General features: G+C 54.0%; 45 protein-coding genes and 3 riboswitches (1 of these 48 running past the window's edge). Of the genes, 11 read left to right on the top strand and 34 right to left on the bottom strand.

Annotation, left to right across the window (positions count from 1 at the left end):
* On the bottom strand, positions 1-1,081 hold the 5' portion of the coding sequence (locus D7M11_RS29950; protein ID WP_120750953.1) for an S-layer homology domain-containing protein. The gene continues 1,499 nt to the left of window position 1, outside the view; the window shows 1,081 of its 2,580 coding nt (coding positions 1-1,081); it begins with the start codon at positions 1,079-1,081; the stop codon falls past the left edge of the window.
* A 92-nt stretch (positions 1,082-1,173) separates the two neighbouring features.
* Positions 1,174-1,262: riboswitch (cyclic di-GMP riboswitch) on the bottom strand.
* A gap of 298 nt (positions 1,263-1,560) precedes the next feature.
* On the opposite strand from D7M11_RS29950, the gene D7M11_RS29945 reads away from it, so the two are divergent.
* Positions 1,561-2,190 carry a chloramphenicol phosphotransferase CPT family protein gene (locus D7M11_RS29945; RefSeq protein WP_120750952.1) on the top strand — a complete coding sequence of 210 codons (630 nt, stop codon included), beginning with the start codon at positions 1,561-1,563 and terminating at the stop codon, positions 2,188-2,190.
* An 87-nt stretch (positions 2,191-2,277) separates the two neighbouring features.
* Here D7M11_RS29945 and D7M11_RS29940 read toward each other — a convergent pair whose 3' ends face one another.
* Positions 2,278-3,177 (bottom strand): AraC family transcriptional regulator, encoded by a 900-nt coding sequence (locus D7M11_RS29940; RefSeq protein ID WP_158606907.1) that lies wholly within the window; start codon positions 3,175-3,177, stop codon positions 2,278-2,280.
* A gap of 283 nt (positions 3,178-3,460) precedes the next feature.
* On the opposite strand from D7M11_RS29940, the gene D7M11_RS29935 reads away from it, so the two are divergent.
* Positions 3,461-5,335: a NosD domain-containing protein gene (locus D7M11_RS29935; RefSeq protein WP_158606906.1), complete on the top strand. Its 1,875-nt coding sequence runs from the start codon at positions 3,461-3,463 to the stop codon at positions 5,333-5,335.
* A gap of 89 nt (positions 5,336-5,424) precedes the next feature.
* Here D7M11_RS29935 and D7M11_RS29930 read toward each other — a convergent pair whose 3' ends face one another.
* From D7M11_RS29930 to D7M11_RS29915, 4 genes are all read right to left on the bottom strand, one after another.
* Positions 5,425-6,303: a carbohydrate ABC transporter permease gene (locus tag D7M11_RS29930; RefSeq protein WP_120750949.1), complete on the bottom strand. Its 879-nt coding sequence runs from the start codon at positions 6,301-6,303 to the stop codon at positions 5,425-5,427.
* 12 nt (positions 6,304-6,315) lie between these two features.
* Positions 6,316-7,275: an ABC transporter permease gene (locus D7M11_RS29925; protein ID WP_120750948.1), complete on the bottom strand. Its 960-nt coding sequence runs from the start codon at positions 7,273-7,275 to the stop codon at positions 6,316-6,318.
* A gap of 98 nt (positions 7,276-7,373) precedes the next feature.
* Positions 7,374-8,999 carry a type 2 periplasmic-binding domain-containing protein gene (locus D7M11_RS29920; protein WP_120750947.1) on the bottom strand — a complete coding sequence of 542 codons (1,626 nt, stop codon included), beginning with the start codon at positions 8,997-8,999 and terminating at the stop codon, positions 7,374-7,376.
* A 218-nt stretch (positions 9,000-9,217) separates the two neighbouring features.
* Positions 9,218-11,533: a helix-turn-helix domain-containing protein gene (locus D7M11_RS29915; protein WP_120750946.1), complete on the bottom strand. Its 2,316-nt coding sequence runs from the start codon at positions 11,531-11,533 to the stop codon at positions 9,218-9,220.
* Between the two features lie 417 nt (positions 11,534-11,950).
* On the opposite strand from D7M11_RS29915, the gene D7M11_RS29910 reads away from it, so the two are divergent.
* Positions 11,951-12,856: a helix-turn-helix domain-containing protein gene (locus D7M11_RS29910; protein WP_158606905.1), complete on the top strand. Its 906-nt coding sequence runs from the start codon at positions 11,951-11,953 to the stop codon at positions 12,854-12,856.
* A gap of 103 nt (positions 12,857-12,959) precedes the next feature.
* Here D7M11_RS29910 and D7M11_RS29905 read toward each other — a convergent pair whose 3' ends face one another.
* From D7M11_RS29905 to D7M11_RS36985, 6 genes are all read right to left on the bottom strand, one after another.
* Positions 12,960-14,972, bottom strand: coding sequence for a glycosyl hydrolase family 28-related protein (locus D7M11_RS29905; protein ID WP_158606904.1), 2,013 nt, complete (start codon positions 14,970-14,972; stop codon positions 12,960-12,962).
* Positions 14,973-15,109: 137 nt separating this feature from the next.
* A complete protein-coding gene (locus D7M11_RS29900) occupies positions 15,110-16,408 on the bottom strand; it encodes an ABC transporter substrate-binding protein (protein ID WP_158606903.1) in 1,299 nt (432 codons plus the stop codon).
* A gap of 263 nt (positions 16,409-16,671) precedes the next feature.
* The gene (locus D7M11_RS29895) at positions 16,672-18,006 is read right to left on the bottom strand and encodes an ABC transporter substrate-binding protein (protein WP_120750942.1); all 1,335 of its coding nucleotides are present in this window, start codon (positions 18,004-18,006) and stop codon (positions 16,672-16,674) included.
* 48 nt (positions 18,007-18,054) lie between these two features.
* A complete protein-coding gene (locus tag D7M11_RS29890; protein WP_158606902.1) occupies positions 18,055-22,977 on the bottom strand; it encodes an Ig-like domain-containing protein in 4,923 nt (1,640 codons plus the stop codon).
* Positions 22,978-23,027: 50 nt separating this feature from the next.
* Complete coding sequence (locus D7M11_RS36580) at positions 23,028-24,812, bottom strand: hypothetical protein (RefSeq protein ID WP_158606901.1); 1,785 nt, start codon at positions 24,810-24,812, stop codon at positions 23,028-23,030.
* A 41-nt stretch (positions 24,813-24,853) separates the two neighbouring features.
* On the bottom strand, positions 24,854-25,009 hold the full coding sequence (locus D7M11_RS36985) for a hypothetical protein (RefSeq protein WP_193556317.1): 156 nt from the start codon (positions 25,007-25,009) through the stop codon (positions 24,854-24,856).
* A gap of 265 nt (positions 25,010-25,274) precedes the next feature.
* Between D7M11_RS36985 and D7M11_RS29885 the strand changes: the two genes are divergently transcribed.
* Positions 25,275-26,114 (top strand): AraC family transcriptional regulator, encoded by an 840-nt coding sequence (locus tag D7M11_RS29885; protein ID WP_158606900.1) that lies wholly within the window; start codon positions 25,275-25,277, stop codon positions 26,112-26,114.
* 65 nt (positions 26,115-26,179) lie between these two features.
* Here D7M11_RS29885 and D7M11_RS29880 read toward each other — a convergent pair whose 3' ends face one another.
* A complete protein-coding gene (locus tag D7M11_RS29880) occupies positions 26,180-26,380 on the bottom strand; it encodes an aspartyl-phosphate phosphatase Spo0E family protein (RefSeq protein ID WP_120750939.1) in 201 nt (66 codons plus the stop codon).
* Between the two features lie 670 nt (positions 26,381-27,050).
* On the opposite strand from D7M11_RS29880, the gene D7M11_RS29875 reads away from it, so the two are divergent.
* On the top strand, positions 27,051-27,290 hold the full coding sequence (locus D7M11_RS29875) for a helix-turn-helix domain-containing protein (protein WP_338042521.1): 240 nt from the start codon (positions 27,051-27,053) through the stop codon (positions 27,288-27,290).
* 301 nt (positions 27,291-27,591) lie between these two features.
* Here the strand turns inward: D7M11_RS29875 and D7M11_RS29865 are convergent, their stop codons facing one another.
* The 5 genes from D7M11_RS29865 to D7M11_RS29845 form a co-directional block, all read right to left on the bottom strand.
* Positions 27,592-27,882 carry a hypothetical protein gene (locus D7M11_RS29865; RefSeq protein WP_120750937.1) on the bottom strand — a complete coding sequence of 97 codons (291 nt, stop codon included), beginning with the start codon at positions 27,880-27,882 and terminating at the stop codon, positions 27,592-27,594.
* Positions 27,883-28,199: 317 nt separating this feature from the next.
* Positions 28,200-29,201, bottom strand: a complete 1,002-nt coding sequence (locus D7M11_RS29860) for an aminoglycoside phosphotransferase family protein (protein ID WP_120750984.1) — start codon at positions 29,199-29,201, stop codon at positions 28,200-28,202.
* Positions 29,202-29,412: 211 nt separating this feature from the next.
* On the bottom strand, positions 29,413-31,122 hold the full coding sequence (locus D7M11_RS29855) for an ABC transporter ATP-binding protein (RefSeq protein WP_120750936.1): 1,710 nt from the start codon (positions 31,120-31,122) through the stop codon (positions 29,413-29,415).
* A gap of 299 nt (positions 31,123-31,421) precedes the next feature.
* Positions 31,422-32,402, bottom strand: a complete 981-nt coding sequence (locus D7M11_RS29850) for an AraC family transcriptional regulator (protein WP_120750935.1) — start codon at positions 32,400-32,402, stop codon at positions 31,422-31,424.
* 196 nt (positions 32,403-32,598) lie between these two features.
* The gene (locus tag D7M11_RS29845) at positions 32,599-34,008 is read right to left on the bottom strand and encodes an RNA-guided endonuclease InsQ/TnpB family protein (protein ID WP_120750934.1); all 1,410 of its coding nucleotides are present in this window, start codon (positions 34,006-34,008) and stop codon (positions 32,599-32,601) included.
* Positions 34,009-34,226: 218 nt separating this feature from the next.
* On the opposite strand from D7M11_RS29845, the gene D7M11_RS29840 reads away from it, so the two are divergent.
* A complete protein-coding gene (locus tag D7M11_RS29840) occupies positions 34,227-35,246 on the top strand; it encodes a Gfo/Idh/MocA family protein (RefSeq protein WP_120750933.1) in 1,020 nt (339 codons plus the stop codon).
* A gap of 132 nt (positions 35,247-35,378) precedes the next feature.
* Here the strand turns inward: D7M11_RS29840 and D7M11_RS29835 are convergent, their stop codons facing one another.
* From D7M11_RS29835 to D7M11_RS29800, 8 genes are all read right to left on the bottom strand, one after another.
* Positions 35,379-36,236, bottom strand: coding sequence for an SDR family NAD(P)-dependent oxidoreductase (locus D7M11_RS29835; RefSeq protein ID WP_158606899.1), 858 nt, complete (start codon positions 36,234-36,236; stop codon positions 35,379-35,381).
* 17 nt (positions 36,237-36,253) lie between these two features.
* The gene (locus tag D7M11_RS29830; protein WP_120750931.1) at positions 36,254-37,027 is read right to left on the bottom strand and encodes a dioxygenase family protein; all 774 of its coding nucleotides are present in this window, start codon (positions 37,025-37,027) and stop codon (positions 36,254-36,256) included.
* 89 nt (positions 37,028-37,116) lie between these two features.
* Complete coding sequence (locus D7M11_RS29825; protein WP_120750930.1) at positions 37,117-37,581, bottom strand: MarR family winged helix-turn-helix transcriptional regulator; 465 nt, start codon at positions 37,579-37,581, stop codon at positions 37,117-37,119.
* Between the two features lie 233 nt (positions 37,582-37,814).
* The gene (locus D7M11_RS29820) at positions 37,815-38,297 is read right to left on the bottom strand and encodes a nucleoside deaminase (RefSeq protein ID WP_120750929.1); all 483 of its coding nucleotides are present in this window, start codon (positions 38,295-38,297) and stop codon (positions 37,815-37,817) included.
* A 119-nt stretch (positions 38,298-38,416) separates the two neighbouring features.
* Complete coding sequence (locus tag D7M11_RS29815) at positions 38,417-39,688, bottom strand: serine hydrolase domain-containing protein (RefSeq protein ID WP_120750928.1); 1,272 nt, start codon at positions 39,686-39,688, stop codon at positions 38,417-38,419.
* A 163-nt stretch (positions 39,689-39,851) separates the two neighbouring features.
* On the bottom strand, positions 39,852-41,564 hold the full coding sequence (locus tag D7M11_RS29810; RefSeq protein ID WP_120750927.1) for a methyl-accepting chemotaxis protein: 1,713 nt from the start codon (positions 41,562-41,564) through the stop codon (positions 39,852-39,854).
* Between the two features lie 79 nt (positions 41,565-41,643).
* A riboswitch (cyclic di-GMP riboswitch) is annotated at positions 41,644-41,733 on the bottom strand.
* 669 nt (positions 41,734-42,402) lie between these two features.
* The gene (locus tag D7M11_RS29805) at positions 42,403-42,903 is read right to left on the bottom strand and encodes a DinB family protein (RefSeq protein ID WP_120750983.1); all 501 of its coding nucleotides are present in this window, start codon (positions 42,901-42,903) and stop codon (positions 42,403-42,405) included.
* Positions 42,904-42,966: 63 nt separating this feature from the next.
* A complete protein-coding gene (locus D7M11_RS29800) occupies positions 42,967-43,710 on the bottom strand; it encodes a metallophosphoesterase family protein (protein WP_120750926.1) in 744 nt (247 codons plus the stop codon).
* A gap of 107 nt (positions 43,711-43,817) precedes the next feature.
* Between D7M11_RS29800 and D7M11_RS29795 the strand changes: the two genes are divergently transcribed.
* The 3 genes from D7M11_RS29795 to D7M11_RS29785 all read left to right on the top strand — a co-directional run bounded on the left by D7M11_RS29795 (position 43,818) and on the right by D7M11_RS29785 (position 46,396).
* On the top strand, positions 43,818-44,159 hold the full coding sequence (locus D7M11_RS29795; RefSeq protein ID WP_338042520.1) for a YkgJ family cysteine cluster protein: 342 nt from the start codon (positions 43,818-43,820) through the stop codon (positions 44,157-44,159).
* A 363-nt stretch (positions 44,160-44,522) separates the two neighbouring features.
* Positions 44,523-45,104 (top strand): TetR/AcrR family transcriptional regulator, encoded by a 582-nt coding sequence (locus D7M11_RS29790; RefSeq protein ID WP_120750925.1) that lies wholly within the window; start codon positions 44,523-44,525, stop codon positions 45,102-45,104.
* A gap of 32 nt (positions 45,105-45,136) precedes the next feature.
* Entirely contained in the window at positions 45,137-46,396 is a 1,260-nt protein-coding gene (locus D7M11_RS29785) for an MFS transporter (protein WP_120750924.1), read from the top strand.
* Between the two features lie 95 nt (positions 46,397-46,491).
* On the opposite strand, the gene D7M11_RS29780 is transcribed toward D7M11_RS29785, so the two are convergent.
* Positions 46,492-47,460, bottom strand: a complete 969-nt coding sequence (locus tag D7M11_RS29780) for an EamA family transporter (protein ID WP_120750923.1) — start codon at positions 47,458-47,460, stop codon at positions 46,492-46,494.
* Between the two features lie 61 nt (positions 47,461-47,521).
* A riboswitch (purine riboswitch) is annotated at positions 47,522-47,621 on the bottom strand.
* A gap of 195 nt (positions 47,622-47,816) precedes the next feature.
* On the opposite strand from D7M11_RS29780, the gene D7M11_RS29775 reads away from it, so the two are divergent.
* Positions 47,817-48,578, top strand: coding sequence for an AraC family transcriptional regulator (locus D7M11_RS29775; protein ID WP_158606898.1), 762 nt, complete (start codon positions 47,817-47,819; stop codon positions 48,576-48,578).
* A 62-nt stretch (positions 48,579-48,640) separates the two neighbouring features.
* On the opposite strand, the gene D7M11_RS29770 is transcribed toward D7M11_RS29775, so the two are convergent.
* From D7M11_RS29770 to D7M11_RS29740, 7 genes are all read right to left on the bottom strand, one after another.
* Entirely contained in the window at positions 48,641-50,590 is a 1,950-nt protein-coding gene (locus tag D7M11_RS29770) for an alpha/beta hydrolase family protein (protein ID WP_120750921.1), read from the bottom strand.
* A gap of 23 nt (positions 50,591-50,613) precedes the next feature.
* Positions 50,614-51,216 (bottom strand): carbohydrate-binding family 9-like protein, encoded by a 603-nt coding sequence (locus tag D7M11_RS29765; protein ID WP_120750920.1) that lies wholly within the window; start codon positions 51,214-51,216, stop codon positions 50,614-50,616.
* Positions 51,217-51,376: 160 nt separating this feature from the next.
* A complete protein-coding gene (locus tag D7M11_RS29760) occupies positions 51,377-52,354 on the bottom strand; it encodes an RluA family pseudouridine synthase (protein WP_120750919.1) in 978 nt (325 codons plus the stop codon).
* Positions 52,355-52,456: 102 nt separating this feature from the next.
* On the bottom strand, positions 52,457-53,698 hold the full coding sequence (locus tag D7M11_RS29755) for a hypothetical protein (RefSeq protein ID WP_120750918.1): 1,242 nt from the start codon (positions 53,696-53,698) through the stop codon (positions 52,457-52,459).
* 21 nt (positions 53,699-53,719) lie between these two features.
* Positions 53,720-54,412: a class I SAM-dependent methyltransferase gene (locus D7M11_RS29750; RefSeq protein ID WP_158606897.1), complete on the bottom strand. Its 693-nt coding sequence runs from the start codon at positions 54,410-54,412 to the stop codon at positions 53,720-53,722.
* A 30-nt stretch (positions 54,413-54,442) separates the two neighbouring features.
* Complete coding sequence (locus D7M11_RS29745) at positions 54,443-55,225, bottom strand: MBL fold metallo-hydrolase (RefSeq protein ID WP_120750916.1); 783 nt, start codon at positions 55,223-55,225, stop codon at positions 54,443-54,445.
* An 18-nt stretch (positions 55,226-55,243) separates the two neighbouring features.
* The gene (locus D7M11_RS29740; protein WP_158606896.1) at positions 55,244-55,696 is read right to left on the bottom strand and encodes a helix-turn-helix domain-containing protein; all 453 of its coding nucleotides are present in this window, start codon (positions 55,694-55,696) and stop codon (positions 55,244-55,246) included.
* 186 nt (positions 55,697-55,882) lie between these two features.
* On the opposite strand from D7M11_RS29740, the gene D7M11_RS37555 reads away from it, so the two are divergent.
* Entirely contained in the window at positions 55,883-57,220 is a 1,338-nt protein-coding gene (locus tag D7M11_RS37555) for an RluA family pseudouridine synthase (RefSeq protein ID WP_240041363.1), read from the top strand.
* Positions 57,221-57,671: the final 451 nt, after the last annotated feature.

Raw genomic sequence — 57,671 nt, 5'->3', positions numbered from 1 at the left:
AGCCGACCATCTCGACGTGCGAGTTTTTCGGCAGCGCCTCCGACAGCGTCACATTGTCGATTTTGGAGCCGGCCTCCGCTTCGATTTTGGCGCTCGACTGAACCGTAATGTCGGCGATTTGTGTCGCTCCGTTGGCCACGATCCGGACGCTGCCCGTCGCCTTGTCGACAATAATGGACAACATGACGGAATCTTCGAAATGAATACTGTTCGGGCCGCCGCCGCGCACGGTCGTCGTACCGCGGACTTTCACGTTCGAAAGCGTCACGTCTCCTTCGCCGATCTGCTTGTCGAGCAGAAGATCGCCCTCGATCTCCATATTCCTCAGCGTTACGTCCGCCGCTTGAATGGTCACGCTGCCGCGAACAACCTCTACGCCCGTGTCCGGACCGTATGTGCCGGCTTTGTCGTAGACGGTTTGGCCTAAAGCGGCCGCTCTTTCCAGCACCGTTACGGCTTCCGCTCTTGTAACATTCGCCTCCGGCCTGAATGCGTTAGCCTCGTAGCCGTTCATCAGCTTAGCGTCCGCTACAGCCCCGATCGCTCCTTTGCTCCAGGTCGGGCTGTTCGCCGTATCCGCAAACCGTCCGGCGGCGTTTGAATCCGGAAGCTTCAACAGCTTGGCGAATAAAACGGCCATTTCTTGACGGGTAATCGGAGCGTTCGCCCGGAACGTTCCGTCCGCGTAGCCGGAAATATATCCGGCTTTCTCCGCTTTCCTTACATCCTGGTAAAACCAGTCGCCGCCCGATACGTCGGAAAACGTAACCTCGGCCATGTTTTCGTAATGAAACAGCTTGTTGACCAGTACGACAAATTCTGCCCTCGCGATCGTTCGATCCGGCTGGAACGTTCCGTTTTCGTACCCTTGAACGACGCCTTTCTCCACATAACTTCGAATCGTCGCTTCCGCCCAATGCCCTTTTACGTCCGACAGCGAAACTGTTTGCGCCGCCGCGATCGGGCTTACTGCCGCCCCGGCAGACTTTTCTGCCGAAGCGTCTGCGGCATAGGCGGACGATAGGCCGATGCTTGCGGCCATCGCCACCGCCGTAAATCCGCTAAACCATTTTTTCAACACTGTCTGTTCCTCCGCTCTGTTATCTCTGGATGCGCCGCAAAAGCAACAAAAAAAAGCCCCCCGGAGAGCTTCGATGCGGCAATCGATGTACCCTCGGCAACCCGGCTGCCATAGCGGTATAATCCGCCTTAGGCCCGTAGCTTTGCGTCCTTATTTTTCAATAAGTTTGCCATTATCGTATTGGGCTTTTCGAACTACATTGGTGCTTTGTGCCTACACATTATATAATCGCAGAGGGGTTCGTGTAAACTGTTTTTTCCATATTCTGCTCAAAGCTTCGGCTTACAACCAATAATCAGCTGCCGACAAGCATAAATCGGTTTTGCTTTGACAGAGACTGGTATCATTCCACGGAGGTGTGAATAGGATCGGATACCTTCTTGACCGGATCGTTACATTGCTCAATGCCAGCTGAGGTTATATACTTGGACTAAATATCTGGGGGACATGAGTAATAACAGCTCAAGGAGGGATAAATCGTGGAGAGCAGTAACACGGAGAAGCCAGGCCAAATTGTCATACTGAACGGGACGCCGCGGTCCGGGAAATCAAGCATTGCGGACGTGATCCAGAATACGTTCGACGGCGTGTGGATAAACATGGGTGTAGACCGGTTTATGGCTATGACCCCGAAGCGTTTTCAGCCCGGAATCGGCCTTCGGCCCGGCGGCGAACGTCCCGATCTCGAACCGCTAATCGTCAACTTATACGAAGCGATGTATGAATCGATCGCGGCGCACAGCCGCTTGGGCATCAACGTCGTGGTGGACGTCGGCCATCACGATGCCTACTCGATCCCGCGCGGCATCCTGTATGCCTGCGCCAGGCGGTTGACCGGACTTCCGGTGTTGTTCGTGGGCGTCCGCTGCCCGATCGAGGTTATTATAGAACGAAGGCTTGCCACATGGGGTTCCGGACTAGCAAACGACGGTTCGATTCCGAAACCGGTCCGCTTATGGCAGCAAGCCGTCCATACGCCTGGCTTATACGATATGGAGGTCGACACCTCCGTATCCAGCTCCGAGGCGTGCGCCGCTCTCATCGCAAGCCGTCTCCGGGACGGCCCCCCTCCTTCCGCATTCCGGAAGCTGGAGACGATGTTCCTGTAGGGCGTTTGCAAACCGTACAGCCTTTGACGCTTCCCGCCCTCGGACTCGGGCCATTCAAAGGTTAAACACTCCTTAGCCTTCCAGCCGCTACAATTCAAGCTTTTTTACATTGGAACGAAATTCGGAAGGGCTGAAGCCGGTCTCCTCTTTGAACTTTTTCCCGAAATAATGAATGTTGCAAAAACCGCTTCTCTCAGCGATTTCGGTAACGGTCAGCTCCCGACCAGCCAGCATGCGTTTGGCCAGATGAATCCGCGTCGAGGTAAGGTAGCGCGTAATCGTAACCCCGACAACCTCCTTGAAAAGCCGGCTCAAATAATTGGGGCTCACATTACTCGCTTTGCATAAAACGTCGACCGAAACAGGTTCGGCAATATGCTCCTCGATATAGTTCAGAGCCGGGCGGATCAAGGAGAGCTTATGTTCGTTTCTCCCCGCGATTGCTCCGGCAATCGGGGCGCCAGGCTGCCAGTAAGAACGGATAACGGCCGTCAATATTCGGTATATGCTGGACTTGATCGCCATTTCGTAACAAAGGCGTTTGCCGTTAAACTCATGCTTGGCCGCTTCCATCCCTTCATTCAGGTCGCTCCAAATCGGATCCCCCGGGGAAATCGACAACCGGCCCGAGCAGGCGCCGGCACTCACAAACAAATGGCAGGCGTGCATGCTGTCGAAGCCCTCCAAAAAGTTAGTGACAAAAAATTTGTCGAAAATGATCCCGTTGATGCGATCTTGCCGGTCGGTTAACGACCGGATCGAATGGATTTGCCGGCTGTTGATGAAGACGATGTCCTCTTCGCCGGCTTCGAACTGGTCCTGATCGAGCGTAACGAGCACACGCCCCTTCACAACCTTGACTAACTCGATATGATCATGCCAATGCGGCTTGACCAAATGGCCGTCGAACTGAATACTAACGTCCGTTACCCGAAATGGAAAGCGCTTACCAACTGCCGGATGATCAAGCAGCTCCGGTTGTGCCATCCGCATGTCCCCCCATGTGCCCCGCTAATCTTCCTGATTTTATTATAACAAAATCATTCTGTTCCGCACCCCTCCAATAGTGACTTCCTGAAAAGAGGATAGAATTACATCAATTTCATGTTCCATTATGTATAGAGCCGCTAAGGCGAAGAACGGTACCATGAGCCATATAGGCCTCAGGCGGGAACGTAAACGTTGCATCGAACGCCGCAAGCTCTCAGCCTATTGCGAAAGAACCGGCCCCCTTCGCGCAGCCGGGCATAAAACGATCGGAGGAATTGAAATGATTGGTGAAAAAGACAAGCTCAGCAGAAGAAAGCTGCTCGCCTCTTTGGGCGTTACCGGTGCGGCAGCGATATTTATGAACAGCAGCTTGCTAGCGGCGAAGGCAGGAAATCATGGTCTGTCCGTGATAAACGCTGCCTACGGACCGGGTGACGTAGAGGAGTGCAACCCGCTGCACCGCTGCAGGTGCCGGAAGACCACGATAGCCGAGCTTAGAACGAATTCGTCCCCCGATGCGGATACGCTTTATTTTGTGGCGGATAGGGGCAAGGAAGGCTGGTTTGTGTACGATCCGGGAGATACGGCGTCGGCGGATAATACGGGAACGATCGTCGTTTCCGCGGCGGGCGCCCGGTTCAAGCGGGTTATCGGAGACGAGCCGCTTAATGCGAGGTGGTTCGGGGCCGCAGGCGACGGAAGCACGGACGATACGGCCGCCATTCAGCGGGCGCTCGACACCGTTCCCGCGAGCGGCGGGTCGGTGCTGGTGCCGGACGGCGTTTATATGATCAATGCGCTTGTGGCTTTGAAGCCGAACAGCAACACGAACTTACTGTTATCGCCCGCCGCTATTTTGAAAGCGATACCAAACGCAGCGAATTTGTACCATATTGTCAATGTGATTAACAAAGACCGTGTAACGATCCAGGGCGGAACGATTATGGGCGACCGCAACGAGCATCTCGCTTCTACAGGCGAACACGGCATGGGCATTTCGATCCGCAGCAGCCGCAACGTGACGATCCGGGACACGGTCATTCGGGATTGCTGGGGTGACGCCATCTATATCGGTATCGACAGCGGCTCCAATCAGGCGGCTTGCGAAAATATCCAAATCCTGCACGTGACGTGCGAGAACAACAGACGGCAGGGCATGTCCGTTACTTCCTGCATCGGCGGACTCGCCTTCGGCAGCCGGTTCATCCGCACGAACGGCGTCGAGCCGCAAAGCGGCATCGATATCGAACCGAACGAAGGAGATGCCGTTCGCGACTTTTCGGTCGTGGAGTGCGACTGCAGCGACAATAAAGGCAGCGGCATCGCCATCTACGGCACGACCGCCGACAACGCCCGCGACAATCTGCTCGAAGGCAACGTATGCGACCGCAATACTCGCGGCATCCAGATTCGGGGCGCCTCGTACAACAAAGTACTGTATAACAGCTGCAGCGGCAATACCGACATGGGAATCCGGGTCGGCGGAAATACCAAGACCGGCAAAAACCAGTATAACCAGTTCATCGGCAATTCGATGCTTGGCAACGGAACAAAAGGGATCGTCGTAGAAGGAACGAGCGCGACCGATATCGGCTACAACCTTTTTCAGAGCAATCTGTGCAAAGGAAATCAAAATGAAGGCATCAATCTGACGCATGCCCGCTATTGCCTCGTGACCGACAACCAGTGCGACGGCAATCAGTTCGGCATTCGCCTCGTCGGCGCGACTTGCCTGCATAACGACGTATCCGGCAATCTGATCGTCCGCAACCGTTACGGGCTTCAGCTGTGGGAATCTTCCTACAACAAGCTGCAGGGGAACATATGCAATGACAATATGCAAGCAGGCTTGTGGCTGCGAAATAAGTCCGGGTGGAACCAAATCTTATCGAATACATGTATCGGAAATGGCCAAGAGGCCCACAACACGTACGACAACCTACTCATCGCGGAGATGAGCAGCTATAACACGATTCAGATGAACACCGCCCGCAAAGGCTCGGGTACCGTTCGGCCGAGGTACGGACTGAATATATCCGATGCGGCCAGCTCCCAAAACTTTGCGATCAACAACGACTTGCTGGACGGCGGGGAAACCGCTTCCTTCCTTGATGCCGGAACCGGAACGATCACGGCCTCGGCGAACCGGTTGTGACAGTGGCGGCAGATCCCTTGCCCCGCAAAACGCGAAAAGGCCGCCGATTGGCGGCCGGCAGCCTGAGCGAAGGCGAGTGATGCAGGGATCTATCCTTTGATTGCGCCGATTAAAGCGCCTTTGACGAAATACTTTTGCAAAAACGGATACACGAGCAGGATCGGCACCGTTGCCACGATGATGGTTGCATATTTCAGCGTGACGGACAGCATGGCGATATCGCCGGCGGCGGCGCCGCTCTGCATCGAGCTGACTTCGCCTTGAAGCAAAATCTCGCGCAGCACGAGCTGAAGCGGATACATAGAACGGTCCTGCAGGAAGATCATCGCCTGAAACCACGAGTTCCAGTGGCTGACGCCGTAATAAAGCAGCATGACGGCCACGACCGGCATCGACAGCGGCAAAATGATGCGGAACAAAATGACGAAATCGTTCGCGCCGTCGATTTTGGCGGACTCCTCCAGGCTGTCCGGGATCGCTTCGAAAGCCGTTTTCATCAAAATCAGATTGAAGGTGTTGATCGCCTGGGGAATAATAAGCGCCCACAAACTGTTCAGCAGCCCGACTCCTTTAACCGCGAAGTAAAACGGAATGAGTCCGCCGTTAAAAAACATGGTGAAGACGATAAACAGCATGATCGGCTTGCGGTAGCCGAGGCTTTTGCGCGACAGCGCGTAAGCGCCGAAAGCGGTCAGTACGATATTGAAGGCCAGTCCGACGATAACGACGAAAAACGTATTTCCGTATCCTTTCAGAATCATCGGATTGTCAAACACGTTCTTGTACGCATCGAGCGAGAAGCCGAGCGGCTTCAGCAGCAAGCCGTGATGTCCCATCATGCGCCCCGCGTCGCTGATCGATGCAAGCGCGACATACAGCACCGGGTATACCGTTACCGCCATCAGCAGAACGAGAAAGAGTACGTTGCACGCATCGAATATTTTTTCCGGCCAAGTCGTTCGGTTCATCGGCAACCCCTCCTACCACAAGCTCGTATCGTTCAACTTGCGGCTGATCCAGTTGGAGAAAATGACCAGCACGAAGTTAATGACGGAATTGAATAACCCTACGGCCGAGCTGAAGCTGTAATTGAAATCCTGAAGCCCGACCCGGTATACATAAGACGAGATGACGTCCGCCGTCTCGTACGTTCCCGGGTTGTAAAGCAAAATGATTTTCTCGAAGCCGACATTCATCATCCGGCCGATGTTCAGAATAAGCAGAATGACGATCGTAGGCATAAGTCCCGGCAAAGTGACATGGAGCATCTGCTTCCATCTGCCGGCGCCGTCCATGCGCGCCGCCTCGTATTGCTCCTGATCGACTCCGCTCAGAGCGGCAAGGAAAATAATCGTGCCCCAGCCGATATGCTGCCACACGCCGGACGATACGTAGATCGTACGGAACCATTCCGCTTCCAGCAGCAGGCTGACGCGTTCGCCGCCGAAGAAGACGATAATGTCGTTGATGACGCCGCCGCTGACCGTAAAATCTTTAATAATGCCGCAAATGACGACAAGCGAAATGAAGTGCGGCAAGTAGGTAACCGTTTGCACCGTGCGCTTGAACAGCGAATTTTTCACTTCGTTCAGGAGCAAGGCCAGAATGATCGGAGCCGGGAAGCCGAATATCAGCTCATAGAAGCTGATCAGTATCGTGTTCTTGATCGTCCGCCAGAAGTAGGCGCCTGTAAAAAACGTTCGGAAATGATCCAAGCCGGCCCAGTCGCTGCCCCATATGCCAAGGCGCGGGGAGAAATCTTTGAACGCAATAATCGCGCCGTACATAGGGACGTAATGGAAGACGACGTAAAAGGCCAAAACGGGCAGCAGCATGACATACAACAGCTTGTTCTTGCGAATATCGTTCAACAGTCCCCAGGCGCTCCGCTTCTTCGCGTTAAGCGTCAGGCTGGTCGTGTTCGAATTTAGCGTATTCATCGGTGTCGGTCTCTCCCTCCGGTCCTATCTGTCTCGGCGTTTTCGGGAGCGGCGCTGCATAAACTGGCGCGCTCCCGGTCTGGCCGATGGTTCGCCTATTACCGCTTGTTATAACGATCCAGCGCATCTTGATAAATTTTGACCATTTTGTCGACGCCCATATCTTTCATTTGCTTCACATAATCATCGAACTTTTCGAGCGGTTCCTTGCCCATTACGAACTTCACGAACATTTCTTCCTTATAGCTGTCGATGGCGGTTTTCAGCTTCGCCATTTCCTTGCTTTCTTCCACTGTAGGGCTAATGAAGGTCGGCACGACATGTTTGGCCGCATCCGTCTGTTCCCAAATCTTGATCGCTGCATCCTGTTCCGGATACGTGTTGAACGATTTGTTCTCGTCGCCGAGGAACGGTCCGTTCGGCTTCGTATACTGCGCAACCATTTGCTGCAAGTTGTATTTCGGATCTTTCGTAATTTTGTCGCTGAAGGTCGGTACGCCGTTTTTCAACGTGTAGCTGTCGCCTTCGATCCCGAAGTTGAACAGCATTTTGCCTGGCTCGCTGTAGGCATAATCAAGCCATTTTACGACGAGTTCCGGATTTTTCGCCGCCGTGGTGACCGCTTTGCTCGCCGCCGGAGCGTATTTGAACTCGCGTTGGCCGATGAACGCCCGCTCGCCTTTCTTCAAGGTCGGATAAGGCGCGGCTACGAGCTGGAACTTCGGATCGGCCTTTTTGCCCGTATCCATCCATTTGCCCATTCCGCCTCCCAGGAGCCCGACCGTTGCGCCGGACTGGTTGCCGATAATTTTCGCGTCATACGCTTTGCCGTCGGAATTGAGCGCGAAATCTTTGTCGAGCAAGCCTTCCGCATACCATTTGCGCAGCAGTGCAAGCGCATCCTTGAACTGCGGATCGACCGGGCCGTATTTCACTTTGCCGGCATCGTCGAGATAGATCCGATTCGCCGTTTTGTACGCCCCGATGAAGGCATCCTGCAAATTAAGCTCGTTGTTATAGGCTGCGGTCAGCGGAGCTGTAGCTCCCTTCTTTTCCTTGAATGCCCGCAACGTCGTCTCCCATTCGTCGATCGTCGTCGGAAGGGGCAGCTTCAGCTCGTCCAGCCAGTCTTTGCGGATCATCGGACCGCGGTAGACCAGTCCGTTTTCCGGCCGGATCATCGGGAATACGTAAATTTTGCCGCTATCGGTCTTGAGCATCTTCTCCAGCTCTTTATCCTGGGCCATCAGCTTCTTAAGATTCGGAGCATGCTTGTCGATCAGATCGTTCAGCGGCATAATAACTTTGTCCGCAATCGCCTTCTCCGGTCCGCCCGGATAGCTCGAGTTCCAGTCGTATTCGATCGTGTCAGGTAAGTTGTTGGAAGCGATGAGCAGGTTGAACTGCTCCTTAGATTGTCCGTCGGCCGGGTGCGTATATTTGACCTTAACGCCGGTATCCGCTTCGAGCCGCTTGCCGAACGGCGTGTCCGCCAGATTGGAGAAAAACGTGGTCGCATTATTGTTGATTTGCTCCCAGGAAGTGATCGTTTCGCTCGTTTTAATCGGATATTTTCCGGCCTCGGATAGCTCTGTGGAAGGCTTCGCCGTGTCCTTGGACCCCGTTCCTCCTCCATCTTTCGTACAGGCGGCCGCCAAAGTGGAAGCCAGCGCAACACTGATCGCAATACTGAATGTGCGTTTGTCGAATTTCGTTTTCCCCATACCAACCCATCCCCCTGCTCGTTTCGTAAGTGACGGTGCCTTGTCGCTGCACTTGATGTCATTATGCGGGTTAACCGCTTCACCGGCTATCGTTAATACTTGAACTGCACCGTTAAAACCCGCAATCGTTACTATTCAATACCTAAACTGATGCTGCAAAAAGTGAAATTCGCCTTTTAAAAGTTAAAAAGCCGCGCTGGGCGGCTTTTGGCGGCTCCTTACTGTCCGGATACCTCCCGGTATTTGCCCGGTGTGATGCCTTCGAATTTCTTGAAAATGCGGTTAAACGTATTAATATCCCCGTATCCGACTTGGCGCGCGATTTCGGCCACGGGCAGCGGCTGCTGCGCCAGCATCGCCTTGGCCGCTTCGAGCCGGGTGCGGTTGATGTAATCGAGCAGCGCTTCGCCGGTTTGCACCTTGAATTGCTTGGACAAGTAGGACGGAGTCAGATCGAACGCCTCGCCGATGCTCGAGATGTTCAAGCTCTCGTCGATATAATGCCCCCGCACATACTCCATCACCTGGCGGCTGATCGGGTTCGACTCCATCTTGCGATCTTCCTCGATGGCGCGGCATACCCGTCCGAGCACGTCCCGGAGCTCCAGCTCCATCTCCTTGATCGTCCCGCAGGCGATAAGCCGGTTAAGCGGATCGGCCTGCTCCATAATCCGCCGCTTATGATCGGGGCCGATCTCATCCATCGTCTTGAGCAGCGTGCCGATCAGATCGAACATGAAGCATTTGGCATACGGTACCGAGAAGGACGCTTCCTTCATATTAAGCGACAAAATGTCCGTTATGGCAGCCTTGGCCCGTTCATAATCGCCGGTTTTGACGAAATTGATCAACTGCTGCTCCACGTGCAGCGGATAATAATAGCCGCCTGTCCATCCGGCTGCGGCCTTTGGCACATCAGCGTAGCCAATCACTTCGCCGCTGCCCATCACCAGCCGATACTCCATCGCCTCGAGCGTCTCCTCGTAAGCGCGGGGCAAGCTATACAGATCCTGATGAATCCCGCTGATGGCAATCGTCAAGGACACATGGAACTGTTCCAGCAGAAACCGCTTCGTCTGCTCGGCCAGCCTAAGCAGCGCTTCCGGCTCCGCCTGTTCGCGGAAATTGACGATACACGCAAGCGAGTCGTCCATCTCCGTGGCGAACGCCTGATGCGATTCGGAAGCAAGCTCCTCCACGACGTTCATCACGATAAATTGAAGCAGCTTGACCTTCTGCGGCTCGGAATAACCGGAGTCCTCCAGCTTGCCGTAATGCTCGATGTGCAGCAGCAATACCGCATAATGGGAAGAAACCGGCCGAATATCGTGGGCTGCGAACGATTCGTGCACCGGCACATTCCGGTCAAGCCTGCCTTTCAGCAAGCCTTGAAGAAAATGCGAGCGGATCGCGTTGCGATGCTGCTTCAGCCGCTGGTCCACCTTCTCCTTCTCGGTTAGCGTATTGTTCAGTGCGTCGTGCAGATACGAATACTCGTTGGAACCGCCAGCGAACGTAAGGCCCGACTTGGTCGCGAAATTCCGGATGAGCGTGTGGATGGGGACGTAGTTCTTTCGCAAAAACCAGTATGCAACGATCCCGCCGATCAAAATGCACAGACCGACGCTGCCATATATGAGCTTCTTCATATATTCCATCTTCTCATCGAATACGGCGGCAGGCACGAGAGAAACGTACTTCCAGCCGTTGATCGCCGACGTTGTGTAAGAGACCGCCACCTTGCGGTCCCCGTTCTCGTCGTAAAAAAAGCCGCTGTCCCCGGTCAGCCGGTCGTAAGGGATGGCCGCGACATCGCTTGCGTTATCGGTCGAAGCGACATCCCGGTTCATCTGATCGACTACCGCTACCTGCGCCCCGTTCGAGGAGGCGATATTTTCGAGCAGTCTGGAATCTTTGATCACGAACAAAATGACCGCTCCCGGCTGCTCGGGGTTGTCCAACAGCACCGATCTGGCGTACAGAACGGCATTCTCCGTCTGATTCCCGTCCCTGACCCGCACCGGCGCATATTCCTGCAAATACCGCTTATCGAAAAACGCCGACCATTCCGCATAGCTCATGTCTTCGCGCTGGCGCATCATCTCGTACAGCCCGCGGCTATTGGTATGCTCCCGTGTCGACAGCACCGTGTCGCTATTTTTATAATAAATGAATATTTGATCGATGTAGTCGTTCGCCATCTTGTATATCTTCAAGACGTTTGCGATGCTGTACAACTCATAGTAATCGTTATCTGACAGCGGCTTCGCCGCATTGATGAAGGCGGCTACCTGCTTGTTCAGCGCAATCTCCATACTTAACCGCTCAATGCCGCGCAAATTCGCATCGATCGCCTGCTCCGTCTGCAACAGCAGCGACTCATTGGCGCGTTTAACCTCCGATTCGATGACATGCCAGGTAGCGGCGTATACCGCTCCGCTGATCATGATCGGTACCAGCAGCACAGAAATATAGGAGATCAACCACGTGACAATTACGCTTCGTTTGCCAAGCCGTACCGGATTTCCGCTCATTCTGGCTGCCTCCCGCCGCATGTAATGGCTTTCATATTTCTTATTATACTGAATATCGATTCCCGGAGGTATAGAAGGAAAACCTGTGTTTTTTTACGATCGGTGCCTGTATACGGATTTTTTACGATTCCCTTTATTTCGTATCGCCATCCGGTCCCGTCTTCCGTTTGTCAGTAAAACAACTTGAGCAAAACGATAACAACATCCCCTCCGCATTATTAAGTATGATTTTGCCCTAACCTCCGTAGCGAGAAAATGGTCAAGAAATCGATATCCGAAGGGTGCAGCGGAGAAAAATCGCCTTTCCTGGGCAATTTTGCATAAAAATATGAAATCTTAGTGGCAGACATCGGTTGGAGCGAACGCCTTCGAGTGGTAATCTGTATAAAACGGATGCCGTGGGAGGAGAAGCGAAACATGTCGCAACCCGTCTTGAAGCAGGACCCGACAAAAGGAAAGCGCTTCCCGTTCAAAACTACGCACGTCGTCATGCAGAATAACAAATTTTTGGTTATCGCCCACTGGCACGAGGAGCCGGAGTTTATCCGAGTGAGAGGCGGAACGGTGCTCGTTACGATCGACAACTGCCAATTCACCGCGACCGAGCATGACATCATTTTCGTGAATAAGGGTCAGATCCATTCCGTCAAAGCGTTATCGGGAGCGGATGCCCGAATCGAAGGGATGATATTCGACAATCTGTTTCTGACGCAGCCGGGCGAACGTACGGACACGATGTACTTGCATACGCTCTACTTACGAGGGCATCAGTACAATCTATACCCTCGCTCCCACCCTTTATGGGCGAGTCTAAGCGAGTGTATGGATGCGGCCATACGCGAGTATGCCGAGAAAGAGATGTACCACGAGACGATTATCCAGTCGCACGTAAGCCGCATGATCGTATCGATTCTTCGTTTTTACTGGAAAGTAAACTTAATGGACCCCGCTATCCATAAATTGCAAGTCGAGAGGCAGTTCGCCATCCTCGCTCCGGTTCTCGATTATATCGAGGAGCATGCCGTCGAGCCGCTTTATTTGAACGAACTATGCAAGCTGGTCAATATGAGCCCCTACTACTTCAGCAGATTTTTCAAAAAAAGCATGGGCGTCACCTTAACGGAGCATATTACCGCCTCCCGCATCCGGCTGGCCAAAAAAATGCTGCTTAACAGTGACGACACCGTCGTGGAAATCGCCGGGAAAACCGGCTTTTGCGATATTCAATACTTCGGCAAAGTGTTCAAACGAGAGACAGGCTTATCGCCCTCGTTGTATAAAAAAAGTTACCGACAAACCAGCTTCGATCCGCATGACGACTAAAGGGCAAAAGCTGGATTCGGGATGTAACCGAAGCCAGCTTCTTGTATTTGGGCCGAGCTATGCAACTTACATGTGGTGGTGATATACGGGGTTCAATCGACAGCTAGGAGGAGGCACTCCATCCTGTTTTCAAGTTTCCGCCGAGCTGTTTCGTCCAAGCCGTTCCTGTGCTTTTATCGATCCAACGGCTCGGAATGGATGCCCGTACAGTATTTTCTGGCGTTCCGGTACCGACATGGTCGATCCAGAGATAGTCAATTTGGGCACTGTCTTCCCACATGATTTGCACCGCCGTATTCAAAATCGTATTGTGTGTGATTTCGGCTTGGCCAAGATGGGCATTGCTTCTGATCCCTTCTCTCATCTGCCCAATGCTCGAATTTTCAATCCAGTTGTTCGAAATGCGAAGCGCTTTCAATTTGTTCGAGTTGTGTAAGGAAATCGCTCCTTTGTAACCCTGATTTTGCGTGCGGCAGCAATCGATAATTTCATTATGATCGAATCGCAGCGAGGTCAAGTTCGGTTCAATAACGCCAAGCTCAATGGCCCGTCCCGCCAAATTTTGGAATCTGTTGTGAGAAACGTCCAGTTGCTCCACTTTCCCGACCACAATGCCGGACCCCCGGTTCATCGATGCCGCTTCTGTAGATACGAAGGAATTGCCGCGAATGGTCATCGATGTCACTTTTGTCTTCGTTTGCGTACTTATATTGATAATCGGAAGGGACGAGACGGACTGCTCAAATACGTTGTCGATGATCTGCACCCGGTCCATGGTAAAGTTCGCGTGGCACCACACCTCGATCGCGTAGTTGCATCCATTGACCACATTGTGGCTGTATATCGTGTTTACGTGATTATTGACTGTTGCCACGATATTGAATCCTTTTCCATAGTTTTGAACGATGTTACCGTGCACAAGGGCATTCAAGCAGTGAATTTCCAATGCGGTGGCGATTTGATCCTTCACCGGGTTCAGGAACTTATTATTGGCAATGATGCAGCCGTCAGCCTGTGCATAAATCGCGCTATGATCGTTCTGCAGGACATTTCCGGGAACAGCAGTCGCCACTGTATCGAACAAACAATTTTGAATGGTCAGGTTGCGAATCGTAACAGGGTTGCGGTTGCTGCCAAACATAAAGCATTGCCGCCCAGCGTTATTCACCACGGCGACTTGATCGACGACAATATTACTTCCGACCGGAATGCCTATGGCGGCGTTTTTGTGCGATTTTGTTTCGACCTCGAGATTGTTTTGTCCGTTGCAATCGACTTTAAAGTTGCGGAATGTTACGTTGTTTACAGGATCTCCGTTTTGGACCGGGAAGATCATATTCCATCCGTATCGACGGCCGTCATTTAAATGGTCGGCAGCTTTCAACACGGAAAGGTGGCTTTGGCCAATCAAATTGACGTTGCTGCGTGGAATAATCAATGCGTCGGCATAGCCTTGCGGGGATGCAAGCAAGTAGGTGCCCTCGGCAAGAAAGACGGTCCCGCCGCCGCTTTGCCATACCGCGGTAATGGCCGCATTGATCGCCGCTGTATCATCATGGACGCCGTCTGCTTGTGCTCCCCACCATTGGGGATACACGTGCTCCGCCCCCATAGAGCCGATCACATGTCCTGCTCCGGCAAAAATGGCATCTAAACCGGCCGTTACCACAGCATGGATCGTTAGCGTCGTTTGGGCATCGGGTGCGAAACGGGCTCCATGGTCAAACAACAGACGAACCGTTCCGGGGATCGTCACATTGCCTGCAAATACATACGTCCCTGCAGGAATGTAAAGGGTTGCATGATCTTGCACACCGGCAAGCCAGGTGAGCAGGCTAGGGGAACAGTTCGTGATGCCGTCTCCCGCACAGCCAATATCGTGGATATGGACCCAATCCGTTTCTGTATACGCTTGCAGGATGGTATCCAGTTCATGAGAAGTAACAGGCTTGTTCCCGTTTTTTTGCAGGCCGGCGCCATACGTATCTCCAGTTACAGAGGTGACAGGTCCGCCTGCATGCCCCGTTACATGAGTCAAAAAGGCGCTGCCTGCGAGAGAAGCGCCAGCCATGCCGATCGTAGCCAGCATTTGTCTACGGCTGAGTGTTTTCTTCATCTTCCTACCTCCCATGTTTGTAAACATGCAAACATTTCATCGAATTCAACAAACGAATGCATGGAAGTCGGGCGAAAAGACAGGGGACGCCTGTTCCTGTCTTTCGGTACCTACCGCCTGCGTTTTACGCTCCGTCGTTACTTCGGCTGGGCCGCAATGTCTTTACTCGCCGCTTCCTCCGCTTCGCGAAGAGCACTGTTCACGTCCGTTTCGCCGTTAATCACTTTTTTGACCGCTTCGTTTAGACGGACAGTGACCAACGCATCGTACTTCGTCGGCGTAAAGGGAGGCGCGAAAGCGCTTTTGAATACGGCTTTAATATTTTTCCCTTCCATCGACTTCATGTTTTTGCCGTACAGCGCTTTAATATTTTCATCTTTAAGAGAGGTAAACCTTCCGCTCGCCGTCGTTTTCTTCTGCACTTCTTCCCCGGTCACCACCTGGATGGCCTGGAACGCCGCTTCCTTCTGCTTGCTCAACGACGAAACGAGCAGGAAGTGACCCGACGAAGTGAGACTCGTATTCGGCCGGTCGGCTTGACTCGGGAACTGGGTCACGTCCCAGTTGAACTGATTCGGCGTACCGTGCAGCTTCTCCAAGGCGGCGAATCTGGCGTCGTAGCTGGCCACCATCGCCAGTGTCTGATCCTTGAGGAAATGATCCAGAATGGCGCCCTTGTTGCCGGGCACATCGTTCACGGACTGGATCAGCTGCATGATCCGTTTCCAACCGTCCGTCGTGATCTCTACCTTGTTTGTAGTTTTGTTGACATACGGCAGCATAAGCTGGGTGTTCAGCTCTCCAGCGCTGGGGATTGCACCGAGCCCCCTGTACTGCACGCCTTCCAAAACTTTGCTGAAGCTTTTGGACAAACCGATGACTTGTTCCCACGTCATGCCTTCCTTTGGATAGCCGACCCCGAACCTGTCGAACAGATCTTTGTTGTAGAACGTCGCGAGGAAATTCAGTGAGAATGGAATCGCAAACAAATGATCGCTTTCGCCGTATACGAGTGACGTTTGCATGGCCGACGGATCGAATTTGCCGGTATCCATATTGTACTTTTTGATCAGATCGTTCAGATCGTAAGCCGTGCCGAGCTCTTTGAACACCTTGATTGACGGATATACGGTCAGGATGAAGTCGGGAAAATCGCCGGACGCTATCATAGTGCCGAGCCCGTCCTTCCCCTTCGTGTTTCGGAGCATCGTTACCGTAATATGCGGATATTTGGCATGAACCGGACCCGCGATGAAATTTTCGAACTCCTCGTCCGTAATCGTCGCCCCGTCCTGCAGCATGACTAGCTGCACCGGCTCCGGCGGCTTATCTTCCGGCTTGACCGGCGAAGCGCCGCCCCCGCCGCCTCCGCTCCCGCAAGCGGTTTCAAACAATAAGGCAAAACCTGCTAAAATGGCCGCGCTTTTTTTGAACAAAACCATCGTCCCCCTATCGCCCTTCAATTTTTTGTTCCAGCCGTTCTTTGTACTTCATCGGTGAATGACATCATCTGTGCCCTCCTCCCTATTCATCATAACAATCGCACCGCTCGCGACCAACGGATGATCTTGCCGGATACTAAGTAATTTTTTGTTCAATTGTACAAGCCGAATGCGAAAAATAGCCCTGCCCCTAGTCGATAGGCCGACATAGGAACAAAGCTATTTGCGTCTGCTTCCGCTCTTGGAGCAAAACCCGCTTATCTGGACTTCAGCTCTTCGATCGCTTTCTCCGCCGCCTCCTGCGCTTCCCGCAAAGCCGTGTTAATATCGGATTTATCGCCGCCGACATTCTGGATCATCGGCACATACGGTTTGATCGCCGCGGAATGGAATTCGCCTTTGATGACCGGCTGCGCCGTGAATTTGTTGTAGAAGACCGACTTCATATTCAGCTTTTCGAAGCCGGGAAGGTCGGCCCCGAACTGGTCTTTGGCCGCTTGCAGCTTGATCGCCGGCGGGAAGCCGATACGGCTGTTGCCGATTTCGACCTCGTCGGAGGCGAGAAACTTCAGAATTTCCCATCCCTCGTCTTTGTACTTCGTCTTCGGGTTCATCATCAGAATCGAAGCAGCCGGAGAAACGCCCTGCCCTTTGGCGTCATCGAACACCGGAAGCGCTGCAATATTGAAGTTCAATCCGGTCGCGCCCAGAAACGGCTGGAAGTAGGCCGACCACGGCAGCATGGCGACGACCTTTTGCTGCATGAAGCCTGCGCGGTCCTCGGCGATTTTGTCCGGACGGTTGCCCGGAATCGAGTACAGCTCCTTGACGAACTGCATAATTTTATTCCAGCGCGGATCGCTCAGGTAGGTCGCTTTACCCGTTTTCGGATCGTAGGGCGACAGCGCATATTGCTGATAAAAATGGCGAACGAGTCCGATATCGAGTCCGCGATACTGTACACCGTTCTCGCTGCGCGTCACTTTTCTCGCCAGCTCGATCGTTTCATTCCAGGTCATGCCATCCTTCGGGTACGCGACGCCGAATTTATCGAACAGATCGTTGTTGTAGAACAGGACCGCCGAGCCAACCTGCCACGGGAGCGCATAGATTTCGCCTTTGTCGGCCTGATCCTTCACCATCTGGAGCGCGCTGTCGTCGAAGCGCGTCAAATCATACTTGTCCCGCTTGATCAGCTCGCCGAGGTCCATCGCAAGACCCAGTTCCTTCATGTCGGCGATGCTTTCCTGGAAGCCGATCCAGAACAGATCGATTTGCTCGCCGGCCGCCAGCAGCTTCTCCATGTTCGAACGCGTAAAGCCGTTGCCGACCGTCTTAATCGTTACGTTCGGATACTTTGCCTTGAGACGGGCGCCGATCTCCTGCTCGAAAATTTCATTCGACGCATTGTTGAAAAACGTCAGCGTAATCGGCTTCGTCATATCGACCGCCGGCGCTTTCGCTTCTTGAACCGGCTCCGTTCCCGATTGCGAAGCCTTGGTGCCTGTGCCGTTAGCGCCGCATGCACCGGCGAGCGCAGCCGCTGTCAGTACCGTCAAGCATGTTGCCGCTTGCTTCCATGTCCGTTTCATTTTGAGATTCCCCCTGTTTGATTGTTTAATAGGTTTGAACCCGTCTGGTTACGCCCGCGGTCCCTTCCGTTCGGTTGCCGCGAGCCGGCTATGCTCCTGTTCCCGATTCGGAGCGGCTTCGGCTTGCCCGGAGAAAGCCCGGTTAGCAGGTAAGCGCTGACCTTCTCTCTCCTCGCCGGGGGCTTGCACAAGCCGGCCTTGATCCGCAAGCGACTCTTTGGCGGCCTGCGGCGGCAAAGTCGTTACCGTCAACGGCAGGCTTGCTTCGGAAACATAGCCGTAGCTGTTCGTGCTGTACACGCGAAACGTATAGGCCGAAGCCGGCTCCAGACCGGAGACGGTCAGCGTCGTTCCATACGTGCTGCCCACAACGGTATTTGCACCGCCGTATACGGTATAAGTCACCGTACCTACGCTAGCCGGATGCGGATCCCACGCCAGATCGACAGAGTTTGCCGAGCGGGATGTGTACCGGAGTGCCAGCGGCGCTTCCGGCTTGTGATCGCGCAGCGTAATCGAGCCGGTGCGGGCGTATAAGCCGACGTAGCCCGAATCGGCAATATAGCCTGCGTACGAATCGACGACATCGATTACCGTGTGCCCGTCTATCTTCAGCACAATCCGTACGCCCCCCGCTGTGTCGATCGCTCCGAATTGGACGAGATGGTTGCTGCCGTAAGTCAGGTAGGCGTTTGGCAGCGCCCCTCCGATCAGCGGCGTATAGCCGGCCACATTGCCGTACAAGACGGTGCGCGTCCCGAAGTTGAAACGATGCAGTTCCACCGCGGTCGGGCTGAACACGAACAAGTACGTCTCGTTCGTCGTCGCGCTGTATGACTGGTCGTCCTGCTGCGACCGGAAGGCGAGGGCATGCCAGCCTCCGGTGTCGTTAATCGTCATCTGCACGCTTTCCAGTTCGCTGCCATACTGTCTGCCTTGAAACATCGCCAGTCCGCTCGGCGTGCGGATCGTCACCAAGCCGTCCGACGCCGTCTTTTCGGCCGTACCGTTCATATACCAATACTCAGGCTCGTCGATCATATTTTCCGTTAAGGCGAGCTTCACTTCGACGGGATACGTGAACGTTTCCGAGCTACCTTCCACGTTCGCCGTAATTTGCACATTTGCGATGCCTGCCTCCACGCCCGTAACTACACCGTTTGCCTGTACGGCGGCAACGCCCGGATCGGAGCTCGTAAACGCGATGGAGTCGATCGGCCGGTTCCGGCCAAAATACGTGACGCTCGTCACCGTAAGCGCAAGCGACTGGCGCGGCATTAGCGCCGGTTTGGACGCAGTGACGGTCAGACCAGCGTAGGCGTCGTCCACATAGATGGCATGAATAACCGGGACGGGAACGCCATTTACGGTAGCGGTGAACGTCGCTTTGCCCGGGCTGACCGCCGTCACCGTCCCGGCGCTGTCTACCGTCGCCACGGACGGATTGCTGCTTGCAAACGCGATCGTAAACGCCCCCGGATCAACCGTGGCTCCCCGTTCCGACAAGGCAGCCTCAATCTGAAGCGATGCCGTTTGTCCCGTTGTCAGCCCGGTTTCGCGAATAAACAGCTTCGCGATCGGCTCCGCCGGGCGCAGATGGCGATAGGCGGGCTCCAGGCCGGCATTTGTAATAATCGACAAGGCTCCTGCCGGCCATTCCGCATTCTCGCTCAGTACCGTACCTGTAACCGGTGTGTTTGTGCCGTTATTGACCAGCTTGGGCGTATTCGTATAGGTGCGGCTGACCGCAATATCGCGAATCGTTGTCGTCCAGATGTGCAGGAAGTTCGGCGCCGTTTCCACAACGTTATCGTACGCCTGCCAGTAGTTGCTGCCCTCGTCGAAGTAGATCGCGCCTTGACCGACGTCATGGTCGCGCAGCAAATAGTTGCCGGAGATGACACCCGGCTCGCTCGCCGAGCCGCCGGTCGTACCTAACGTATAAATGCCGCCGCCGTCGTTCAGCTTCTGCATGACGTCATAGATGAGATTGTTCTGGATGTGTACATTGCGGGTGTTCGAGGAAGGGCTTGCCGCCCAGCCATAGCCGATATGCAGTCCCGAGTACGGCACGTCGCCGATCTCGTTGTGCTTGATGTCCATGTCGACCGGATAACCGGCCGAAATCGCCGCCGCAGAGTAATACTCCACGCCCACATCGTAAACCAGATTGTTTAGCACATCGTTGTTCCGGTTCAGCTTGCGCGGATCGGTCGTCTCCTTCTGCTCGCCGGTTACGTCGCCTACCGCAATCGCGCCGCCGGAAATGTCCGTGAACACGTTGCCGACGATTTGACTGTCCTGGGTGCCTTCATCCGTTTTCAGCCCGATCGAGCCCAGATGGCTGAAGAGGTTGCCTTCGAAGGTGATGCCATGCGCATTTTGCACATGAATGGCGCCCGCCATCAGCTTATCTCCGTCGCCGCTGCCGTTTTCACGAATATGGCTGTTCTGCGCGTCGGAGTGGCCGTTTGCGGTACTCGGCCTGAGCCACGTCGCATATTCGAAGTGAATGCCTTCAAATTTCATATGGCTGACCGTCTGATCGAGGCTGCTGCCCTGCACGCGCATCAACTCCTCCAATTCGGGAGCGACGACCGACGCCGACGACATCGATTCGCCTTCGCGCGGCTTGTAGTACACATATCCGCTTGAGCGGTCCAAATACCATTCGCCCGGCTCATCGAGCAGCTCGTAAGCGTTTTCGTAATACCACGGCACGGTCGTGCTCGTCGAGCCTTTGTTGCGCATATAATACCAGCCGGGCTGCTGCATGACGATATTCGCCACGCCGCCGCTTACCGTAATGGAGTCGACCTTGCCGCGCGGGCTGGTCCATTTTTGTTTGTACACCATCTCGATGTCGCGAATGTTGCCCCAGCCTGCCAGAAACGTATCGGTCGTCGTATGGCCGGTTTCACTGCCTGTAGCGTTGCTAAGACCTCCCGTGCTGCGAGCACGAACGGCGCGAACGCCGTCGACATATAATTGGCGCGTATCCAGATCGCCTCCGCCGTATGCCTTGTATATATTTTTGGAGGCGTCATGCAGACTCCAGCCGCCGATCGTTCTGCCGCCGCTGATGACCGGACTTTCGCCGGGATACGCTTTGTATACGACGGAATATCCGTTTTTGCCGGAATCGCGTTCGTCGAATGTTAGCGTGCTTGCTTTGACGCTTCTCGTCTCGCTCACCGTTTTGTCGTTTTTGTACAGCGTTTCGCTGCGGATTTCGTAAGACTGAACGTACACGCCTTCCCGCAAATAAACGGTAATGTCCGAGGTCATGCCGCCGGTAATGGTGCGGACCTTGTCGCGCGCCCGCTGTATTGTGCGGAACGGATGGGTGATCGTACCGACATTGTCGTCGTCGCCAAGCGCGGGATCGACGTAATAGGACGATGAGGGGCCGGAATCGATCCGCTCGGAATAGGCGCTCGTATACGCGATGCCCGTATCGTATATATCGGCGGGCGTCACCTCGAACTTGACGTACTGCTCCAGCATCGCGGCCGTAACGGTGAGCGTTCGTCCCGTAGCGCCGCTAATCGCCGTATAGGGTCCGTCCTTCACGCCTGCGATCAGCCACCGGTAGGCTGTGCCCGCTTCCGCATCGAGATCGCTATCGGCATACTCATACTCGCCGGTCAGCAGCTCGCCGACCGAGGCCATCCCGGTTACACGCACCTGCTGCGCAGTCGGCGCTGCGCCCGGCTCTACGAGTTTCGGCTCGCTGTAGACGGTCGTTCCGGCAAGCGGCGCCACCGTCGTTCGCGGAGTAACGCCGAATTTCACGTATTTGCCTGTATCCGACGCCGGCACCACGTACTGGCCGGTCGACGCTCCCGGAATCGCGGCGAAAGCTCCAGCCGGCGTCTCCCCGATATACCAAGCCAGCGTAGAGCCGGCTTCGAGATCGCCGTTCACGTCCACATAATCATAGGAGGCGGTAAGTTGGCGATCCGGCTTGGCCTGACCGCCAATCGCCGCGTTCGAAGCGACCGGCGCCTGCGGAACCGGGTCCGGCGAGCTCGCCGACAGCGCAACGGATACTTGCGCATAAGCGGACGAATTCGCCTCCGCCTCGGCGCGAATCGTTACCGGGCCGGCTGCGGCGGCAGAGCTTACCGACAAAACTCCGGTAGCAGGCTCGATCGATACGCCGGCAGGACTGCCGATAACCGACCAGTGAAGCGGCTGCCCGGCCATGCCCTCCGCTGTGCCCATCTGGTTCGTCATCGTGGCCGTAAAGCCCAGCTTGTTCGCCGCGTTGCCGGCAAGCGGGATCAAGGCTCCGGCGCTGCCGGTGATCGTTACGGTTTGCGGCGCGGCCGGCTCCACGATCACGTCGTCTACATAAAAGACGCTGTATTGCCCGGCATCGTTTTTGGGTTCGCTGCTTAGCGAGTGCTGCACGAACAAGCGGGCGTTGTCGTAGATATAGCCGGCGTCCGGCGTCGTCGCCGAGGTCGGAAATGTTTTCATCGCGCGCAGCAAAGTCCATTCCGTACCTACCGTGCCGGTTGCCATAATCGGGTAATTCGCACTCCCCCATTTGACCCCGCTCTGATTCACATACAGGCCGACCTGGGCCGAGCCTTCCGCCCGTTTGACCGCTACCGAGAAATAATACGTTTGGCCCGGCTCGAACTCCATCCCCGGTTGCCCGATATTGCCCGAATAGCTGGCCGATCGGACGACCCTAGCCGACGCGTTCCCGGTATGGGCTTCCGCCGTGCTTCTGGATATCGTCGCACCCCCCGCGTTCCAGCCGGTCATATCGGTTTCGAATCCGGGGTTGACGACCTTGTTCGCCGCTGAAGCTTGCAGCTCTCCCTGCCAAACGAAAGCAGCGGATGAGCATATCATGCTGAGGATACCGATAACCTTGAGGGTATAACGAAAACGCAACCATGAGCTTGCTTTTGTGTCGGTCAATCCATCAAGCGGCAGAAACCGAGTTACTTGCATGAGCCTTACCTCCTCCATGATTGCGTATGGTAAGCGATACGCTCTAACGATTACAGAGTATACGGATCGATTCGCAGCTCGGTCAAACAATCCGTGCCGTCGAACAGCCGAATTTCCCGAAGCTCGTCGTGTGCGGCGCGCGGAACTTCTCCGTCCTGGAACGAGCGGTCCGTGATACTCAGCCGGTCCAACCGCCGATGCAGTTCGTCCCCGGCTAGCCTCCGATCGAAATGCACTACCGCCCAGCCGGTTTCGAGACGGGCGAAGTGATGCACTGTTTCTTCGCCGCGATACAACACTTGACGAATCCGCAGCTGATCTTCCTCCCGCTCCACCTCCGGCTTGATCGTGCCGCGTCTGCGCATATCCGATGAAATGCCGTTCAACGCGGCTATCGCTACATCGGCGGCTGCGAAGTGCAGCACAATCCAGCTTACTCCGGCTCCCGACTCGTACGAGGTAACCGTGCCGGTGAACCGCTTCACCATCCATTCGTCAGCCGCTTCGGCAAATACATGATGAATGCCGCTCATGCTTCGTACGACCACGAGCGCATTTTCGTGCTGGGCGCTGCGCAATTGAATGTCCGGGTAATACGATTCGCGGAACAAAGCGGGACTAAGGTAATTATCCCCGTACGATTTGGCCGGATGCGAGCGTACGTAATCTCCTTCGCGAATCAACCAGCGCAAATACGAAATTTGCTCCTCATTTACGCTGAACGAAACCGGAAACGTCTGCCAAGCCAGCCCCCAGGTCGGCCATTGGTACGAGCCCGGGATAACCGGAAACCGGTTCAGGCTGCCCAGTCGCCCGTGATGGCCGATCCAGCTTGTCGCGTAGCTGCCGTCAAACACATGCTCCTTCCGCTCGCGCGGTACGGGTTGTGCGGCCTGCTGCGGCGGAAGCTCCAGCTCCCGTTCGAACAGCAAATAAAAATTGATCCAGTTCCACAGCCCTTCCTTGCGGTAAAGCAACGCGGAATCGGAATCGATCACGCCGGCCAGTCTCAGCATCAGACTGCTCTGCCGGGTGTGGCCCTCAAAGTTGTAGCTGCGGATCGCCGGAACAAATTCATGATCGCCGTGGAACGCGTTGTAGGACAGCAGCGTATCCATATGAGCCTGCAACCGCTCCCGCAGCCCGGCATGCTCCTCACGCAAAGTCAGGCAGGCAAGACGCAGTCCGGTCACTACGATCCGGATATAACCGGGACTAATATTTTCCCCCCAGCCCCAGCCTCGATCGGTCGTGTAGGCGCTCCAGCGCTCGAAAAACCGCACCGCTTTCTCGTAATGGCCGTTTTCCTCCAGCAGATGCGCCATCGCCATATACAAGGCGCCGTCGCTGACGATTTTGTTCGGGTAGTACAGGCTCGGATGTTCCGTTTCGCGGGCAAACCAGCGCAGCGCCAGACGCATCATCTCCTCGAGCTGCTTGCGATGTCCGGCCGGAATCGCCTCTGGCTTACACAACGCAAGACATACAAGCGGCATAAGCGTAAAAAACGCCGCGTTTGAGTCGCTGACCTGCGTCTCCTCCCGGTACCACAAAAAAGCGCCGTTGTACGTGCTCGTCTCATCGGCGATTTGCAGCGAGCGCAGCGCCTGCAAAATGTCGCTGCCGAACGCTTCGTTCAGCTCGCCGCACAAAATGGCGGCTGCGTAATACGCCGCCGTCGGCCGTCCGGCATGCGTCCGCTCCAGCTTCGACACGGCCCGCGTATGCCCCGGACCATCGGTGCGAATCAAACCTTCGTCCCACTCGGTTGAGTCGATGGAGGCGGTAAACCGTTCCTGCAAAATCCGTCCTGCGTAAGATGAAAATAACGACATCGTATGCCTCCTTCTGGAGTAATCGCTTGGTCCCTTGTTTGTTATTCAACAAGCTTGTAACCGCTTTCTAAATAATAACGCTGTTCCCCCAATTGCGCCTCCGTTCCGTCGTTTACTGCGATTCCCGACGGCAACTGCGTCTCGCTTCCAGCCAGACGCCGGGAGCCTATCGGTCCCATTACGTTCTTGCAACCCATATGTTACCAGAAAGCGCTCTCTTCATGTTTTCTTTTTTTGCGGTAAAATGTTCATTTGTTGCGCTGTACTTCTATTATTTCTTCTACGCCCTGACGATCTTTGTCGACTTTTCTGCCGCAGAACGGGCATTTGTCGATGGTTTCGACCCAATCCAAGCTTCGCATCGAGGAACAATTACGTTACTATAGAAACAAAAGCATTGGGCTTATCGGCTTCTCGCGCACCTCATATTTTCTGCTATCTTTCGAAGCCTGGGGGCGAATCATGAGATTTTTCAACGAACTGAACAAAAGCCAGTTTAAATACGCGTACAGGACTACCCGCGGACCCTTCGATACGTTCCATATGCATCACGGGATGGAATTTCTGTATGTCTTCCAGGGGTCGCTCCTGATCGTCATGGAAAACCGGATTCACCAAGTCGGTCCCGGCACGCTGCTGCTGTTTCAACCCTTTCAATTGCACCGGGTAGAGCCCGATCTGGACAGCGACTACGAGCGAACCGTGCTCATCTTCGACCCGTACTATATGGAAAATCGGCTACAGCCATATCCGCAATTTCACCGCTTTTTCGAGTATCTATGCAAGGAAAAGCTGCCGGTCCAGATCGTCCGGCATCCGATGCTTGATCAGCTGTTCGATCACGGCAAACAGTATTTGTTTGGCGGAAGCGTAAAAGACGAGCAGTCCGAGCAGCTCACCTTCTTCATCCAGTCCGTGCTGCAATCGTTGTACTGGATATGGAACACACTAGACCCGGCGGCCGCGAATTCCCCCTCCCTAAGAGCAAACCATTATGCGGAGAACGTTATGAAGTGGATCGATCAGCATTTTCACGAGGAGCTTACGCTGGAGCAGCTCGCGGCCCTTGTCCATATATCGCCGTACCATTTGTCCAGACTGTTCCATGAAGCTACGGGGAGCAAAATATCCGAGCATATTACGGCCCGGCGCATCCGGGAAGCTTGTTTTTTGCTGAAAACGGGAAATACGCCGATCAAGGAGATCGGCGAGCGTATCGGCTTCCCCAACTTCTCGTACTTTTGCCGCATTTTCCGCAAGCATACGGGCTTGTCGCCGAGGGCATACCGCGAGCGGCATTGATCGGGGGGGGGGGGGGGGGTTGTTTGCCGAAGTAAAATGGGATTGTCCCCGAACGACTTATACGATCACAATGAAAAATATGGAGATCTCATGTTTGAATCCATGCACTCCCTCATGTCCTCTGATTGATAGGCATTCATTAGTTGATCTAATTCCTTTGATTTTTCAAGAACCTCGTTGCTCTGAAGACCATAAAGCAGCGCTTGTTCATTCAGTTCTCTGCGAACGATTTCAATATGCTTCAGAAGTTCATCGGCTCTTCCCACGATTCTGCGTTCTCCTCCCTGTGTGCTTCACGCAACGACGGGATACTCGCCTCTGTTTTGCACTTAATAAAACAGGAGAAAAAGAGCTGCAGCCACTTCGCTGAGACTCGTGTATATAAACGAAAGAACATTCTCCCGTTGTTCGGTTTACTCGTAGACACAATAACGCATTGCTACACTTCACCAAACATTCTTTTTAGGGCTGGTTTACGCTCGAATGTTGTGCGGCCTCAAGCATGTCCAGCAATTGTCGTGTTGACAGTTGTCTTATCGCTCCTCGCGTCCCTTTATTCCACAAAACCATCGGTTTCCATTATGGCCTCAGCTTCGATCCGATGGAAATCCAGAATGTAACGCGCAATCTCATTCGCCAAGGTAAGTATATCTTCGTATGTAAGTCCCAACTGTTCCCGTTTAAGATAAAGGACGGTTTGGACCGCCATTTTGACATGGTTCGTTGTAAACATCTCCTTTTGTCCTTTCCCGAAAAACCATCATTTGGGCAGGACCCTATCCTTCATTCCCCTTCAAAGGACGCATGCCGCCCAGTTCAACAGTACCTCCAACGGAAGCTCTACTTCTTTTTAATGCATATACAAGAAATTCTAGTGGATAACACACTAAAAGTAAAGAGTGGATTATCCACTGATCTATACTCATCTTGAGGTGAGTGCTTGTGGTATATGAACGAATACGGAATTTGCGTGAAGACAAGGATTTATCACAGGAGCAACTGTGCAAATATCTTAATTGCAAACAGCGAACGTATAGTGATTACGAACGCGGGAAGCTAGACATTCCGACCCCGCTCTTATTTGCATTAGCCGATTTTCATCAAACAAGTATCGATTATTTGCTGGGCCGAACGGATCAAAAAACGCCTTATCCACCTCCCAAAAAACGTTCTTAGAATCCGCCAGCTAGACACCACTAGCGGTTCAACTCTAGAATATGATGGATTCATGCCATATTGAGTTGGCTGCTGCTCAACCGTTCGCTCCGCACGGTTACAGCCGGTTGAATCTGTTATACCACACGGCGCAATTAATCCTCTTCTTGCTGAAAGGCTCCTCGCTCCAAATGCCCGGTTTCATGCTCCTTCACAGCAATCTGTTCTGATTATTTCCTATGGCATTATCACTTGTCGCGAAGACAAAAAAACACAACACGATGGTTAGTCGCATTGTGGTCCTAATCGTCAAATCAAAATTTCATAAAACATTCAGAACCCTTCCTTCCCCGAACACATGCCCTCCGTGATTTAATTTAAATTCATAGTTTTGAGTAATGTGTTCCTTATAGTTTTCACCATAAGGAAGTTGTATAATTACAGAATTTTTGGTTCCTCGCATAATTTTCTTGTCTCCGCTTTTACTAAGTATTTTACAAGCAATTAGTTCACCCTTAACACTAAAAGACGCCATCATTCCCGAAAAACCATCAACCTTCATTCCACCATCTTGCCCATTAAACAATAGCACTTCAGCTTCCAAACTTAGCATGAGAGAAACCTTCCCTAATACTTGTGAATTATTTTATGTGTGCGTACAAGCGAATTGAGTGGACAGCAAGCGTGTCAGGAACGGGACGTGCAGTATCTTCATCTTTATGGAGCGCTCACAGGCTAGCGTCATACAGCCGTTCGTACCCAGCCCCCGAATCGATTGGACACAGCAAGTTCGGAAGTTGCTGGAGATCTATAGTTTTATCAAAAAAAACGAACTCCCCGTTACTAACCGGGGAGAACGGACTGGCAGACTTTACAGGTTTCAATCTGCTCGTTCCTCTTTTTACAGCTCGGGAATCTCCAGTCTTGATCCTATGGGCTCTCGGGACTTGGTTCGTTCCTTATCTCATAGATTTTTTGCAGGGTTTGGATGTGAAGCGTTTTTTCATCGTCCGTTTCTTGGAGTTTGTTTCCCGACTCCGCGTTCATAAACCACTCTACAAGCCTGTACCCGAACATCAGTAGAATCATCTCATAAACGCAGTTATCCGTGATGTGTGAAAAATCCGCATATTCCGAAAAACCCTTGTAATACGCCGGGATACATCTGCGGTAGTATTCAACCATATGTTCCACATCGGCTTCGTCCGCGATCAGACTTGCCAGATCCTCACCTAAATAGCCCCACCCAGCGGTATCCCAGTCGATGAGTATGGTTTTACCGTTGGAATGGATCAGGTTTGCCACCCAAAAATCCCTGTGGCACAGCACAATAGGCAGCTTTTCAATACGGTTAATAATTTCGTCTGCGCTATCATCAATGTCGATGAGCATGCTACATAAGTGTTTCGGAATTTCGCAATCGTCGGAACGTATATAATCGTACACTCTTTTCCATGACCGATAATGAAGATAGAAGTTCTTCATATACTCCGCTTTGCTCAGATTGGTCAAGTTTTGTAAAAAAGCCGGCTGTTCGGCATATAACTTGCCTTGAAACCGTCCTAATGCCTCGGCAGCGCGTTCATACATATCGCCGGTCAAGTCTACACCCGATATACCGTCGATATATTCCATCCAGATTTGCGTTTCGTTTTCTTCTTCATTCATCTCGGCGTGATAACATTCAGGCCAACGGAAGGATTCGGAGAACAGAGCGCCGAAATTGGATTTATAAAAGTCATATTCCCTGCGCCATGAATCGGGATCGCTGTAGCGCTGCCATTTCTTCTGCGTTTTTAAAACGATTTTATAGGGTAACTTCCTGCCGTCAGTGGTTTGGGCATTACCCGTTATTAGCTGTACGCCGCCCACTGTACCGCCATGTAAGGTTTTGGTTTGGAAATCGGCGCCGCGTATTGTTGTATCAAGCATTTTGCTTAAAATCTGAGTCAGCGTTTCGGCTTTTATCTCATTCAGTATGAGTTCCTCCAATCGTTTATATCATATCCGAAAATGGTCTACCTACAGTTAAACATAACCCTTTGTGAGGAACCAATAGAAAATTTGATTATAGGCCAATTTATCGTAAAAGCTCCGGGTGCCACCACACAGCACTGCACTCCATTATTAACTCTCTAAAACCTCAACGACCGCCCCGGTCCCCATCCCGATCCCAAAGCTGCCGGAAGTAGTCGCTGCGGCCGATCAAATGTTCGAAGCTGCCTTCGCCGACAAGTTCCCCGTCCTTTATAAGCAGGATGCGATCGACCCCTTTTATGAAAGAGAGCCGGTGCGCGACAATGATGACGGTTTTGCCGTGAAACATTTGCAAAACTTGCTCCATCAGCGCCTTCTCCGTTATGTTGTCCAGCGCCGATACCGGTTCGTCGAGGATGATTACGTTTCGCTGCTGCGCGATGATTCTGCCGAAGGCCAGGCGCTGTCTCTCGCCGCCGGACAGCTTCATTCCACGTTCGCCGACGACGGTTTCGAGCCGCTCCGGCAAACGCTGCACTTTTTCGCTCAGCCGCACTTTTTCCAAAATGTCGTAAACCTGCTCATCCGGCATCCGATCGTCAAACAGCATATTTTCGCGAATCGTCGTATCAAAAATAGGCGCTTCCTGCGATATATACGATACATGGCCGTACAAGCTGTTCAGCTTGATCTCGTCCAGTTCGATGCCGTCCCACCTGATCGCTCCCGATCGTTTTTTCAGAAGTCCCAGCATCAGCTTGACGATCGTGGACTTCCCGCTTCCGCTTAGCCCTACGATCGCAACCGAACTACCTGCCGGGATCTTAAACGATACCGGGCTTAGCAGCTTGACGTTGCCGTAATCAAACGTCACGTCGGTGAACTCGATAGTCCCGCTCAGCGCCTTGACCTCCATTCCGCTATCCAGGTTCGCATCTTCCGGCGCCTGCAAAAATTGTTCGAGCCGCTTATAGGCAACCCGGTTCAGCTTGTAGTCCACGTAAAGGACATTAAAGATTGCCACAGGCGTATACACCCGGTCGATCAGGAGGAGTAGAGCGAGTGTGACGCCGATGGAGGATTCGCTGGACAACATCCGTTTGACGCCATAAACGAGAATCGCCACTTTCAACACCGTCACCAGCAGCGCAAATAGGGCGAAAAAGGATTCGTGAATCACTCGGATTCGGGCGCTAAGCTTAACCATGCCATCCGCCGTCTCGTGCAGCCTCTCGATCTCTTTCCGGTACCGCTTGTTGACCCGGAATACGACCAGTTCCATAAAGCCGCGTATCGAGTATTTGGACAGCTTCTCCTGACTGTCCAGGAGCGACGTTTTCATACTGTACAGCAGACGCAACAGCACATGGTTGATCAAGAAGATGGCGACATAACCAACCGCGATCGCGAGCATCATCCTTTTGTCGTAAAGGCTTATAAACAACATTCCGAACAGGAGCGAAGGCAGCAATTCATGCAGCATTCTCAAGAAAAAGGAGTGAATGATCTTCATCCCGGCATCGGCGCCATTTTCGATCACTTTGATCATTTCTCCCGTCCCGGTGTTCCGGTAGGCGGCGTAATCGATTTTCGACACTTTGGACAGCGCCATAAGCTTCAGCTTCTCCGCGATCCCGTTCGCTAAATACGTATGGGGGTATTCCATCGCGTATTGGAGCAGCGTAGCGCTTGCCAGCAGTATGCCGTAAATCGCGATAAGCGGCGCCACCTCGTTGAACGGACCGACCATTGTTGCCCGGTCCAGCAGTTCCTGAAACACTTTAATGCCAAATGCGTTACAAAATTGAATGAGTATGCCGAGCAAAATATATAAGACTATCATCCGTTTGAACAGATGGAAGCAGGCTTGCAGCATGATAGGTTTCCCCCATAATCAAGATGAAAAAAAGCCAAAGGAAGGCGCAGGACACCCAACGTGAAATCGCCATTCGATTCCCGTCTTTGTCTTGAACACAGTGTCCCTTGGCTTTCAGTAAGTAAGATGCCAATCGAGACCGCCTGAAGCTATAAGTTTCCGCAAAAGGGCAGACTGTCCCCTTGTTGGCCGGCACGCGTTGATCCCCGGCCCGAAACTTATATACTTCGAACGATCCGGATTGCCATCCTGTTCACCTCGATTTGGAGTATGTTCTCATTATAAGCCGTCGCCCGAAGTTACTCAACCGGAATTCTCCCGGGGTGCTCCGCCTCTGCCCCAACCTCCGGATCGGACGGTTCGCGCGGCTTGCCGCGTAAACGCAGCGCACGAGCGCTGATCGAGCGGGCGTATTCGGAAGGCGTCATGTCGATGATTCGCTTGAACTGCTTCGAAAAATAATGGAGACTGCTGTATCCGAGCCGCTCGGCGATTTCCGATACGTTTGCCTGCTCTTCCCGGATGAGTCGTTTCGCTTGCTCGATTTTGAGCCGGTTGAAATATTCCATCACACCCATTCCGTACTTATCCCGAAACAGCGCTTTCATTCGCGTCCGGCTGATCGTAAACTGCTCGCACAGCTGATCGAATTTGAGCGGCTGTGCGATATGATCGCGCATGTAGCGAATGACGGACTGCATCAAATCGTCCCCTTCCAGCTCGGCGGATACGCTCGTCATCTTGACCGCCTCCTTGCCCTCTTCCCCTTTGCGAATAAGCTGGATAAGCAATATTTCCAAATAGTTTCGGATTAGTTGGTCCGTGCCGAAGGCCGCTCCGTCGCGCTTGATCGGAGGGCCTGCCATATGCGGCGAGTCGATCGGCGGATCGAACGCCTGAAGCCCTTCTTGGACGATGCGGGACAGCAGCTGCCTCTCGTTCTCATGCAGGCGGAACATTTTGTCCTCGAAAAAAGCCATACACGGCGCGGCGCATTCGAACGAGAGAATAATCAGATTCAGCGCGGTGCTGTTCAGCGCCCGGCCCCCATGAAACAGGTTCGGCTTGTAAAAAATCATATCGCCCTGCGTCAAATGATGCCGCCCCGAATCCGTAAATACTTCCAGATCGCCGGTATCGACATAAACAAATTCCCAAAAATCGTGCTTCTCCCCGCTGGTGTAAAATTGCCGGGACATCTCTCTATAATAAAACGTGACCAATTTGCGAATAGCAAGCTCTTCTCCGAGCACATATCTCGGACGATCCGAACTATCCATCACAATCCCCCCGACCGAAATGGCAAACTATTAGCCCTGAACCGCAAAGCCATGCGTCATAATTGCACTTATTATATTTCATGAATACTCCCGCCACTTACCTAAGCTAGCGCTTCGGTTGAAGTGGGGGTTTCTGATTGGACACCCTTGTACCTTACAAGATGGTTTTCATCAGTGGAGTTGACACGTTGACGGACTAAATACCGCCCAACCCCGCTATCCCATCGGCAATTGCCTCTGGGAATACTTTGCGCATGATGTTCGCGGCGGCGTTCACATCGGCATGAATCAAGCCGCTCCGACTTCGGTACAAGCCGCGGCAAATCCGCCTGCCCGAGAAGGTTCTGGCGACGCCCTCTTCATACTTGGGCAAGGGATCGCCATCCAGGAAACTGGCTTTCGAGGTGTAAGCCTCTTCGGTTAGGATCACCTCGATGCCAAGCGCCGCGGCTTTATAGTGGATCATGGATACGAGCATCTGATGCGGGATCTGGCAGAACGACTGGTTGTTGCGTCGCCCCATACCCGTTTCCATCTTCCACCCCGGGTTATAGCCGATGACGATCGTTCCGACCCGCTGCTCGGCAGCGAACCTGACGATGTAGTGACTCGCCTTGTGGAACATGTCCTTGATTCTCCGATGGCGTTTCAAGTGCAGACGCTCTAATCGCTTGGACGTATGGGCGCCTTCCTGCGGCTGCTTCCCTTGACGGAGAATCCCGGTATAATGCGCCTTCCATTTGTTGTAGTACTGGTTGACCGCTTTGATCGTCTTGCCCTTCACGCATACCGGCCTGTGGCCCGTATTTGTGACGAGGGTTGCAAGCTGATCGATGCCCAGATCCATCGCCAGTACATGCTCTTTCTTGACATCCGCCGTTTCGGTCAGGCAGGCGAAGACCAGTTCCATCACATACTGTCCGTATTTCGGAAGGATGCGAACCTGCTTCAATAGGTCGTCCGTGCATCCAAGCTTGCCGATGTTGAGCCGCTGTTTCGTCAGGGGGAGTTTGAGGTATTTGCGGTCCTTGATCTTGCAATCCTGATTGGTGAGGATGACTTCCTTCGCCTTGGCACGGGTGTAGCCGGGAATATGCGGCCTCCCGGTGTATTTGTCCGGATGAACGCGATAATCCTTGATGCTGGCGAAGAAGGATGACCAATTGGCGTATACACCCTTCATCACCGATTGACTGCATTGTGCAGGCAGTGCCCGGTAATCCGGTTGTTCCATCGCCTTGAACAGGCAATCCAGAAAAGCATAACTCACAAAAGGAGAGGCACGTGCCCACAACTCGAACAAGCAGCAACGGGAGTCCTTACGCGGGTCGGCCGGTTTTAGAAGTTGGTTCCGAAGTCTCTTCCGGTGGGCTTCCCGTTGACGTTCGTTCATCAAGCCGATGTTCGCCTGCAACGTGTCCAGGACTTGTTGTTGCAGGGGCTGAAGAGGCTCATCTTGCCGAAGTGCTGTAAACACTTGGCGAATATAAAAGTTGGTGGTATTATGCAAGTTCTTCGCTTCTCGGCACAATCGTTCCGAGTAGGCATACAGCCGATGACCGGGCTTGATCCAAACTTGATACGTTCGGTAGGTTGGTTCTGACACACAATCACCTCCACGAAACCAAACATACGTTCCATTCCATTTTATCATAAATGTTTGAACAATGGGAGAGGACTGCAAGTGATCAGATCTGCTACAGGTATTTCAAGGATATCGCCAATTCACCACCCCCTTAGCACCTTCGGTGTTTGAAGAGGGCGTCCTCTCGACGATATTTCATAGATTGTCAAATTGAAATAGTTCAGGAGAGGGTGGCGCATATGAGTAAAATCCGAATCGGGTTAATAGGCTGCGGCGGAATGGGGGGCGGCGGACACGCCAGCGGACTTACGGCGCTCGGCGATCGTTTGGAGGTTACGGCCGTGTGCGATCTCGATCCGGCGCGCGCACAGGCAGCGGCTCAGCGTTTGGGAGCTGCCGTCGCGGTAACCGACTACAAGGAGCTGCTCGAGCATGTCGACGCGGTGCTGATCGCGCTGCCTCACGATTTGCATAGCGAGATCGGCCTCGCCTGCCTCGAGGCGGGCAAGCATGTGCTGATGGAGAAGCCGCTCTGCAACACGGAAGAAGAGTGTCTGAGCCTTATTGAAAAGGCCGAGAGCAAAGGGCTCGTGTTGATGACTGCTTACCCAGTCCGCTTCTGGCCGATCGTTCAGGAAATGAAGCGGCTCGTCGAGGCGAAGACGTACGGGGAAGCTTTTCATATGTCGATCTGGACCGAGCAGTTTACGAAGTTTCCGCCCGGCCACTGGGTCGGATCGGCAGCGCAGCTTGGCGGAGGCCAGTTGTTCAGCCATGGCTGCCACTATATCGATCTGATGCTTTGGTTTCTCGGTCGGCCCATCAAAGGCTTTCATTTGGGGACTAACTTCGGTACGCCGTGGATGGAACGTGAAGGCACGAGCGATCTCGCGATCGAGTTCGAAGGCGGCGCCGTCGGCTACCACTTCGGCACGTGGGGGGCGCGCGGGACGAGGCTCGGCTACAGCATCCATATCCACTGCACCGAAGGCATGCTGGAGTACAACCGGGCGGAGGGCAAGCTGTATTTGCACTCGAACATCGCGGCGGAGCAAGCGAATCTCGACACATCGTCGAAAACCCGCGTACTGATGGAGGACAATTTACCCGGCAAAAAGACGCAATACGAAACGGAGCATTTTCTCGAATGTATCCGCACCGGCCAGCGTCCCTCACCGACGGACCCGGCAGTCTGCAAGGACTGCGGGTCATATGGCGGCTGTACGAAGCGGAGCTCGCCGGTAAAGTGGCGGATCTGAGAGGACTTGGCCTGGAGGAATATGCCGGCGAGTTCGTCTAACCGGGGTAGCCGGAGCTCGATCGGAGCGGTTGGAACTTTCCAATCGCTCTCGATTCGGCTTAAGGGGAAAACTAACTACCCCCTCACTCGTTCATAAATGCGTCTGCACCTTGCCGGGCGAAAAAGCCCATTCCAAGCTCCGTGTATACAGCTTGTCCTGCTGCTGCCAGTCATACGAAAACGCTCCTGTACGCTTTTCCGCCAACTGCTTGAAATATCGGCCCGACACGCCTTCTAGCGCCGGATCGACAGCCAGCCTGACGGAAGGCTCCGCCCCTTTCACCGGATCGGACATGAATAGCTTCATGAGCGGCCGCAAAAACGAAGGGGCCATCCGCGCCGACTGCGGCGTGTATATGACACCGGGATGAACCGCATTAACCGTCACGGACGTGCCTTCCAGCTCCCGGGCCAGTGCGTATGTGAACATGACGACAGCCAGCTTGGCTGTTCCGTAAGCCTGCATCGCCTTGTAAGGCACCGGATCGGTCAACTGCGCGATATCGAGACGCTTGGCCTGCATTTCGGAGGCGACCTGAACGATCCGCGCCGGCGAGCTTTTCTTAAGCGTATCGAGCAGCAAATGGGTCAGCAGAAATGGAGCATAATAGTTGAGCGCAAATGTCAGCTCCATGCCTTCGTCATTTTTGCGATGCTCTTTGAAAACGCCGCCGGCGTTATTGATAAGCACATGCAGCCGGTCGTGCCGGCTCAAAAATTGGTTCGCCAATGAGCGGACGCCGCCGGTCGTGGTCATATCGGCAAGCAGCAGCTCCACATTGGGGTTGCCGCTGCGCCGGATCACATCGGCTCTCGCTTCTTCGCCGCGGCTCGCGTCTCTTGCCGCCATAACGACGGTCGCGCCAGTTTTCGCCAGTCCCACCGCCGTTTCCTTGCCGATCCCTGTACTCGCTCCCGTAACGAGACATACTTTCCCGCTTGTGTTCATCGCCACTCCTGCCTCCCTTATGTATAAAATTGAAACGCCACGCGGCCGAACCATTCGGCGTCTTGTTCCCGGTATAACGTCTTCGGTTCGACAGCGTCGCCTCCGCTTCCAAGCGCAATAAGCAGCGGAACGAAGTGCTCCGGCCGGGGAACTGCGAACGACGCATGAGGCGCCAGCTTTCGGTAATCCAGCAAAGCGCGGATATCCCGCTGCTCCGTTTTCTCGATAATCCAGGCTTCGAACTCCATCGATTTACGTCTCACCATAGCCGGGTCCATGCCGAAGCCGAATTGGTGCGCGATCGAGCCGCTGCCAACGACGAAAATGTTGTCATCGCCGAAGCCGCGAAGCGCCTCGCCGATGGCGAGCTGCCGCTCCGGCGGCAGGAACGGATGGACCGATACGGGAACAACCGGGATGTCCGCTTCCGGAAACATCCGTTTCAATATGATCCATACTCCGTGGTCGAGCCCTCTGCGGGAGTCCAGCCGCGCCTCTATAGATTTGCTGCCGAATGCGTCGCGCACCGCCGCGGCTATAGCGGTCGAACCTCTCGCCGGATATTTCAGCGTATACAGTTCGGGAGCAAAACCGCCGAAATCGTAGATCGTTTCGAACACGTCATCGCTAGAGCCGATCGTGAGCACTTCGCTTTCCCAATGCGCGGAAAAAAGAACGATCGCTTTCGGCGCCGGATAAGCGGCCGCCAGCCGCTCCAAAAACTCCGTATAACGGTTATGCTCCAGCGCCAGCATCGGCCAGCTGTGCGAAATAAATAAGGAAGGAATCATAAACGCGCTCCTCTATTCGTGGAAGTGAAACCGGTAATGCCTATCGCTTACGTATTTGCTTTCCATACTTGCTCATGCTGCACACTTCTCTAGGAATAGTGTTTTTCCATCCGCTCGCTTGCCTCGTGAAGCAAATGGATCAGTTGCTGGCTGTGACTTTTGTCCAAAATGTCCGAATGGAGCAGATAGATGCGATTCAGGCTTTCATAGATTGCATCGCACAGCGAAATACCCTCTTCCGTTAAATCCAGCAAAATGTGCTTGCCTTCTGATTTTCGCTTCACAAGCCCTTGCTTCTCCAGCTTATCTATGAATCGCGTACTCGTGGACGGGGCTATCGATAGCTTCTTGCACAGCTCTTTCTGCGAAATGCCCGGATGATCGCGAAGCGTTATGACCAAATAGGCGTATGATGGCGGAATATCCAAAGCTGCGAATGCCTGCTCGGCAAGCTTGTCCATATGTCTCGCAAACCGCGCGACGGTAAAATACAAACAATGGCTTAGTAAGTAGTCGGAAGCTGGCGGTTTGATGTCGGCACCTCCTTCATTCATTTGTATATACAATTGAATGGGATGCGTTAATTATATGCTTTTGCGGTTCGGTTGTAAATTCGATTCTGTACTACAACCTACCGGAGGTAGATTCGCAGTTATACGGCTGCTGCGAAAACATTTGATCAACATTCGCTCTTACAATCGGATTCCTGATGGAAACTTTAAAGGTTGGAATCCGATTGTAAAGGCTCGCTATTCCAACCTTCGAACATAGCCAATGAACCGCAGTCTCACCGTCTCGATGCGTAAAACTGGCGGTGGAGCTCGCGAACTTCATCCGCAAGCGCCGGAACCGGACCGTCTACAACGGTATCGCGAATAACCTCCTGGATCGGAAGATTCCGCACGCGCGAAGCCGGTACCCCCCATTCGCTCAGCCATGCCGCAAGCTGTTCGGAGGAGCTGGCATACACGATTCGGCCTAATCCGGCCCAGCCGTGGGCGGCGGCGCACATCGGACAATGCTCGCCGGATGTGTACACGGTCGCCCGGCTTCTTTCCTCCGGCGTCATGTTTCCCGCCGCCCAGCGGGCAAGCGCAAATTCCGGGTGCTGCGTATGGTCTCCCCCCGCTACATGGTTATGATCTTCGGCAAGCACCTCGCCGCCGGCCGAGACGAGAACGGAGCCGAACGGCTCATCGCCTACGTCCAGAGCGGTTTTGGCAAGCTGCACGCAGCGTCTTAAATAGTTCAGATCGGTTTCGTTAATCACAGAGAGATCCCCTTCCTGTCGAGTCTAACGATAGGCTACCACAATCCGGTTGGCAGGAACAGGATCGGTTCCATATAGCGTGCATACGTTTTTCATATATATGCGAACCGCTGACCCTATCAGCTCCCCGGAGACTCTCTCGTATAACCGAAAAAGGTCAACTCGCCTTTTTCGTTCCGCTTTATTTTGTACGGATGAAGCTGGTCGCTGTGGCGGCGGACAAATTCCCCTTCGCCTACCGGATAAAGCTCGATATGGAGATTGCCGGCGAATCTAGTAAAGATCAGCTTGCCACTATGAACTTCCACCTCGATTTTCCGTTTTAAGTACGTTCCGCAGTACATCTCAAGCTCGCTTTCGCTCATGGGAACTTCCTTGTGCCTTACGGGGGCTTCCACCTCGACATGATGCAAAATATCTGCTATGGCCTGGCCGAGCCGGTACTGGTGAATCGTTTCGTTATTGGACAGGATGATGATGCACAGATCTTCGTCGAAAAAGTGCTGCACATACGTGCTTATGCCGAGATGATCGCCTCCGTGGGAATAACAGTCGGTGCCGTAAACGCGGTGATGCTCCAGCCCATAGCAATAACGATTTTCATTTACGCGAAAAAAACGGGCGTACGCCTGCGGGGACAGCAGTCTCCGATTCCGTAAACACATAAACCATTTGTACAAATTATCGCAGTTGGACACGATCGCCCCTGCGCCTATGCTGAATTTTTCGTTATAATACGGGCATTTGACGGTTTTATCGAAGTCTTTCGCATAATTGCAAGACCGGTTCTGGATCGGCTTGCAGCCGTCGTCCACATCGCTGTCCGTCATGCCAAGCGGCTCGAAGATATGGGTGCGCATGTAATCCGCATAGCACACGCCGGACACCTGTTCGATGATCCACGCCAGCAGATTGTAATTGGAATTATTGTAATCGTAGACGAGCCCCGGGGGCTTGGAAGGCTTCTTATTAATATAGTGCCGGAAAAAATCGTCTCGCGAGTAATCCGTTCTATTATAGCCGGCAAAAAAATCGTTTTCGAAATTATAGTAGTTGTACAAGCCGGAGGTGTGCGACAGCAGATGGTGTACGGTAATCGATTCGTCGATTGGCATATCCGCCGGTACATAGAAACGGGCGGAACGGTCGATGTCCAGCTTGCCTGCATCATACAGCTGCATAATCGCGAAAGCCGTAAACTGCTTGGAGACGGACGCGAGCGAGAAACGGGAACGGATCTCGTTGCGGATTCCGAACTCCAGACTGGCATAACCGTACGCGTTTTCGAACAGCACTTCGCCTTGGCGGATGACTTGAATGACGCCGTAAAAGTCCCATAGCTGCAAGTAATCGCGGATATAAGCTTCGAGCTTCAATTGCATCGTTTGCATCGGTCGTGCCCCTTCCTTCTATTTCATAGACATAAGCCCAGAGTAGCACAAACCGTCCGGATGGAGCGAGAATTTTCCGCTATAATCGAAAGCAGCGAGCCGCCGCCGAGAGACTGCCGCAAAAAACCAAAAATCCGCGATAGCCGCGGATTCCCGTATGAACTCAAATTTTAAAACGCAGCGTGATATCTTGCAGCTCCTGGGCCATTTTCGTGAGCGCTTGGACTGCTGCGGAAATTTCCTCCATAGCGATGAGCTGCTCCTCCGAAGCCGACGCGACATGCTCGGTTTTGGCATGGGCCGATTGGGCGATGCTCTCCATATCTTGCAGCGATGCGGTAATTTGCTCGCTGCCTGCCGACATCTGCTCGGAAGAAGCGGATACCTCCTGCATTTGGTGAGCCACTTCCTGCACCGCCGTCAAAATGTTCCCGAACGCCTCTCCCGCTTCGCGAACCGAAACCGTGCTCTGCTCCACTTCCTTGTTGCCCTTCTCCATCGCCATAACCGCCATCTGCGTCTCGGTCTGGATCTGCCGGATAATGCCTGCGATCCGCTCGGCCGATTGCCGCGACTGCTCGGCCAGCTTGCGCACCTGATCGGCGACAACGGCGAAGCCGAGTCCGTGTTCTCCCGCTCTGGCCGCCTCGATCGCTGCGTTAAGCGCAAGCAGATTCGTTTGGGCGGCAATGTCCGTAATCGCGTCGACGATCTGCCCGACCTCCTGCGACTTCGCGCCAAGCTTGTTGATAACGTCGGAGGAATCGGCTACGGAAACGCGCAATACGTCGATCTGAACGATCGCCTTCTGGATCGCCTCGTTGCCCTGCGCCGCCTCCTTGGCCGCTTCCACCGATCGTTCGGATACGTTGCCGGAAAATTCGGCGATCCGGTTAATGCCGATCGCCATCTCCTCGATGGCTCGGACGCTCTCCATCGTGCTGCGCAGCTGCTGCTCGGCGCCGCCGGCAATTTCCTGTATCGACACGACGACCCGATTCGTCAATTCGCTCGATTGCTCGGAGCTGGCCAGCAGCTGCTCGGAGCTGGCGGACAAGTTCTGAGCTTCCTCCCCCACTTTAAGCACAATGCTTCTCAGACCGGTAATCATCTTATTGAAGTCGCTTGTAAGCATGCCGATCTCGTCGTTCGAGTGATAGCTGCCGGTTACGGTCAGATCGCCGTCCTGCGCTTTGGCCATCCAGCGTTGCAGATCCCCGACCGGGCGTGTAATCATCCGCGCTACTATGAAACCTAAGAACGAGCAGAGCAGCACCGCGAGCAGCGTCACTACGATAATGACGGTAATACCCGTTTTCGAGCTTTGTACGCTTTCCTCATAAAACGCTTTGGCGTCTTCCTCGTTGAACTTGACGACATTTTCCAGACTCGCGATCATTTCGGCGCGAATCGGCTTGAAGCTGTTGACGTATTCCTTGTGCGCCTCTTCTTTCAGATTCTGGAGAGCCAGATCGTCGACCTTTTTCTTCGCTTCATTATTTTTCGGAATCAGTCCGATAAATTTGTCGTATTGCTCCTTGGCGCGAGGCGAAAGCTCAATCGACTCCAGCTCTTTGCGAGTCGCCTGGTTTTTGTCCCGCGTCTGCGTAATCTGCTGCTGAATTTGCTGAATGATCGACTGGTCCTTAGCCAGCAGCAGCTCAAGCTGCATCGAATCCATCTGCGAATTGCCGAACAGCAGCGCTTCGACCAAGCTGTTCGTAACCATCTTCTTCTCGTACATCGCGCGGGCATTATGAGAGAGCGAGCTCATAATGCCGAAGCCGGAGATACCAATCGTCAGCAAGAACAATATGGCCAGACCGATAATCCCGAAAATTTTCGTCCGAACTTTCAAATTTCGCAGCAAACTCATAAGCGGCAGCCTCCATCTATTTGCGTCAAAACCAAAAAATCCCAGCCCAAAAAAAGGGATGGAATTCGTCACCCTGTTTTTCGGCGGCCCGGCTGCCGATGGAATGTTGCCATTCGGTAGGCCCGTGGCTTTGCGTCCTTCCCTTTCGGAAAGTTTGCCTTTATCGTTTTGGAAGGAAAATCCTTCAAAAGTATATACTAGATTTCCGTAAAGAACAAGACTAATTTACTAGACGCGGATATAAATATCGTGTAAATTTTCGTCGGAAAATAGTCGCACAGACATATTTTAAATAGGCAGCGAGACTCTGACGGCATCACAAACTCATTTCCCACATGCATCTTAGCGGAACTTCTGCTTCCGTTATCACTATCTCAGCGGAACCGTCAGTTCCGTTATTGCCACTTCGTGAGCTTCACTAGGCCCACATAGCGGAAGCCGCACTTCCTTTATGGCTCCATTTACCCGAATCGACTCGAGTTACCTGCGGCCTTAACGGAACTTGCACTTCCGTTATTGTCCCGATCAGCGGCTTACCCCCAGCTATAACGGAACTTTCACTTCCGCTTCCCTGCCCCACAGTGTTAGAAAAAAGGACTGATGATTTTCTCATCAGCCTTTGTACATATTCCGTAACCATTATAAGTACCCCTTCTAACGTGGGGCGCAGATTTAAGGCGGCACGCCGTACCGGCTTTTCCCTTGCCTCGGTCCCGCCCGCGGCAGAAGGAGAGATCCGGCCCGGAATAGACCGCGGTCGTTTGACCGGGCCCATCTTGTTCGCACAACCGATAGCTTGACGCATCGAGAACCCGCCCCGTGAGAACAGGCGGACGGCCTACCCCATCATTTCTTTGATTTGATTGATATGTCTTTGTTCATGCAAATAAAGCGATTTGATCCAATCGATTAGCAGCATTTCTTGAAAAACCGGGTGGACGGCATGTTTTTTACTCAGTATGGACGGATCGGCCAACTGGTTGAGCAGCTCATCTAGCTGTCGTCTGGAACGATTCAGTCTATCAACCAGTTCATCCCGTTCCAGTATTTCGTCCGTAGGTCTAGCAATTTCGGGTGCTTCCAGCTTCCTGCTTCTGTCCAGAAGAAATTCCAGCGACCTTGGCGGCGTACTAGCGTCTTCGTCGCTCTTCAACGCTTTTTTGATAACAAGCACATACAATTGCTCCGTTTTGGCCAGATGCTGGCACACCTCGCAAATACTCCAGCCGGATGGCTGCTTGCGCTTGGCGTTTAATTGAGCCCGGCTCAGATCGGTTATCGTATCGAGCAGGCTGGTTCTAGTGGCTTGCAGCTGCTGAATGATCGTTTGAAGTTCCAAGGCAATGTCCCTTTCCGTAAAAATTCCCAAGGAGCTGCTTCCGAGGGTGCATCAGTACCTATCTTATCCTCCCGACCTGCGGGATTTTACAACATAAGAACGATACGAGCCGTCCTCCGCAATTTCCAGGCAGTTGAGCTGTCCGCCGAAGCAGCATCCTCCGTCCATGCCGATTTTGTCCCCGCCGAACCAGATGTCCGCCGACTCGTGCATGGCCATAACCGGCGTATGTCCGAAGAGGACCGTTTTGCCGGCCTGTACCGGATGCTTATAGAAGGCGTCGCGAATCCAGATGAACGATCTCTCCGGCTGCTCCTTCCACTTCTCCCCGAAGGAAGGATCGACTCCGGCATGCACATAGATATGACGCGCGTCTTCGTAATATAACGGAAGTGTCTGAAGAAAATCGATATGCGGCTTATACTGGTCCAAAATGAACGATTTGGCCTCGATGTACCGGTCATAATCGAAATCGTATTCGTCCCAGTCCAGCTCGCAATAGCTGCGGATCGTATGAAATCCGCCGTTGCGCAAAAAGGAGGAATCTTTGTGCTGAAGCAGCGCATCGACGAACATCTGATCGTGATTTCCTCGCAGTGCGATGACGCCGTGCTCCTCCACGAGCGCCTTCACCCGGGCGATAACCTCTCTACTTTGTGGCCCGCGATCGCTGTAATCCCCTAACAAAATCAATTTGTCGCATTCGGGGTCGTAACAAGCAACGTCCAGCAGTTCGTTAAATTCCGCGTAACAGCCGTGTAAATCCGATATGACCAATGTCCGTTTATATCCACCGTGATCTGGCATACCCCCGTTACCCGCCTTCCGTGAAGCTTACTATCGTGATCGGCTTCTTTTTCTATTCCATATATAGATTGAAATCGGCTCGGAGTCAATTGCTTTTTGCAGCGCAAATGAACCGGGCAGTGCAACCTTCGGCCGCCGCGTTCGTCTTATTGGATGACAGCATTTGGAAAGGAGTTGATGCCGTGGATTGCAGACCCGGCTGCGGGGCGTGTTGTATCGTCGTTTCCATCTCTTCCGCGATTCCCGGTATGCCTCACGGGAAACCCGCAGGCATTCCCTGTCTTCACCTGACAAACGATTACCGGTGCCAATTGTTCGGCAAACCGGAGCGGCCAATCGTATGCCAAAGCTTACGCCCCGCCCCGGATATGTGCGGGCGCTCCGACGAGGAGGCGTTCGCCATTTTGAGCGCTCTCGAGCAAGCGACAAGGCCTTCCGGCCCTGGCTAAGGAGAGCCTGGCCGCACTTTTCCGCCTGCTCGCGCATGTATTGAAAGAGGTGTGCCGTTTTCGGAACGACGCGCCTATTTTGTATACTTCTCATCCGAGACGAAGGGTTGATCCCCGGAGCAAGATCAGACTCCCAGATCGTCATTTCAAGTCACCGGACGCCTGTTGTAGTCCATTGATTCGTTCCATACATGCGAATCGAACGTCTGAAACGCAAACCTTTCGCCACAGAACGTCATCATGAATATTTTCAGCGTACAACTCGAATGTTATGGAGAGTCGTTTTCATTGCCGTTTGCAATCCTCCGGTTTTTTTGCTACAATAACTGACGAACGTTCGTTAATGTCAGAGGTGGGATTCATTTGAAGCTAAATGAAATCAAAGCGGCGGCGCTAAAATATTTCACGCTTCACGGGTATGAGGGAGCGTCCCTTTCGCAAATCGGGGACGAAGTCGGTTTGAAGAAGCAGTCGATTTACGCTCATTTCAAAGGAAAAGACGATCTGTTCCTGCAAGTGCTGCGCGATGCGAAGGAAACCGAGCTCTCTTCCAAGCGCCGCTATTTCAGCGGTATCGGCACTGAGACTCCGGACAAGGATTTGTACGGATTTTTACAGCTTACGATCGACCTGTTCCAACAAAATGAGCAGCTGAAATTTTGGCTGCGGATGAGCTTTTTTCCTCCCGCTCATCTGGCCAAAGCGATCGAAGCGGAAGTGATCGATATCGAAGACCAGGTACGGGCTATACTGGAGGACAAATTTCAAGGCTGGATCGATGCGGGAACGATTGCGTCTAAATCTGCCAGAACGCCGACACTCGCCTTCCTAGGCGTAGTCGATTCCATTATGCTGAGCCTTGTATACGATGGGGACGAGGAACGGCTCAAGGAGAAGTTGGAGGCGTCCTGGAGCGTATTTTGGAGAGGTATATCACATCATTGATTTTAACTTAATGAAGGTATGAGGTTACTGTTATGAAACAAGCTATCAAGCATCAAAAAACCGTTTTGATTATTTTGCTTAGCAATATTTTTATCGCTTTTCTGGGCATCGGTCTCGTCATTCCCGTGATGCCGTCGTTTATGAACATTATGCATCTGTCGGGCAAAACGATGGGGTATCTCGTCGCCGTCTTTGCGGTTTCGCAGCTTCTGATGTCCCCCCTCACGGGACGCTGGGTCGATCTGTACGGCCGCAAAAAGATGATTATTATCGGCCTGTTCTTGTTCGGCATCTCGGAGCTGATCTTTGGTTTGGGTACGAATGTATGGGTACTCTATCTATCGAGGGTACTTGGAGGAATGAGCGCCGCTTTCATTATGCCTGGCGTCACCGCATACATTGCGGACATTACGTACGATGAAGAACGGCCGAAGGCGATGGGGTATATGTCCGCCGCCATCAGCACCGGCTTTATTATCGGCCCGGGTCTCGGCGGTTTTATTGCCGCCTACGGCATACGCATGCCCTTTTACTTTGCCGCGGTTATCGCCTTTATCGCCTGCTTTTCGTCCATTTTTATTTTGAAGGAACCGCTGAACAAAAAGCAGCTTGCGGAAATAGCCGCCAAAACGCAGCAAACGAACTTTTTCGGCGACTTGAGAAGATCGCTAAATCCGGTTTACCTGATCGCTTTTCTCATCGTGTTCGTGCTTGCATTCGGCTTATCCGCCTACGAAACGATATTCAGCTTGTTCTCCGACCACAAGTTCGGCTACACGCCCAAAGATATTGCCGCCATTATTACGATCAGCTCCATATTCGGCGTAGTCGTGCAAGTGTTCCTGTTCGGTAAAATGGTCGACAAGCTCGGTGAGAAAAAGCTGATCCAATGGTGCCTCATCGCAGGCGCGATCCTGGCGGCGATCTCCGCTTCTATCTCAGGCTTCTGGCTCGTGCTCGCCATAACCTGTCTCATCTTCCTCGCCTTCGACCTGCTTCGTCCGGCGCTGACGACCTTCTTGTCGCGGTCGGCCGGCCAAGAGCAAGGATTTGTCGCGGGGATGAATTCGACTTATACGAGTCTCGGCAACATTGTCGGTCCGGCGTTGGGCGGCGTCTTGTTCGACGTAAACATTCACTTCCCGTATTTGTTCGCCGCCGTGATAATGGCTGTCGGTCTTGTCATCACGTTGTTCTGGAAAGACAAACAATTCGCCGCGAATATGCAGGAGCAGCCGGATGCGGACCAGAAGGCGGCGGGACAACGATTGGCCGAGCAGCAGGCGCGTTGACGAAACAAGGCGCCAAGGTGCTCATATAGGCAAAATGCAAAGCAAACAGGCTTGCTCTCCGCTTGGAGACAAGCCTGTTTGCTGGTTATGCAGCGTCACCGTTTGCGGCCCTTCCCGTCCCCGGTTGCCGTTAGCGGTCTTCCGCCGCCCGCTCTCCTTAGCACCTCCGGGAGAGCTACGCCCAGCAATACGAGCAGCACCCCGATCCATTGGAGGGCGCTTACGGCTTCATGCAGAACCGTCGAGGCCAGCAGCACCGCCACAGGCAGCTCCACCGCTCCAAGGATGCCGGTGAGCCCTTCGCCGATGCGCGGCACGCCGATCGCGTACAACACTGGCGGCAGGAAGGCGCCGAACAGGCCGAGCATGAACCCGTACGGCAGCAAGCCGTTCAGAAGCGCGCCGCTGAAAAGGAAGGACGGCGGGAACAGGACGAACACGAGCAGCATCCCTCCCGTAATCATCCATGCGCTTCGGTAGGCCGGATGGACGGAAGGAACCGCCTTGCCGCTCAGCAGCATAAACAGAGTGTAGCTTAACGCGGACGCCAACCCGAGCAAAACGCCGAGCCAATCGAACTTCGACCAGCCTTGCTCGAGAACGCCGGCAGCGAGCAGCGTTCCGCCAAGCAAAACGGCGAGCGTCAGCAGAATGGTGCCGCCGGGACGCCGTTTTTGCCCGATCGCGTGAATCAAGACGCCCATCCACGTAAATTGAAACAGCAGCAAAATCGCCAGCGAATTCGGAATGTACTTCAGCGACTCGTAGTACAGCAGCCCCGTTATCGCCGTCGGCATACCAGCCGCCATCAGAATCAGGCGTTGTCTCCATGCGGGCTTCACCGGGAGCGTCGATGAGCCGTTCTGAGCGTCTACCCCGGTTCCCGCTCGCCTCCGCTTCCATTCCATATACAGAATAAGCGCCCAAGCGAGCAGAAAGCCGGTTGTTAACTGGCTTCCGACGACCTCGCCCAGCGTATAACCTTTGCCGTACGCCTTCGTTACGATCGTCGACAAAATGCCGTAACATGCGGCGCCGAGCAGTACCGACAATTTATATTTCATCTTCCAGACCTCCCTCTAACGTTTCCGGCAAAAAAAATTCCTTGCCGCGAACACGGATGCTGAGACGCAATCCGTTATTCGTAGCAAGGAAGTTAAGGCTTCCCGTAGAAACCCCCACCCTGTAGTCGCGAGGTTATACGAATGATCCATTCAATTGTGAAAATAACAAGTCACATAATACCGCGCACTCCCTTGAATGTCAATAGGCAAAAAGCCGCCGCGTTGCCGCCCCGACCGCTAAGCTGACCTTGTTCCCCTCCGTCTCTTTGCTTTATAATACGTTTACCGCTGCCATGCAGCTTGTCATTTTGTGCGATTCGTCCCCAATACAGCTGTGCGTTTTACGGAGGTTCCGTATGAAATGCGAATTACTCTCCATCTACTTCGGCAAGCGAAACAGTGCTTCTACGAAGCTGCATAGCCACGATTACTGGCAGCTCGAGATCGTCACCCAAGGCGTCATTCCGGGCAAACTTCTCGGCGAAGCGATCGATCTGGAAACAGGGGATATGCTGCTCATACCTCCTGGCTGGGAGCACGGATTTTGGTACAACGAACCGGTCGTTTCCTGGATCACTTTGAAGTTCGAGCGTTTGCCGGACGACTTTCCCGTCTGGGGCGGGCTCATACGCGGCAACCAGTTTACGAACCGGCTGCTCGCTTCGTTCCGGGCGGCGATTCACGATACGGCTTGCCAGGAGTATGAAAAAGTGTTCATTCACGGTTTTCTCGAAACGATGTTTTATTATGTCCGGTCCGAGCAATTTCATCTAACAAGCGACCCGGACAAGCAGCTCGTGAAGCAGATCACGGACCAGATCATGTCGCGGGCCGGAAGGGCGATAACCATCAACGAGCTGGCCGACCAGCTTTCGTACACACGCAGCCACCTGTCGAAGAAATTCAAGGAACTGACCGGCGAAAGCTTGAAGTCGTACATCGACCGGGTCCGGATTCAAAAAATCGAAGAGCTGCTTCGCTACCGCGAGATCAGTATTACCGAGATCGCTTCCGATCTTGGATTCGGCGATCTGTTCTCGTTCTCCAGATTTTTCAAGAAACATACGGGTCAAAGCCCGAGGCAATACGTGAAGAACGCTTCGACATCCGCATACTGATCCGTTCTTACGTACTCATACAAAAACGCCGTCTCTCCGGAGGGAGGCGGCGTTCTTCTTTTTTATCGCTTACCGCGCCATCTGCGCAAATCGGGCAAATCAAAGTACGAGAGCATTCCCGGCAAAATCGTGGATACTACATCTTGATCCTCGTAATACCGCGAACGCACCCAAGCGGCGACGCTTTCGATACCGCCCACCGCTTCGACAGAGCGGAACCGGTCGTCCAGGGCTGCGGCGATTTCCGCATACAGATTAAACCGGCCGCGCGTATACAGTCGCACATCTTCGGCCGTGCTATTCGGAATTTGGCCGATCATATCGACCGCGCGAATCACGTCAAACGAACGAATCGCGGCCAGACTATCGTCCAGCCAGATCAAATCGGTCGTCAGCTTATGGATCGTGCCGTACCAATCCCATATCGGAACCGGGTTAATCGGATGAGGCGTACAAGCCCCGTCGCCGGTTACATCCAGAACGAGGACGATTCTTCCTGCGGCGCACGTCTCGCGAATCCACTCCTCTTTTTCCTGAAGCCGGTTCGTTCCATGCTCCCATAAAGCTATGGTCACCGGCAGCGTTTGGCCTTCGCGGGCGGTTTCCCGGAACGCCAAGCCGTGATTAAACACGCCTTCCTGACTCCACCACAGATAACTCTCGACTTGAAGCCCCTTTTGCTCCTTCAAAGTCAAGAAACGCGAGTTGAGGTCAAACGGGGCACGCGGCTTGCTTACCCGGTCCCTCAGCCAGAGAACGGCTTCCCGCTGCCGCTGTTCGTCCGGAATCGCCGCAAGCCTGTTCTCGATATCGTTCAAGCGATCGATGTTCTCGTCATATACTGCCCGAGCCTGTTTGTATTCCGCCCGCACCTGACCGGCAGAGGTGCAGTTCAGCAGTTCCGGCTGATGGGGCGCGATTACGCCTTCCGGCAGCGACAGCTCCGCCTGACGCCCAAGTAAATGCTTGGCGAAAAATACGGCAGCCGCATCCGCGAGACGAGCCGAATACTGATGCACCGAACGATCTTCCGCAAGCGCAGGCATATCTGTAATCCCGAACATATCCCAGAACCGTTTCGTTCGGGCGACAGTGCGACGCGTGCCTTCAATCGGGAAAAAGTCGGACGTTGCGGCGAGCACGAGAACCGGCCTCGGCGCCATGGCCAGCACGAGATCCTCGTGGTCGAAGCCCCATTTCGTCATGCCCCGCCAGATCTGCTCCGCATCCTGGGCTTGCCCCGCATACATATAAGATTCCCGGTTCATGATAAAGGTTCCCGGAGCGGCCGCGGCGATGCGCGGTTCGCACAGCATCATGAGACTCGTTTGCAGCCCGCCTCCGGAATTGCCGGTTACGCCGATGCGCTGCGGATCGACCTCCGGCAAGCTGCACAAATAATCGACCGCGCGTATTCCGTCATGGATGAAATAACGGGCAAGGCTGTCGCCGAGCGGCAAACACTGGCTGCCGGCGTAATCGTGCTCCCTCGTCCCCTGGCGAATGACAACCTCTCCGGTATCCGGCTCGAAATAGCTGTACCGTTCCCCTTGCCCCACCGGGTCCATCGCCAGCACGATCAGCCCTTCGGCCACGAGACGCTGGCAGACAGACTGGTAGCGCTCGTATTGCTTCGCATAGTCGGCATGTCCGCACATAAACAGCACGGCGGCGGAAGGCCCCGTAATGCCGTCCGGCATATACAGATTGCAAGTTACGGGAGTGGCGGGGCGAGACTCGAAGATAACGTTCTTAATCGAATACCCCTCGCACTGCAAAGTCCCTGTCACGCGGGGCTGAAGCGGATGATCCGAAGACGGCAGCCCCCCGACCGTTTCGATCAGCTTTCGGCGCATAAGCTCCGTCCGCTCGGCAAGCTGTCCGGGGGTCCGGATCTCGTCGCGGTCGCGATCTCCTTGCTCGAATGCCGCTTGGGAACGGGAATAGACGTGACGCTTCAACTGATCCTTCACATCATAAATGGACAATACAAGCTTTTCCAACTGCTCCATACCCACTGCTGAACATCCTCCCTTTACACGAATTGGACGGTGCCGAATTTGTCGGGACGGTGAAAATCGATCCGGCCGGTCGGGGACCACGCGGAATAATGCCGTTTCCCCTGCGGATCGTCATCAATCCGGTAAAAATTCATGTTCCAGCTCGCCCCCGGAACGGGAGGCTTGTCGAACGTTTCGTTCGCGAAAGCGATATCGTAGATAAGCGTTCCGCTTGCGGAGCGCGTTACTGCCGCCCGCATGCCGTCATCGTTCCAAGACACATCAACGGCGGGCCGCTCCTCCGGCTTCTTTGTGATCCAAGCATCGAAAATGACGCCGCGCGGACTCACTTCGTACTCGCGATACGAGGTGCCGTTTCCCTCCTCATCGAGAAAAACTTCTACGACATCCTCCTTATAGATCGGATCGTCCCGGTTTTCATACGTGGCGACGATATGGTCATCCTCGCACTCGAACCGGATATGCACATATTCGGGAGAACGGCACATCTTCACAACGGTGCGCAGCCGCGAGGGGCTGCCGTCAACCGTTTCGTTCAACTCCGCGGACTCGATCCGGTCCCAATCGATCTCGCCCTGTGCGGGTACGAGAACGCAGCGGTATTCCATTCGTTTCATGATTTGCTTCCTTTCCCGCTTAATCGTTCAAGCGGCGGACAACAGAATTATTAGCAATCGATTACTAAAGCCTATTATAGTACGCTACAAAATTTGGCGTCAACGAGAAATACCGAAAGAACCTACAAAAGGCGCCTCCCCGGCGGAAGCGCCTTTCCCGTTATTCGGCTTCGCTCGTCAGCGCGAACGATATGCCCGCTTTTTTGAGCGTAGCCCGAAATAAAGCCGGCAGCGGAGCCGTAAAGACGCGACCATCCGGCAGCGATATTTTCCACGCGTGCAGCAATTGATGATTCACCTTCTCGAACGGCTTCCCGCCGTATTTGACGTCGCCGAGCAGCGGATGGCCGATGCTTTGCAGATGCGTGCGGATCTGATGCGTGCGGCCGCTAATGAGCTCGACTTCGATGAGCGTATACCCTTTTCCCGCTTGCAGCGGCTTGTAACGGGTGGTCGCTTCCTTCTCGTCCGCCGTCCGTTCGCTCGCGGTTGTGCCGGCCCCTTCCTTCACAACCCTCGTCCGATTGCCGCGTTCGTCGCGGATCAGCTTGGCGTCGACGGTACCGCCATGGGTCAGGGCCCCTTCCACGATCGTTACGTAAAACTTGTCCAGCTCCCGCTTCTGAATCCACTGATTCAATTGATGGAGCATGCCCGCCGTTTTACCGACGAGCACGAGACCGCTCGTGTTGCGGTCCAACCGGTTGGCTGAAGCAGGCAAAAACATGTGGCTGTCCAGCTCGCCTTTTTTGTGCAAATAGGCGTGAACTCGCGTAATCAGCGTTTCCTTCTGCTCCGTTTGGTCCGGATGCGTCAGCAGTCCGGCCGGCTTGTTCACGACCAGCAGCTCGTTGTCCTCGTAGACGACATCGATGTTCGAGACGACGCCCGCGAACTTCACCTTCTTGTTATCGCTGCCGATACTCGCGTCGGCGAACTTGTCGTCCTCGATGAAGATCGTCAGCTCGTCGCCCGCAGCCAGCTCGTACGAGTCTTTTTTGCGCTTGCCGTTTACTTTCACTTTGCCTTGATCGATCATTTTATAAATTTGCCCGAGCGGGTAATTGGGCATCATATTGCGAATATAACGGTGCAATCGTTTTCCGCTTTCGGATGGCGTCACGATGCGGGTAATCATTTGGCGTCAGCACTCCCCGGTTCCGGCTCGTTCGTCCGTTTGCATTATTGTACAGCCGATACCCATCATACCACGTCCGAAGGCAAAACGGGAATCGCAGCTCTATCCGCTGCTTAGCTTCATTTCGCTCAACCGGTTCTCGGTCAGCCTCAGCTTGAATCCGGCTACGTCGCTTAAGATGACGCCGTCCTGATGTCTAATGTCCGGCTCGTCGTTTAGGACGAAAGTAACCGCGGCAATGCCGCTGAATAACGGATGGAGACCGGCGCTCTCCGTTATCGCCTCCGAGCCGAGCATCTCGATCCGGTCCGCTCCATCGCCCAGCTTCAAGTAACGGGAATGCCATACTTCCTGGTGCCCGATCCGCTTCATGTTGGACGGGTCCATCGCTTGAATCCTCATCGGCTCGCGGAACCGAAGCTCCAGACGCGCGCCGATACGGCTGCCAAACTGCCGCCATATCTCGCTCCTTCCTCGAACCATGACGGCTATGTCCTCCGTCGCCTGATGGAACGCCTCCGCCTCTTCTTCCTTTGAGAAGCCGATTCCTCCGCTCTCTCCGGTACTTATCGAATCAGCTAGCAAACGATCCAGGCAAGCTCCGTTCGAGTAAAACGTCCCGGACCAGCCGTCCTTAAAGCGATCCAGCAAAAAGGCGAACGCACACCCGAGTGGATAGCAGCGCCTTCTGACGTCGTCGGGCTCAAACTCGTTTTCGGGAAAGTCGGCAAAGCGGCGGCCGAGCGACTTTTTCTCGATATAGTGGGCCAGCCCTTCCAGCCGTTCCGTGTCACGCTCAAACTCTGCGTATTCGCCCGGCAATGCCTCATACCGCTGCTGACGGATGCGGAGCCCTTCCGCACACCAGCCGCGAGCTATTTTCGAATCCACAGCCGACAGCGCTTTGCTAATCGCCTTCGTCTCAAGCCTTCTAAGCCCGATCTCCCTGGCATTGTCAGCCGGATAAACGAACATGGCGGATAGGTTGCCGCCGCGGTCCGTACAATGAACAGCCTGGAACACATGAAACATCTCGTGCAGGACGATGGACGCCGTGACCGAAAGATCCCGGCTGCCGATTCCATCCAGCATCACAGTCGCCGTTACTTGGCCTTCCAGAACGGCTATCGAATTTGCGCGAACCGCCTCGTGCAAGCCTACATACACATAGATGCTGATATGCCCGTCAACAGGCTTGAAAGAAGGGCTTGGCTGCCCGGACGTGAACAGCCATGTAGCTGCCCCGTCGTACAGCGCGACCGGGATCAAGCTTGGGTCAAAGCCATCCCATAATGGATTTGCAGCCATCCGGTACACCCGATCCATAATCTCGGCAGGTGACATCGCCTTCCCTCCCTCCTGCCGTTACTTGGGCAGCTTGAAGCCGATAGCCGCAAAATGGGCGGGCAGCACATCAACCGACGTATCCAGCCGGTCCAGCTCGTCTACCCGCCCCAGCGCAAAGCCCGCGCCCATGAAATCGTTGATATACATGGCTAGCGGCCGATGATAAGCGCCGAGCGTCGAACGTATCGTACCCGTACCGCCGGATTTCCAAAACTGCTCGCGGTAATCGAGCACTTTGCGCGAGCCGTCTCCGAGCGGATGAGAGAACGGGGATTGGAAGCAAGGATGCATAATGACCCAGATCATCGCGCCGCCCGGCTTCAAAATGCGGTGCGAAGCGCGAAATACCTTCGCATGGTCGGACACATCCATCAGCATAACGCTCGACACGACGAAATCGAATGCTTCGTCCGGAAGCGTGCCAAGCTCCATCGCGTCGTCCAGCACCCAGCGCACCCGATCGCTCTCGCCCCGCGCAATGGCAAGCTGTTCGCTGCTAAGATCGACGCCGGTCACGTCTGCGCCGGAGCGGGACAATCGTAAGCTAAGCTCTCCTTGCCCGCAGCCGACGTCGCATATCGCCAGCCCGCGCACATCGGCCAGTCTGCCAAGCTGTGTCTCTATGTAGCGAAACGCCGCTTCCGGTCCCGTTGGGCCTCCTTGCTTCACCAGTTGATTGTACTGCTCCGCAAATCCGTCATACTGCGCCAAAAGTGCCGCCTCCCATTCGAGAATATTGGCTTAAAAATAAATGCTAAACGATCCAAAACGATGAACGCCCGAACCGTGCCGGTCCAGCCCTGACTCGGCCAACTGCCGGCAAGCATCGCTTACTTCCAGTAGAAACGCCCGATTCAGGTCCATCTCCAGATGGCCGGGAAGCAGCCTGGTGATAAAAGGCAGGCGGCTTACTTTCTCCACCGAGCGGACAAACTGCCGCGGATCGGTTGTCGGGTAGAAGGCGTACAGTGTGCCTTTGTAGATCAAATCCGCTGTATACAGATAGCCTCGCTTCTCCTCGTAAATGCACAGATGGCCGGGCGAGTGACCGGGCGTATGGATAAAGTCGAGCGCACGGTTGCCAAGATCGAGCGTATCTCCGTCGCGGATCAGTCCGGTCGGTTTCCCTCGAAACGGCTCATATCGATCGAGCGAAAAATCGGCCGGAACGGGGATCGTAATATCTCTTCCGACGTCATGGCGAATTTGTTCGATAGGAAGTCCCGGAATGCCGCAGCGCAGCCAATCTTCCTCCTGCTCGTGAACGTAAATCTCGTCAAACTGTCCGTGGCTGCCGATATGATCCCAATGTACATGGGTCGTGATCACTTTGACCGGGAGCCTCGTCAGCTGCCGCACCACCTCGCTCATATCGGCAATCCCGATGCCGGTATCAATCAGAGCGGCCAAACGCTCGCCCAACAGCAAGTACGCGTGCACCTGCTCCCAATGGCCGTACTCGCTGATCGCGTACGTATCCGCATCGACTTGCTCGACCGTAAACCAATCATGACGCAGCGGCATATACAAGCTCCCCTCCTGTCACATTCCAGTCCGTTTCCCGATTTCGGTCAGCAGCTTGCCCACAAACGACGGACGGCCCCAGACGATAAAGCGGCTTTTCTTTTCTTCCTCCAGATACATGTACTTAAACGTCGCTTCGCCTCTATGCGGATCGTCTTCGTTCATAATCACGATCAGATGCTGCGAGATCGCCGCCGCTTCCTGCGCGCTAAGCCTGCAATCCACGATCGAGCACGTTCGGAGCGGATCGCCGCCCGGCAAACCGGGGTCGTTCAAAAAAGCATCGATATCACGCCGCGACTTCTCGTATTGCCTGCTGACAGCTCCTCCCGCCAACTTCTCGACATCCTCTTCCCGGATTCTCCATTCGCCGCCAACCTTTACCGCCTCCAGTTTACCCTCGCGAATAAACCGGCGAATGGTGCGTGGATGCAGCTCTAGCAGTCCGGCAATTTGTTCGACCGTATACAACTCATCATCTCCATATATTACCATTCCATATTAGTGTAGCGGAGGCTAGGGCAAACGTCAATGAATATATGTGACAAAAGGTAACTATACGTAACAATTCGGATTTAATCGTATTTTATTTTTATTTCGATCGGATTTGTCGTACAATTATCAGTATTGAAAAATGACAGAAACGCGGGTGTACACTTGAGAGAATCGAACCGTCCTAGCAAACAATCCCCGGCCGGCAAACCGGGCCAGCGATTTAAACCGTCAACCGACAAATCGCCGAGGCACGCCGACAAAATGACGTCCTCTTCAGGCCGCAGCAGTCGCCGCAGCGATGCAGTGTCCGGCAAATTCGGCAAATCGCGGCGACACGACGCCGTCACCGCCTCCGGCTCCAGCACTTCCGGCCGTGGCGAGCGCCGCAGCGATACGGAGTCCGGCAAATTCGGCAAATCGCGGCGACACGACGCCGTCACCGCCTCCGGCTCCAGCACTTCCGGCCGTGGCGAGCGCCGCAGCGATACGGAGTCTGGCAAATTCGGCAAACCGCGGCGACACGACGCCGTCACCACCTCCGGCTCCAGCACATCCGGCCGCGGCGGGCGCCGCTCCGCCGAGCCCGCAGTCCGTTCCTCCAACGTGCCGAAGCAGGCGATTAGCCTGAAATCGGCACGGCGCAAAGGCGAATGGCTGGAGCTGAAGCTGCCGGACGGGCTGTCCGGCGCGCCGATCGGCGTTATCATGAAGCAGCTGCCGATCGCGGCCAAGCTCGCCGACAAGCTGATCGCTTCGAATGAGGCCGTGAAACAGGGCAATCATCTCCGGCTGAAGCTGTTCCCGCAAGAGTCGCCCGGTTTTCCGGCCGACTGGGAAGAGCTGAACATTTTGTACGAGGACGACTTTACGCTTGTGGTGAACAAACCGGCTGGCGTCGAGGTGCACCCGAGCGTCCAGGGTCAGCGCGGAACGCTGGCGCATGCCGTTGCGGCTTATTACGAAGCGTCCGGGCAAAGCTGCCGGGTCCGTCACATTCATCGGCTCGATAAAGATACGACCGGCCCCGTGCTGTACGCCAAAAACGAATTCGCCCATTACGAATTCGATAAAGCGATGCGCGAGAAAAAAATCGAGCGTATTTACTTGGCCGTCGCCGAAGGCGTCTTCACCCAGAAGCGAGGCAAGATCGACAAGCCGATCGGCCAGGACCGCCATCATTCCACACGTCGCCGCGTCAGCGAAACCGGCGAGCCCGCCGTCACGCTGTTCGACGTTGTGGATACGTTCGCCGATCACACGCTCGTTCGGCTCCGTCTCGAAACGGGCCGCACGCATCAGATACGCGTTCACCTCTCTTCCATCGACCATCCGCTTGCCGGCGACGGCATGTATGGCGGTACGCGGCGGTATATTCACAGACAAGCCTTGCACGGGGAAAGACTCGTCTGGATTCACCCGTGGACCGGGGAACGAATGGAAGTGAGAGCGTCACTACCTGCCGATATGGGCAAGCTGCTCGACGACCTTCGAGCCGAATAATTCACACGCAGCAAAAGGGGGCTATCCCAAAAGTCACTTTTTGATTTTTGATTTCCCACTTAGGATGCTTATCGAAATCAAGGAACCTTCCTGAATATTCATGCCAAAAGACGCTTCCATCCCCACGTTTGCAGTGGTTTTGAAGCGTCTTTGCCTATCGTTTGGGATAGTTTCGTTCACGATCCCCTTTGGGGACAGCACCTTTTTTGGTCTATTCGGTTTTGGACGGGAATGGTACTGCGACGGCTTAACCAGCGGACACCGGCGGAAGGAGTAGATGTCTGCGTCAGGAGTGAGTTGGTTTATCATAAGAGTCTTTGAGGCCACTAGCGTTGCAAAGACTCTATCACACTATGTCAGGTCGTGCTGAATTGAGGAAAAATTCATTTCATTACTTTATTTTACATTAACTTTTTCCGGGAATCCGCCAAAAAGGACAACTCCAACATAA

Origin of the sequence: Paenibacillus ginsengarvi (assembly GCF_003626695.1) — a bacterium.
Lineage (GTDB): Bacteria > Bacillota > Bacilli > Paenibacillales > NBRC-103111 > Paenibacillus_AB > Paenibacillus_AB ginsengarvi.
The sequence above is the reverse complement of the archived record's forward strand: the minus strand, read 5'-3'. Positions and strand labels throughout refer to the sequence as shown.

Excerpts from the sequence above, each read along its gene's own strand:
- D7M11_RS29940 (WP_158606907.1), bottom strand. The coding sequence starts at position 3,177 with ATGGCACAACCGGAGCTGCTTGATCATCCGGCAGTTGGTAAGCGCTTT.
- D7M11_RS29935 (WP_158606906.1), top strand. The coding sequence starts at position 3,461 with ATGATTGGTGAAAAAGACAAGCTCAGCAGAAGAAAGCTGCTCGCCTCT.
- D7M11_RS29930 (WP_120750949.1), bottom strand. The coding sequence starts at position 6,303 with ATGAACCGAACGACTTGGCCGGAAAAAATATTCGATGCGTGCAACGTA.
- D7M11_RS29925 (WP_120750948.1), bottom strand. The coding sequence starts at position 7,275 with ATGAATACGCTAAATTCGAACACGACCAGCCTGACGCTTAACGCGAAG.
- D7M11_RS29920 (WP_120750947.1), bottom strand. The coding sequence starts at position 8,999 with ATGGGGAAAACGAAATTCGACAAACGCACATTCAGTATTGCGATCAGT.
- D7M11_RS29915 (WP_120750946.1), bottom strand. The coding sequence starts at position 11,533 with ATGAGCGGAAATCCGGTACGGCTTGGCAAACGAAGCGTAATTGTCACG.
- D7M11_RS29910 (WP_158606905.1), top strand. The coding sequence starts at position 11,951 with ATGTCGCAACCCGTCTTGAAGCAGGACCCGACAAAAGGAAAGCGCTTC.
- D7M11_RS29905 (WP_158606904.1), bottom strand. The coding sequence starts at position 14,972 with ATGAAGAAAACACTCAGCCGTAGACAAATGCTGGCTACGATCGGCATG.
- D7M11_RS29895 (WP_120750942.1), bottom strand. The coding sequence starts at position 18,006 with ATGAAACGGACATGGAAGCAAGCGGCAACATGCTTGACGGTACTGACA.
- D7M11_RS29890 (WP_158606902.1), bottom strand. The coding sequence starts at position 22,977 with ATGCAAGTAACTCGGTTTCTGCCGCTTGATGGATTGACCGACACAAAA.
- D7M11_RS36580 (WP_158606901.1), bottom strand. The coding sequence starts at position 24,812 with ATGTCGTTATTTTCATCTTACGCAGGACGGATTTTGCAGGAACGGTTT.
- D7M11_RS36985 (WP_193556317.1), bottom strand. The coding sequence starts at position 25,009 with ATGGGTTGCAAGAACGTAATGGGACCGATAGGCTCCCGGCGTCTGGCT.
- D7M11_RS29885 (WP_158606900.1), top strand. The coding sequence starts at position 25,275 with ATGAGATTTTTCAACGAACTGAACAAAAGCCAGTTTAAATACGCGTAC.
- D7M11_RS29865 (WP_120750937.1), bottom strand. The coding sequence starts at position 27,882 with ATGCTAAGTTTGGAAGCTGAAGTGCTATTGTTTAATGGGCAAGATGGT.
- D7M11_RS29860 (WP_120750984.1), bottom strand. The coding sequence starts at position 29,201 with ATGCTTGATACAACAATACGCGGCGCCGATTTCCAAACCAAAACCTTA.
- D7M11_RS29855 (WP_120750936.1), bottom strand. The coding sequence starts at position 31,122 with ATGCTGCAAGCCTGCTTCCATCTGTTCAAACGGATGATAGTCTTATAT.
- D7M11_RS29850 (WP_120750935.1), bottom strand. The coding sequence starts at position 32,402 with ATGGATAGTTCGGATCGTCCGAGATATGTGCTCGGAGAAGAGCTTGCT.
- D7M11_RS29840 (WP_120750933.1), top strand. The coding sequence starts at position 34,227 with ATGAGTAAAATCCGAATCGGGTTAATAGGCTGCGGCGGAATGGGGGGC.
- D7M11_RS29835 (WP_158606899.1), bottom strand. The coding sequence starts at position 36,236 with ATGAACACAAGCGGGAAAGTATGTCTCGTTACGGGAGCGAGTACAGGG.
- D7M11_RS29830 (WP_120750931.1), bottom strand. The coding sequence starts at position 37,027 with ATGATTCCTTCCTTATTTATTTCGCACAGCTGGCCGATGCTGGCGCTG.
- D7M11_RS29825 (WP_120750930.1), bottom strand. The coding sequence starts at position 37,581 with ATGAATGAAGGAGGTGCCGACATCAAACCGCCAGCTTCCGACTACTTA.
- D7M11_RS29815 (WP_120750928.1), bottom strand. The coding sequence starts at position 39,688 with ATGCAAACGATGCAATTGAAGCTCGAAGCTTATATCCGCGATTACTTG.
- D7M11_RS29810 (WP_120750927.1), bottom strand. The coding sequence starts at position 41,564 with ATGAGTTTGCTGCGAAATTTGAAAGTTCGGACGAAAATTTTCGGGATT.
- D7M11_RS29800 (WP_120750926.1), bottom strand. The coding sequence starts at position 43,710 with ATGCCAGATCACGGTGGATATAAACGGACATTGGTCATATCGGATTTA.
- D7M11_RS29795 (WP_338042520.1), top strand. The coding sequence starts at position 43,818 with ATGAACCGGGCAGTGCAACCTTCGGCCGCCGCGTTCGTCTTATTGGAT.
- D7M11_RS29785 (WP_120750924.1), top strand. The coding sequence starts at position 45,137 with ATGAAACAAGCTATCAAGCATCAAAAAACCGTTTTGATTATTTTGCTT.
- D7M11_RS29780 (WP_120750923.1), bottom strand. The coding sequence starts at position 47,460 with ATGAAATATAAATTGTCGGTACTGCTCGGCGCCGCATGTTACGGCATT.
- D7M11_RS29775 (WP_158606898.1), top strand. The coding sequence starts at position 47,817 with ATGAAATGCGAATTACTCTCCATCTACTTCGGCAAGCGAAACAGTGCT.
- D7M11_RS29770 (WP_120750921.1), bottom strand. The coding sequence starts at position 50,590 with ATGGAGCAGTTGGAAAAGCTTGTATTGTCCATTTATGATGTGAAGGAT.
- D7M11_RS29765 (WP_120750920.1), bottom strand. The coding sequence starts at position 51,216 with ATGAAACGAATGGAATACCGCTGCGTTCTCGTACCCGCACAGGGCGAG.
- D7M11_RS29760 (WP_120750919.1), bottom strand. The coding sequence starts at position 52,354 with ATGATTACCCGCATCGTGACGCCATCCGAAAGCGGAAAACGATTGCAC.
- D7M11_RS29755 (WP_120750918.1), bottom strand. The coding sequence starts at position 53,698 with ATGTCACCTGCCGAGATTATGGATCGGGTGTACCGGATGGCTGCAAAT.
- D7M11_RS29745 (WP_120750916.1), bottom strand. The coding sequence starts at position 55,225 with ATGCCGCTGCGTCATGATTGGTTTACGGTCGAGCAAGTCGATGCGGAT.